55 protein-coding genes (2 of these 55 only partly in view) are annotated in these 55768 nt (G+C 64.1%); 28 read left to right on the forward strand and 27 right to left on the reverse strand.

Annotated features, from left to right (window positions below; genetic code table 11):
• Positions 1 to 478: the 5' portion of an NADPH:quinone oxidoreductase family protein gene (locus ACN0X7_RS04020; protein WP_417514360.1), read on the reverse strand. It extends 485 nt beyond the left edge of the window; the window shows 478 of its 963 coding nt (coding positions 1–478); its start codon is at positions 476 to 478; its stop codon lies beyond the left edge, outside the window.
• A gap of 153 nt (positions 479 to 631) precedes the next feature.
• On the opposite strand from ACN0X7_RS04020, the gene ACN0X7_RS04025 reads away from it, so the two are divergent.
• From ACN0X7_RS04025 to ACN0X7_RS04070, 10 genes are all read left to right on the forward strand, one after another.
• Positions 632 to 1381, forward strand: a complete 750-nt coding sequence (locus ACN0X7_RS04025; protein WP_417514362.1) for a cytochrome c biogenesis CcdA family protein — start codon at positions 632 to 634, stop codon at positions 1379 to 1381.
• A 101-nt stretch (positions 1382 to 1482) separates the two neighbouring features.
• Positions 1483 to 1791, forward strand: coding sequence for a DUF1778 domain-containing protein (locus ACN0X7_RS04030; protein WP_417514364.1), 309 nt, complete (start codon positions 1483 to 1485; stop codon positions 1789 to 1791).
• Positions 1781 to 2323: a GNAT family N-acetyltransferase gene (locus ACN0X7_RS04035; protein ID WP_417514366.1), complete on the forward strand. Its 543-nt coding sequence runs from the start codon at positions 1781 to 1783 to the stop codon at positions 2321 to 2323. The genes ACN0X7_RS04030 and ACN0X7_RS04035 overlap by 11 nt, the downstream gene beginning before the upstream one ends.
• Positions 2324 to 2443: 120 nt before the next feature.
• On the forward strand, positions 2444 to 5299 hold the full coding sequence (locus ACN0X7_RS04040; protein ID WP_417514368.1) for a molybdopterin oxidoreductase family protein: 2856 nt from the start codon (positions 2444 to 2446) through the stop codon (positions 5297 to 5299).
• Positions 5296 to 6033: a 4Fe-4S dicluster domain-containing protein gene (locus tag ACN0X7_RS04045; protein ID WP_417514370.1), complete on the forward strand. Its 738-nt coding sequence runs from the start codon at positions 5296 to 5298 to the stop codon at positions 6031 to 6033. The genes ACN0X7_RS04040 and ACN0X7_RS04045 overlap by 4 nt, the downstream gene beginning before the upstream one ends.
• An 11-nt stretch (positions 6034 to 6044) precedes the next feature.
• On the forward strand, positions 6045 to 6974 hold the full coding sequence (locus tag ACN0X7_RS04050) for a dimethyl sulfoxide reductase anchor subunit family protein (RefSeq protein ID WP_417514372.1): 930 nt from the start codon (positions 6045 to 6047) through the stop codon (positions 6972 to 6974).
• A gap of 45 nt (positions 6975 to 7019) precedes the next feature.
• Positions 7020 to 8699 (forward strand): adenylate/guanylate cyclase domain-containing protein, encoded by a 1680-nt coding sequence (locus ACN0X7_RS04055; RefSeq protein ID WP_417514374.1) that lies wholly within the window; start codon positions 7020 to 7022, stop codon positions 8697 to 8699.
• Positions 8696 to 9136 carry an acyl-CoA thioesterase gene (locus ACN0X7_RS04060; RefSeq protein ID WP_417514375.1) on the forward strand — a complete coding sequence of 147 codons (441 nt, stop codon included), beginning with the start codon at positions 8696 to 8698 and terminating at the stop codon, positions 9134 to 9136. The genes ACN0X7_RS04055 and ACN0X7_RS04060 overlap by 4 nt, the downstream gene beginning before the upstream one ends.
• The gene (locus tag ACN0X7_RS04065; RefSeq protein ID WP_417514377.1) at positions 9133 to 10008 is read left to right on the forward strand and encodes a thioesterase family protein; all 876 of its coding nucleotides are present in this window, start codon (positions 9133 to 9135) and stop codon (positions 10006 to 10008) included. The genes ACN0X7_RS04060 and ACN0X7_RS04065 overlap by 4 nt, the downstream gene beginning before the upstream one ends.
• Positions 10005 to 10943: an AEC family transporter gene (locus ACN0X7_RS04070; RefSeq protein WP_417514379.1), complete on the forward strand. Its 939-nt coding sequence runs from the start codon at positions 10005 to 10007 to the stop codon at positions 10941 to 10943. The genes ACN0X7_RS04065 and ACN0X7_RS04070 overlap by 4 nt, the downstream gene beginning before the upstream one ends.
• 4 nt (positions 10944 to 10947) lie before the next feature.
• Here ACN0X7_RS04070 and ACN0X7_RS04075 read toward each other — a convergent pair whose 3' ends face one another.
• The 12 genes from ACN0X7_RS04075 to ACN0X7_RS04130 all read right to left on the reverse strand — a co-directional run bounded on the left by ACN0X7_RS04075 (position 10948) and on the right by ACN0X7_RS04130 (position 21470).
• The gene (locus ACN0X7_RS04075) at positions 10948 to 12099 is read right to left on the reverse strand and encodes a sensor histidine kinase (RefSeq protein WP_417514381.1); all 1152 of its coding nucleotides are present in this window, start codon (positions 12097 to 12099) and stop codon (positions 10948 to 10950) included.
• 82 nt (positions 12100 to 12181) lie between these two features.
• Positions 12182 to 13036 (reverse strand): fumarylacetoacetate hydrolase family protein, encoded by an 855-nt coding sequence (locus ACN0X7_RS04080; protein WP_417514383.1) that lies wholly within the window; start codon positions 13034 to 13036, stop codon positions 12182 to 12184.
• 160 nt (positions 13037 to 13196) lie between these two features.
• A complete protein-coding gene (locus ACN0X7_RS04085) occupies positions 13197 to 14696 on the reverse strand; it encodes a carboxypeptidase M32 (RefSeq protein ID WP_417514385.1) in 1500 nt (499 codons plus the stop codon).
• The gene (locus ACN0X7_RS04090) at positions 14693 to 15397 is read right to left on the reverse strand and encodes an SURF1 family protein (protein ID WP_417514387.1); all 705 of its coding nucleotides are present in this window, start codon (positions 15395 to 15397) and stop codon (positions 14693 to 14695) included. The genes ACN0X7_RS04085 and ACN0X7_RS04090 overlap by 4 nt, the downstream gene beginning before the upstream one ends.
• Before the next feature lie 27 nt (positions 15398 to 15424).
• Positions 15425 to 15787 carry a DUF983 domain-containing protein gene (locus ACN0X7_RS04095; RefSeq protein WP_417514389.1) on the reverse strand — a complete coding sequence of 121 codons (363 nt, stop codon included), beginning with the start codon at positions 15785 to 15787 and terminating at the stop codon, positions 15425 to 15427.
• 25 nt (positions 15788 to 15812) lie between these two features.
• Positions 15813 to 16649, reverse strand: a complete 837-nt coding sequence (locus ACN0X7_RS04100; RefSeq protein WP_417514391.1) for a cytochrome c oxidase subunit 3 — start codon at positions 16647 to 16649, stop codon at positions 15813 to 15815.
• A 4-nt stretch (positions 16650 to 16653) separates the two neighbouring features.
• The gene (locus tag ACN0X7_RS04105; RefSeq protein WP_417514393.1) at positions 16654 to 17235 is read right to left on the reverse strand and encodes a cytochrome c oxidase assembly protein; all 582 of its coding nucleotides are present in this window, start codon (positions 17233 to 17235) and stop codon (positions 16654 to 16656) included.
• 4 nt (positions 17236 to 17239) lie between these two features.
• On the reverse strand, positions 17240 to 17407 hold the full coding sequence (locus ACN0X7_RS04110; protein WP_417514395.1) for a hypothetical protein: 168 nt from the start codon (positions 17405 to 17407) through the stop codon (positions 17240 to 17242).
• On the reverse strand, positions 17407 to 18327 hold the full coding sequence (locus ACN0X7_RS04115; RefSeq protein WP_417514397.1) for a heme o synthase: 921 nt from the start codon (positions 18325 to 18327) through the stop codon (positions 17407 to 17409). Before ACN0X7_RS04115 ends, ACN0X7_RS04110 begins: the two co-directional genes overlap by 1 nt.
• A gap of 20 nt (positions 18328 to 18347) precedes the next feature.
• Positions 18348 to 19967 carry a cytochrome c oxidase subunit I gene (gene ctaD / locus ACN0X7_RS04120; protein ID WP_417514399.1) on the reverse strand — a complete coding sequence of 540 codons (1620 nt, stop codon included), beginning with the start codon at positions 19965 to 19967 and terminating at the stop codon, positions 18348 to 18350.
• A 23-nt stretch (positions 19968 to 19990) separates the two neighbouring features.
• Positions 19991 to 20809, reverse strand: a complete 819-nt coding sequence (coxB, locus tag ACN0X7_RS04125; RefSeq protein WP_417514401.1) for a cytochrome c oxidase subunit II — start codon at positions 20807 to 20809, stop codon at positions 19991 to 19993.
• Positions 20810 to 20966: 157 nt separating this feature from the next.
• Positions 20967 to 21470 carry a nuclear transport factor 2 family protein gene (locus tag ACN0X7_RS04130; protein WP_417514403.1) on the reverse strand — a complete coding sequence of 168 codons (504 nt, stop codon included), beginning with the start codon at positions 21468 to 21470 and terminating at the stop codon, positions 20967 to 20969.
• Between the two features lie 242 nt (positions 21471 to 21712).
• On the opposite strand from ACN0X7_RS04130, the gene ACN0X7_RS04135 reads away from it, so the two are divergent.
• Positions 21713 to 22864 (forward strand): acyl-CoA dehydrogenase family protein, encoded by a 1152-nt coding sequence (locus ACN0X7_RS04135; protein ID WP_417514405.1) that lies wholly within the window; start codon positions 21713 to 21715, stop codon positions 22862 to 22864.
• Positions 22865 to 22894: 30 nt separating this feature from the next.
• Entirely contained in the window at positions 22895 to 24052 is a 1158-nt protein-coding gene (locus ACN0X7_RS04140; RefSeq protein ID WP_417514406.1) for an acyl-CoA dehydrogenase family protein, read from the forward strand.
• Positions 24053 to 24326: 274 nt separating this feature from the next.
• On the opposite strand, the gene lpdA is transcribed toward ACN0X7_RS04140, so the two are convergent.
• The 7 genes from lpdA to ACN0X7_RS04175 all read right to left on the reverse strand — a co-directional run bounded on the left by lpdA (position 24327) and on the right by ACN0X7_RS04175 (position 34571).
• Positions 24327 to 25736 carry a dihydrolipoyl dehydrogenase gene (lpdA, locus tag ACN0X7_RS04145; RefSeq protein WP_417514408.1) on the reverse strand — a complete coding sequence of 470 codons (1410 nt, stop codon included), beginning with the start codon at positions 25734 to 25736 and terminating at the stop codon, positions 24327 to 24329.
• 175 nt (positions 25737 to 25911) lie between these two features.
• On the reverse strand, positions 25912 to 27198 hold the full coding sequence (odhB, locus tag ACN0X7_RS04150; protein WP_417514410.1) for a 2-oxoglutarate dehydrogenase complex dihydrolipoyllysine-residue succinyltransferase: 1287 nt from the start codon (positions 27196 to 27198) through the stop codon (positions 25912 to 25914).
• 40 nt (positions 27199 to 27238) lie between these two features.
• A complete protein-coding gene (locus ACN0X7_RS04155) occupies positions 27239 to 30154 on the reverse strand; it encodes a 2-oxoglutarate dehydrogenase E1 component (protein WP_417514412.1) in 2916 nt (971 codons plus the stop codon).
• A gap of 84 nt (positions 30155 to 30238) precedes the next feature.
• The gene (sucD, locus tag ACN0X7_RS04160) at positions 30239 to 31114 is read right to left on the reverse strand and encodes a succinate--CoA ligase subunit alpha (protein WP_417514414.1); all 876 of its coding nucleotides are present in this window, start codon (positions 31112 to 31114) and stop codon (positions 30239 to 30241) included.
• Positions 31115 to 32311 (reverse strand): ADP-forming succinate--CoA ligase subunit beta, encoded by a 1197-nt coding sequence (gene sucC / locus ACN0X7_RS04165; protein ID WP_417514416.1) that lies wholly within the window; start codon positions 32309 to 32311, stop codon positions 31115 to 31117. It lies immediately after the preceding gene.
• Between the two features lie 149 nt (positions 32312 to 32460).
• The gene (gene mdh, locus ACN0X7_RS04170) at positions 32461 to 33423 is read right to left on the reverse strand and encodes a malate dehydrogenase (RefSeq protein ID WP_417514418.1); all 963 of its coding nucleotides are present in this window, start codon (positions 33421 to 33423) and stop codon (positions 32461 to 32463) included.
• Between the two features lie 104 nt (positions 33424 to 33527).
• Positions 33528 to 34571, reverse strand: a complete 1044-nt coding sequence (locus tag ACN0X7_RS04175) for a TIGR00341 family protein (RefSeq protein WP_417514420.1) — start codon at positions 34569 to 34571, stop codon at positions 33528 to 33530.
• A 104-nt stretch (positions 34572 to 34675) separates the two neighbouring features.
• Here ACN0X7_RS04175 and ACN0X7_RS04180 point away from each other — a divergent pair, with 104 nt between their 5' ends.
• From ACN0X7_RS04180 to ACN0X7_RS04210, 7 genes are all read left to right on the forward strand, one after another.
• The gene (locus tag ACN0X7_RS04180) at positions 34676 to 35401 is read left to right on the forward strand and encodes a glycosyltransferase family 2 protein (RefSeq protein ID WP_417514422.1); all 726 of its coding nucleotides are present in this window, start codon (positions 34676 to 34678) and stop codon (positions 35399 to 35401) included.
• Entirely contained in the window at positions 35398 to 35715 is a 318-nt protein-coding gene (locus ACN0X7_RS04185) for a lipid-A-disaccharide synthase N-terminal domain-containing protein (protein ID WP_417514424.1), read from the forward strand. The genes ACN0X7_RS04180 and ACN0X7_RS04185 overlap by 4 nt, the downstream gene beginning before the upstream one ends.
• A gap of 75 nt (positions 35716 to 35790) precedes the next feature.
• Entirely contained in the window at positions 35791 to 36141 is a 351-nt protein-coding gene (locus ACN0X7_RS04190) for a GIY-YIG nuclease family protein (protein WP_417514426.1), read from the forward strand.
• A 7-nt stretch (positions 36142 to 36148) separates the two neighbouring features.
• On the forward strand, positions 36149 to 37888 hold the full coding sequence (locus tag ACN0X7_RS04195) for an ArnT family glycosyltransferase (protein ID WP_417514427.1): 1740 nt from the start codon (positions 36149 to 36151) through the stop codon (positions 37886 to 37888).
• A complete protein-coding gene (locus ACN0X7_RS04200; protein WP_417514429.1) occupies positions 37885 to 38595 on the forward strand; it encodes a phosphatase PAP2 family protein in 711 nt (236 codons plus the stop codon). Before ACN0X7_RS04195 ends, ACN0X7_RS04200 begins: the two co-directional genes overlap by 4 nt.
• The gene (locus ACN0X7_RS04205; protein WP_417514431.1) at positions 38592 to 39368 is read left to right on the forward strand and encodes a phosphatase PAP2 family protein; all 777 of its coding nucleotides are present in this window, start codon (positions 38592 to 38594) and stop codon (positions 39366 to 39368) included. The genes ACN0X7_RS04200 and ACN0X7_RS04205 overlap by 4 nt, the downstream gene beginning before the upstream one ends.
• A 90-nt stretch (positions 39369 to 39458) precedes the next feature.
• Positions 39459 to 39950: an Lrp/AsnC family transcriptional regulator gene (locus ACN0X7_RS04210; RefSeq protein ID WP_417514433.1), complete on the forward strand. Its 492-nt coding sequence runs from the start codon at positions 39459 to 39461 to the stop codon at positions 39948 to 39950.
• 3 nt (positions 39951 to 39953) lie between these two features.
• Here the strand turns inward: ACN0X7_RS04210 and ACN0X7_RS04215 are convergent, their stop codons facing one another.
• The gene (locus ACN0X7_RS04215) at positions 39954 to 41141 is read right to left on the reverse strand and encodes an MFS transporter (protein ID WP_417514435.1); all 1188 of its coding nucleotides are present in this window, start codon (positions 41139 to 41141) and stop codon (positions 39954 to 39956) included.
• A 164-nt stretch (positions 41142 to 41305) separates the two neighbouring features.
• Here ACN0X7_RS04215 and ACN0X7_RS04220 point away from each other — a divergent pair, with 164 nt between their 5' ends.
• The 3 genes from ACN0X7_RS04220 to ACN0X7_RS04230 are packed head-to-tail and all read left to right on the forward strand — an operon-like array spanning position 41306 to position 44214.
• On the forward strand, positions 41306 to 41803 hold the full coding sequence (locus ACN0X7_RS04220; protein ID WP_417514437.1) for an invasion associated locus B family protein: 498 nt from the start codon (positions 41306 to 41308) through the stop codon (positions 41801 to 41803).
• Positions 41804 to 41859: 56 nt separating this feature from the next.
• Positions 41860 to 42981: a 23S rRNA (adenine(2503)-C(2))-methyltransferase RlmN gene (rlmN, locus tag ACN0X7_RS04225; RefSeq protein WP_417514439.1), complete on the forward strand. Its 1122-nt coding sequence runs from the start codon at positions 41860 to 41862 to the stop codon at positions 42979 to 42981.
• Between the two features lie 33 nt (positions 42982 to 43014).
• A complete protein-coding gene (locus ACN0X7_RS04230; RefSeq protein WP_417514441.1) occupies positions 43015 to 44214 on the forward strand; it encodes a serine hydrolase domain-containing protein in 1200 nt (399 codons plus the stop codon).
• Position 44215: 1 nt separating this feature from the next.
• On the opposite strand, the gene ACN0X7_RS04235 is transcribed toward ACN0X7_RS04230, so the two are convergent.
• Complete coding sequence (locus ACN0X7_RS04235; protein WP_417514443.1) at positions 44216 to 45229, reverse strand: Gfo/Idh/MocA family protein; 1014 nt, start codon at positions 45227 to 45229, stop codon at positions 44216 to 44218.
• A gap of 135 nt (positions 45230 to 45364) precedes the next feature.
• Positions 45365 to 46453, reverse strand: coding sequence for an isocitrate/isopropylmalate dehydrogenase family protein (locus tag ACN0X7_RS04240; RefSeq protein WP_417514445.1), 1089 nt, complete (start codon positions 46451 to 46453; stop codon positions 45365 to 45367).
• Positions 46454 to 46527: 74 nt separating this feature from the next.
• Between ACN0X7_RS04240 and ACN0X7_RS04245 the strand changes: the two genes are divergently transcribed.
• Positions 46528 to 48147, forward strand: coding sequence for an AMP-binding protein (locus ACN0X7_RS04245; RefSeq protein WP_417514447.1), 1620 nt, complete (start codon positions 46528 to 46530; stop codon positions 48145 to 48147).
• 4 nt (positions 48148 to 48151) lie between these two features.
• Here ACN0X7_RS04245 and ACN0X7_RS04250 read toward each other — a convergent pair whose 3' ends face one another.
• From ACN0X7_RS04250 to ACN0X7_RS04260, 3 genes are read right to left on the reverse strand one after another with little or no spacing between them, the layout of a single operon-like run.
• Positions 48152 to 49624 carry an AMP-binding protein gene (locus ACN0X7_RS04250; RefSeq protein ID WP_417514449.1) on the reverse strand — a complete coding sequence of 491 codons (1473 nt, stop codon included), beginning with the start codon at positions 49622 to 49624 and terminating at the stop codon, positions 48152 to 48154.
• 44 nt (positions 49625 to 49668) lie between these two features.
• Positions 49669 to 50277: a PAS domain-containing protein gene (locus tag ACN0X7_RS04255; protein ID WP_417514451.1), complete on the reverse strand. Its 609-nt coding sequence runs from the start codon at positions 50275 to 50277 to the stop codon at positions 49669 to 49671.
• A gap of 36 nt (positions 50278 to 50313) precedes the next feature.
• Entirely contained in the window at positions 50314 to 50988 is a 675-nt protein-coding gene (locus ACN0X7_RS04260; RefSeq protein ID WP_417514453.1) for an endonuclease III domain-containing protein, read from the reverse strand.
• A 93-nt stretch (positions 50989 to 51081) separates the two neighbouring features.
• Between ACN0X7_RS04260 and ACN0X7_RS04265 the strand changes: the two genes are divergently transcribed.
• The 4 genes from ACN0X7_RS04265 to ACN0X7_RS04280 are packed head-to-tail and all read left to right on the forward strand — an operon-like array spanning position 51082 to position 54912.
• The gene (locus tag ACN0X7_RS04265) at positions 51082 to 51540 is read left to right on the forward strand and encodes a MarR family transcriptional regulator (protein WP_417514455.1); all 459 of its coding nucleotides are present in this window, start codon (positions 51082 to 51084) and stop codon (positions 51538 to 51540) included.
• Positions 51537 to 52655, forward strand: coding sequence for an HlyD family secretion protein (locus ACN0X7_RS04270; RefSeq protein WP_417514457.1), 1119 nt, complete (start codon positions 51537 to 51539; stop codon positions 52653 to 52655). Before ACN0X7_RS04265 ends, ACN0X7_RS04270 begins: the two co-directional genes overlap by 4 nt.
• Entirely contained in the window at positions 52652 to 54223 is a 1572-nt protein-coding gene (locus tag ACN0X7_RS04275; RefSeq protein ID WP_417514459.1) for a DHA2 family efflux MFS transporter permease subunit, read from the forward strand. The genes ACN0X7_RS04270 and ACN0X7_RS04275 overlap by 4 nt, the downstream gene beginning before the upstream one ends.
• Entirely contained in the window at positions 54220 to 54912 is a 693-nt protein-coding gene (locus ACN0X7_RS04280) for a DUF2848 domain-containing protein (protein WP_417514461.1), read from the forward strand. Before ACN0X7_RS04275 ends, ACN0X7_RS04280 begins: the two co-directional genes overlap by 4 nt.
• A gap of 73 nt (positions 54913 to 54985) precedes the next feature.
• Here ACN0X7_RS04280 and ACN0X7_RS04285 read toward each other — a convergent pair whose 3' ends face one another.
• Positions 54986 to 55537, reverse strand: coding sequence for a nucleotidyltransferase family protein (locus ACN0X7_RS04285; protein WP_417514463.1), 552 nt, complete (start codon positions 55535 to 55537; stop codon positions 54986 to 54988).
• Between the two features lie 79 nt (positions 55538 to 55616).
• On the opposite strand from ACN0X7_RS04285, the gene ACN0X7_RS04290 reads away from it, so the two are divergent.
• A protein-coding gene (locus ACN0X7_RS04290; RefSeq protein WP_417514465.1) for a nuclear transport factor 2 family protein crosses the window boundary here: on the forward strand, positions 55617 to 55768 show its start. The gene runs 271 nt beyond the window's last position; the window shows 152 of its 423 coding nt (coding positions 1–152); it begins with the start codon at positions 55617 to 55619; its stop codon lies off the right edge, out of view.

Below are 55768 nucleotides of genomic sequence, written 5' to 3' on the forward strand. Positions count from 1 at the left end.
CCAGGGCACTGCCCAGTTCAACCGCCGCAAGCCCGACACCACCGGCTGCACCATGTACCAGCAGGACCTCGCCACTCTGCAGGCGGCCCCGGTTCACCAGCGACACATAGGCGGTGGAATAGGCCGACCAGAATGCCGCCCCTTCCTCGAAACTCCAGCGTGCCGGCAGGGGCACGGCCCAGGCTTCAGGCACCACGGCCTCGTCGGCGTACATGCCGCCCTTGCCGTGGATGATCACCCGGTCCCCCGGCGCAAAGCCGGAAACCCCGTCGCCCACGTCCAGCACCTCGCCCGCCGCCTCCATACCCGGTGCGAAGGGCAGATCCGGCTTGTGCTGATACTTTCCGGCGATCATCAGGATGTCGGGAAAGTTCAGGCCCACGGCGCGGATACGCACACGAATCTCGCCCGGACCCGCCGTCAGATCGGGCAGGGTCTGATACTGCATGACCTCGGTCGGGCCGAGGGTTTCAACCATCATCGCTTTCATGAGACCCACTATAAGTCCGCTGCGGCATCATGGAAGCGCGCAGCACGCTTGACGGTCATGTGACTGGAGCGATAGCACTCGCGTTCGATATGAGGGACGTGATCCGGATCGGATTTCGTTCAAAGGGAAGGCTGGACAGTCATGGCGGCAAGCATCAGCTATCTGGCGGCGGCGGGCGGCGGGTTCATCTCGTTTCTCAGCCCCTGCGTCCTGCCGCTGGTCCCCGCCTATCTGTGTTACCTCGCCGGCACATCCTACGAAGACCTGACCGAGAAGGCCGGACGCGACGCGGCCATGACCCGGCGCGTGGTCGGCATGTCGATGCTGTTCGTGCTGGGCTTCGGCATGGTGTTCGTCGCACTGGGGGCCAGCGCCTCGGCGATCACCGAACTGCTGCGCAGCGATCCCGACATCATCCTGACCCTGCAGACCGTGGCCGGCATCATCATCATCATCTTCGGCCTGCACATGATCGGCCTGTTCCGGCTCGCCTTTCTGAACCGCGAGGCGCGGATGGACGCCAGCACGAAGGCGCTGCGCGGACCGGGCGCCGTTCTGCTGGGCATGGCGTTCGGATTCGGCTGGACGCCCTGCATCGGCCCGATCCTGGGCGCGATCCTGGCCATCGCGGCCAGCGAGCAGAACGTCTATTCCGGCGCATCGCTGCTGGCGGTCTACGCGCTGGGTCTCGGCGTGCCGTTCGTGCTGGCCGCGCTGGGTATCCGCGCGTTCCTGGGCTTCCTGATCAGGTTCCGCCGCCATATGCGTAAGGTCGAGATCGGCACCGGTGTGCTACTGTCCATCACGGGCGTGCTGTTCCTGACCGGCCACATCCAGGAGTTCGGCTTCTTCCTGCTGGAGACCTTCCCGGTGCTGGGCACCATCGGGTAGCCCGGACACCCAGCCTCCGACGATACGTCCGGGCAAGTCTGTCCATCTTGATTGATATGTAATGCCATATGCATTACATTCGAATGCAGGGACACATCAACATGCTGGACTTTGAAATCATCGGAACAGGCGACGAGCAGCAGAACCGCACCACACAGGTACGGCATGGCGAGCGTCTGGCTGAACTGATCGAGCGCGCGTCAACGGCGCTGGGCGTCGACAAGTCCGTGTTTCTGCGCAATGCAATTGCGAAGGAAGCCCAACGTATCCTCGAGAACAACGCGCGCCATGTGCTGACCGAAGAGGACGCAAGACTGTTTGCGGCAGCACTCGATATGCCACCAGCGCCATCGCCGCGCGCCCTGAGAGCCGCCGCATCCTACCGGCAACGCGTGGTCAATGCCGACTGAGGACACATCTCTCAGTATCGAGAGATGGGACCCGTCGCGACATGACCGCTCAGGCTTCGACTGCGGCGTACATCGTCTGGACAATTTTCTGAAACTGTCGGCGAAGAAGCAGCAGAAGGATGACATGACCCGGGTCTATGTCGCCGTCGAACCGGGACATGCGCGCGTCCTTGGCTATCATGCGATCAGTGTCGGCACGATGAACGTGACCGAATTGGCGAAGCCGCCCAGAGGCACGCCGAACCACGGCAATATACCGGTCCTGTTCCTGGGTCAGGTTGCCGTGGACCGGAGCGCGCAGGGGCTTGGCATCGGCGGCCTGCTCATGCACCACGTCTTCGAAAAAGCCTGCGTCATTGCCGATGAAGCCGGCTGCCATGCCATTCTGCTGGACGTCATGTCCGATGGCGACGCGAACGCCTTCGCACGGCGCAAGGGCTGGTACGAGGAATTCGGATTCCAGAGTTTCGTCAGCAATGCGGCCAGAATGTTCATGACCATCAGACAGGTTCGGGACATCGTCCAAAGCTAGCTGCCTTCTGGCAGAGGCCCTGCCATGACGCGCAGACGTTGCGCCACGCGCCGCGCTGGGGCAAAACTCCACCTCGCGATCGGGGAATTCGAGTCGCGTCCTGTTGGGGAGGGATACCGCTTGGCCGATACAGCACCACCGAACAAGCGAGTCGCCAGGACGACCTGCTACATGTGCGCCTGCCGCTGCGGGATCGATGTGCATCTGGAGAACGATGTCGTCCGCTATATCGGCGGCAACCGCGACCATCCGGTGAACAAGGGCGTGCTGTGCGCCAAGGGTTCCGCCGGGATCATGCAGCACTACTCCCCCGCCCGGCTGAAGAAGCCGCTGAAACGCGTCGGCGAGCGCGGCGAGGGGAAGTTCGAGGAGATCGAATGGGAAGAGGCGCTGTCGACGGCGACGGAGTGGCTTGCCCGCACCCGCGCCTCTGATCCGAAGAAGCTGGCCTTCTTCACCGGGCGCGACCAGAGCCAGTCCTTCACCAGCCTGTGGGCGCAGCAGTACGGCACGCCGAACTATGCGGCCCATGGCGGCTTCTGTTCGGTCAACATGGCCGCCGCCGGGATCTACACGATGGGCGGCGCGTTCTGGGAATTCGGCTCACCTGACTGGGAACGGGCCAAACTGTTCCTGATCTTCGGCGTTGCGGAAGACCATGACAGCAACCCGATCAAGATGGGCATGGCGAAGCTGAAGGAACGCGGCGCGCGGATCATCTCCGTCAACCCGATCCGCACCGGCTATTCCGCCATCGCCGACCAGTGGCTGGGTGTGAGGCCCGGCACGGACGGTCTGCTGATCCTGGCGCTGATCCACCAGATCCTGAAGGCCGGTCATATCGATATCGACTATCTGCGCCGCTATTCGAACGCGGGCTGGCTGGTCATCGACCATCCGGGTCAGGCCGACAACGGGCTGTTCCTGCGCGATGCGGACGGCGCGGAGATGGTGCGCGACCGGAAGACCGGACAGGCCGTGCCCGCCAGGGGCGCGGACGCCGACCTACGCGGGCGCGTCGATCTGGGGGACGGCCGCAGCGCGCGCCCCGTGTTTGAGCTGATCGCCGAGACCTATCTGGATCAGAAATACGCGCCCGAGAACGCGGCGGAAGAAACCGGTATTTCCGCCGACACCATCCGCAACGTCGCCGCCGAGATCGGGCGGGTGGCGTTCGAGGAAGCCATTGAGATAAAACAGCAATGGACCGACGTGAACGGCGAAACCCATGACAGCTTCAAGGGTCGCCCCGTCGCCTTTCACGCCATGCGCGGGATTTCGGCCCATTCGAACGGGTTCCAGACCTGCCGCGCGCTGCACCTGCTGCAACTGCTGATCGGTGCGGTCGACTGTCCGGGCGGGTTCCGTTTCAAGCCGCCCTACCCGAAACCGCTGGACGCGCACCCGAAGCCTACCGGCGTCAGCGCCGGGCATCAGGTCGTCGGCACCATCCTGCCGAACCAGCCGCTGGGCGGGCCGCATCTGGGCTTCCCGCGGGGACCGGAGGACATGCTGGTCGATGATGACGGCAAGGCGGTGCGCATCGACAAGGCCTTCAGCTGGGATGCGCCCCTGTCGGCCCACGGCATGATGCACATGGTCATCGCCAATGCCTACAACTGCGATCCCTATCCCATCGACATCCTGTTCATGTACATGGCCAACATGTCGTGGAACTCGACCATGAACACCGCCGAGACGATGGAAATGCTGTCGGCGAAGGACACGGCGACCGGCGACTATGTCATTCCGAAGATCATCTATTCCGACGCCTATCAGTCCGAAATGACGGCCTATGCCGACCTAATCCTGCCCGACACGACCTATCTGGAACGCCACGACTGCATCAGCCTGCTGGACCGGCCCATCGGGGAGCCGGATACGGTGGCCGATGCGATCCGCTGGCCGGTGGTCAAACCGGACCGCGACGTGCGCGGGTTCCAGTCCGTGCTGGTCGATCTGGCATCGCGGCTGGGCCTGCCGGGCTTCATCGCCGAGAACGGTGCGCCCGCCTACCGGGATTACGCGGACTACATGATCAATCATCAGCGCCGCCCCGGCGTCGGTCCTCTCGCGGGGTTCCGCGGTGCGAACGGCGATGGCGGCGGACGCGGTGAACCCAATCCCGACCAGATCGACCGCTATATCGAGAACGGCGGCTTCTGGTCGGAAGAGATCCCTGAAGACGCACAGTTCTTCAAGTTCGCGAATCAGAACTACCAGGACTTTGCCGTCGAGAAGGGCTTCTTCGACAAGCCGAGCCCGGTCACCTTCCAGCTCTACCTGGAGCCGCTGCAGAAATTCCGGCTGGCGGCGGAAGGCCACGGCGACAGTCAGCCGCCGGAACATCGCCGGCAGGCCGTCGCCGATGCCTTCAGCCCGCTGCCGATCTGGTATCCGCCCTTCGAGGGGGAGGCCGTGGCCGAAGGCGACTTCCCGCTGCATGCCCTGACCCAGCGCCCGATGGCCATGTATCATTCGTGGGGCAGCCAGAACGCGTGGCTGCGCCAGATCCATACCGCCAACGCGCTGTATGTGCCGGACGCGATCTGCGACGAGATGGATCTCGCCGACGGCGATCTGGTCGATGTGGTCAGCCACCATGCCCGGATCCGGGTGCCCATCCAGCGCATGCGGGCCGTGAACGGATCGACCGTCTGGACATGGAACGCCATCGGCAAGCGCAAGGGCGCATGGCGGCTGGACCCGGATGCGCCGGAGGCCGAGAAGGGTTTCCTGCTGAACCACCTGATCCGCGAGCTGCTGCCTGACGACGGTTCCGGACAGCGCGTCGCCAACTCCGATCCCATCACCGGACAGGCTGCCTGGTTCGATCTCCGCATCCGGCTGGAGAAGGTCGACGATCAGGAGAACGCGCGCACCGAACCCCGCTTCGACGCGCAGGACGCCGCCCCCGGATCGAAGGAGACCCCGGACATGCAGGCTCATCACCCGACACGGCCGGTGCGCACATGACCGCCCTGCCGCAGACCATGGACAAGAAGCTGGGACTGGTCATCGACCTGGATACCTGCGTCGGCTGTCACGCCTGCGCGGTGAACTGCAAGGAATGGAACACGGGCGGCGACCTCTCGCCTCTGGCCGACGAAGACCCCTATGGCGCGGACGTGTCCGGCGCGTGGCTGAACCGCATCCATTCGTTCGAATACGGGTCGGGCGACGAGGCCCGGCTGGTACATTTCCCGAAAAGCTGTCTGCATTGCGACGACGCGCCCTGCGTCACCGTCTGCCCCACCGGCGCCTCGCTGAAACGATCCGAGGACGGCATCGTGCTGGTGGACGAGGACCGCTGCATGGGGTGCGGCCTGTGCGCCTGGGCCTGCCCGTATGGCGCGCGGGAGATGGACCCGGCGGCCGGCGTGATGAAGAAATGCACCTTGTGCGTGGACCGCATCTATTCCGACGACCTGCCCGAGGAAGACCGCATCCCCGCCTGCGTGCGCACCTGCCCGTCCAGCGCACGGCATTTCGGCGATCTGGCCGACCCGAATTCGGACGTCAGCAAGCTGGTCGCCGAACGCAGCGGCTACGAACTGATGCCGGAACTGGGCACGAAGCCCGTGAACCGCTATCTGCCGCCCCGCGAACGCGCCATTCCAAGCACGGCCGCACGTGCCCCTGCCGAGACCGGCGGGAACCTGACGGGTTTCTGGAAATGGCTCGACGGGGCGCTGGAGAAGATCGGATGAGGGTTACCTGAATGCATCCCGCTTTTTCCCTCATCCTCTTCACGACCCTCTCGGGAGCCGGCTTCGGTGCCCTGACCGCCGCCTGGCTGACGGGCCGTTTTCTTGGTATCGACGGTCTGCAGATCACGGCGATCCTCGGCTTTCTGATGGCCGGGTTCGGTCTGCTCAACTCATTGCTGCATCTGCGGTCTCCGGCCCGCGCGCGCTTCGCCCTCAGTCAGTGGCGGACGAGCTGGCTCAGCCGGGAGGGCGTGCTGGCCATCGTGACCATGCTGCTGGCCTTCGTGCTGATCGTCGCGAGCTTCCTGCGGGAAGATCCGTTCGCACGGGACTATGATGCCTGGCGCTTTGCCGGCATCGCTCTCGCAATCATCAGCATGGTGACGGTGCGCGCGACCGGCATGATCTATCAGTCGATCGCAGCGGTCCCATCCTGGGCGAAACAGCCGACCAGCCTGATCTTCCTGCTGTTTGCGGCGACGGGCGGCGGCATGATCGCGCTGGCGGCGGCGGGAGACGCATCGAACATGGGCTACGGCGTCGTGCTCTTCTTCCTGTTCACGGTCTGGTACTTCAAGGTGACCGTCTGGGGCCGGATCGACAGGATGGCACCCACCGCGACGATCGGATCGGCGACCGGCCTGGGCGACAATGATGTGCGCCTGTTCGAGCGTCCCCACGTCACCGAGAACTGGCTGACGAAGGAAATGGGCTTCCGCGTTGCCAGACGCCACGCCATGAAACTGCGTCTGGTGGCCGTGATCGCCGGCGGCCTGCTGCCGGCCGCGATCATCGCGCTGCCGCTGTTCGATGTCGCGCCCCACTGGCTCTGCTGGCTGGCCGTGCCGATCCACCTTGCAGGTGTCATGGTCGAACGCTGGCTGTTCTTCGCGGAGGCAAAGCACGTGCAGATGCTTTTCTACGGAGAGCAGGCCGTCTGACCGCGCGCACTTCCCACAGATCGGAAATGCTCTAATCTCGCCATCATGAACATGACGAACAGGATACGGCTGTATTCGGGACTGATCCTGTTTGCCTTTGTGGCCAGCCATCTGACGAACCATGCGCTTGGCATCATTTCCGTGACCGCGATGGACGCGGGGCGGGAGGTCTTCCTGTTCGTCTGGCGGTCATGGGTCGGCACCGCCGTCCTGGTCCTCGCCCTGGTCGCGCACACGCTGACCGTCGCGCGATCCGCCTACCGCCGGCGGACCTGGCGCGGCCTCAGCATCACCGACATCATTCAGTATGTCACCGGCATCGCCATTCCACCGCTTGTCGTCTTTCACGTGCTGGCCAATCGCGGCCTGCACGAGCTCTACGGACTGGAAGACACCTATCCCTGGGTGCTGATGGCGCTCTGGCATTTTGATCCCTGGACGGGGCTGCAGCAGGCCATCCTGGTGGTGATCACCTGGGTGCACGGCTGTGTGGGCATCCACATGTGGCTGCGCCTGAAGAGCTTTTATGCGCCGCTCGTCCCGACCGCATACACGGCGGCACTGCTGCTGCTGGTGCTAAGCCTTGTCGGTTTCGTCAACGGGGGCCAGGAAGTGGCGGCGCTTACGAAGGATCCCGTCTGGATGGCGGCCTATGTCGAGGCGACGGCGCTGCCGCCCGAGGCCAGCGCATGGGTGTACGCCACGCGCGACATCGCCTGGACCGGCATGATCGCCGCCCTCGTCCTGTTCGGTGCCGTGCGCGGATCGCACTATCTGTTCGAACGGCGCAAGGGTCTTATCGTGGTGCATTACCCGGAAGACCGCAGGATCGCGGTCGAACCCGGCGTGACCGTCCTGGAAGCCAGCCGCCGGGCAGGCATTCCGCACGCCAGCATCTGCGGCGGGCGCGGGCGCTGTTCGACTTGCCGGGTCAAGATCGTCGAGGGTCGCGAAGACCTGCCGCCGATGGAAGCCTCCGAACGCCGCGTGCTGCGCCGGATCGGTGCGCCCGACGGCGTGCGGCTGGCCTGTCAGCTGCAGCCGAACCAGACCTTGAGCGTCATTCCCCTGTTGCCCCAGCCCACGCCGATGCGCGAGGCCTTCGCCGATCCCGGCTATGCCCAGGGAGCGGAGCGCCGCATCGCGGTGCTGTTCGCGGATCTGCGCGCCTTCACCAAGTTCGCGGAAGCCAAGCTGCCCTATGATGTGGTGTTCGTCATGAACCAGTACTGCCGCTACATGGGCGAAGCCGTCGAGGCGAACGGCGGACGTCTGGACAAGTTCATCGGGGACGGGGTGATGGCCCTTTTCGGCATCGATTCCGACGCGGAGACCGGCGCGCGCCAGGCGCTGGAGACCGCACGATCCATGTCGATCGCGCTGGAACAGATGAACGAGGCGCTGAAAGGCGACCTGCTGCACCCGATGAAACTCGGCATCGGCATTCATCTTGGCGACGTCATCGTCGGTGAAATGGGTTATCGCAACGTGGTCTCGTTCACGGCAATCGGCGACGCGGTCAACATCGCCAGCCGCCTTGAGAAAGCCAACAAGACGTTCGGGACCCAGCTGGTCTTTTCGCGTGCCGTGGCCGACGCGGCCGGCCTGACAATGGACCAGGACACCGCACGCACCATCGAGATCCCGGGCCGCGACAGGCCCGTCCGCGCCCACGTTCTGAATTCCGGCCAGAACCTGCCAGAGACCACGAAGGCCAAAGCATGATGGATGAACCACCCGAGACCTTTCGCGGCACTGTCCGGATCGAGCAGTGCGACCATTTCGGCCACATGAACGTGCAGTTCTACAGCGCAGCGCTGAGCGACGGGTTTTTCTTCCTGATGAACCTGATCGGCCTTGGGAAGTCGGTGGTGGCCGAGCGCCAGCTCGGGCTGGCGGCCGTCTCGATGGAGCAGAAGTTCCGGCGCGAGCTGCGCCCCGGCGATCTCTATCGTGTCAACAGCGGCTTCATCTCGGTCAGCCCCGGCAAGATCCTGATCGGACACCGCATGAGCCTGATCGAAGGGGACCGGCTGGCGCTGACGGCACACACCGTCGGCCTGCCGATGGACCTGAAGGCGCGCAAACGCACCGATATGCCCGATGACATCCTGCATCGCGCGCGCGCACTTGTCTGTCCGCCGGAGGCCTTCGGGTTATGAGTGGCGAACGCACGTACTGGCGCGGCACCTTCAATCAGTGGCAACTCGGTCTCGGGGGGCACATCAACGTCCAGCACTACGCGCAGGCGCTGGACGAGGCGCGGCAGGCGGCCGCGACGGCACATGGCGTTACGCCCGACCTGCTGCGGGACGCGGGCCAGACCGTCCGCCCCGTCGTCGATCGCATCGATTTCCGCAGGGAACTGGTGCCGGGCGACAGCGTCACGCTGGACGGCGTCGTCTGCCGGGCCGCGGGCGGCCAGGCCCTGCTGAACGGAGCGGTTCAGACCTGTCCGGGCGCGGTCCGCGCCATGCGCTTCGAAACCGGTTTCGCGGTGCAGACCGTCGAGAGCCGGGAAACGCGGGACTGGCCGGGATCCGCGCTCCCGAAGGCCGACCCGCTGCGCGCGATGCGACCCATGATGGACCCCTGGATGCCGGATCACACGCCGGACGACGCCTGGACGACCTGGTACGGCACGGTCGAGGTGCGTGACTGTGACCGGACGGGGCTGCAGTCGCCGCGCGGCCTGTATGACATCATCACGCGCGGCCTCTGGGCGGTGCACATCCGGCTGGGCCGCCATCGCGACCGCATGAGTGCCACCGGCACCGCAGGCGGCGTCACCGCCATCCAGGTGCGTTACGGCAGGCCTGCCCGCATGGGCGACCTGCTGGAATGCCGTACGGTTCTGCTGGGCATCGGGGCCAACTCGCTCAGGATGGGACACCTGATCCGTGACGTGACCGACGGCGTGACCGTCGCCCGCGTCGAGTATGTGAACACGTTCTTCAGCCGCCGCACCGGCAGCAAGTCCCCGCCCGATGCCGATTACCTGGAAGGCCTGCTGCCGATCCGGCTGCCCGGATGAGCGCTGTCTTCGATTCGGTCCTGCCGCTGTTCGCACTGGTGCTGATCGGCTATGGCGCGCTGCGTTTCGGTGCGTTGAGCCAGGCCGGACTGGAGGGGCTGAACCGTTTCGTCTACCTGTTCGCGCTGCCGGTGATGCTGTTCTTCACCATGGCGCGCAATCCGCTGGACGAACTGTTCGACTGGCGTATCGTCGCCGCCTATTCCGGCGCATCGGTGGTCACGTTCGGCCTCGCCCTGGTCGCCGGCATGCTGCTGTTTCATGGCCGCAGCCTGCCGGAGCGCACCATCGTCGCCGGCGCGAGCGGCTTCTCCAACATCGCCTATCTCGGCGTACCGCTGATGATCGGCGCGTTCGGGCAACAGGCCGCAGCGCCCGTCGGGCTGATCCTGCTGACCGACAACCTGATCCTGATCTCGCTGATCATGGTGATGCTGGAAGCCAGCACGGGAGAGCGCGTGTCGCCCATGCGGCTGGTCGGCAAGGTCATCGCCGGATTCGGGCGCAACCCCTTCATGCTCGGCATGCTGATCGGTGCCGCGTGGGGACTGCTGCGCCTGCCCCTGCCCGGCCCCGTCGACCGGTTCGGCGATCTGCTGGGCAGCGCGGCCGGACCCTGTGCCCTGTTCGCGCTGGGCGGATCGCTCTATGGCCGCCCCATCGCCGAGGGCCGTGGCGAGGTCGCCTTCGCGAGCGCGATGAAACTGTTCATCCATCCGGCGCTGGCCGCCGTGGCGGCTTTCATGCTGCTCGACTTGCCGGCGGAGATTGCGGTTCTGGTGGTCGCCGTCGCGGCACTACCGACCGGGGCCAACATCTTCGTGCTCGCGACCCAGTACGACGCCGCCATCGCGCGGGCGTCCACGGTGGTGCTGGTCACCACCGGGCTCGCCGTCGCGTCAGTGTCGGCGCTGCTGCTGATCCTGACGGGATAGGGGATCAGGCAGCCATCTGCTGCGACTGGTTCACCGGCGCGAGAGGCAGGGTCAGCACGAACCTGCGATTGCGTCCGTCCCGATCAAGGGTCAGAGCCCCCCGGTTTACACGCATCAGTGTCGAGACGAGGGACAGATGAACCGCCGTCGGACTGACCGACGCGATGCTTTCGGTTCCCTCGTTTACCGACGAATAGGCGCCCGCATTCAGCCCTGCGTGCCGCAGCTCCGGCGGCACATCATCCAGTATCCACGCGGACTCATCTGCAATGATCTCGATGACGACCTTGTCCGCATCCTGTCGTGCCGCAATCCAGCAGGCAGTGCCGGCCTGTGACGTCGCAAGCGCCGCCTGCAATGTGTGCGTCAGCGCCTGCTTGATGGCACGGGGATCCGCCAGCGCCGTCAGCGATGCATCCACGGGTGCGCGCGACAGGCTCTTCTCCGACTTCTCGGCACGCAGATGCATCAGGCCGATGTTCTGATCGATCAGGTCGGTGACATTGATCTGCTCGACCGCGACCTCGTCGCCCTGTTCGGCATGTCCGATTTCGGTCAGAACCTTGACGGTTTCCATCAGATCGCCGCCACTGCGACCGATGTTGGATGCGTAGTCCTTGTACTTCTCGCCGCCCAGCGGCCCCATGACCTCGTTCGACATCATCTCGGCAAAGCCGATGATGTGGTTCAGGGGCGTGCGCAGTTCGTGGCTCATGCTGGACAGCAGCTCAAGCTTGCCTTTCAGATGCCGTTCGTCGGCTTCCTTCTCGGCACGGATGGCATCCAGCGCCGCGTCCAGCCGCGTGATGCTTTCCTGTACGTTGGCCATCAACACGCCGGCCTCGTCGTTGTATTTCGTCGGCAGCGCCGGGACGGCCCGATGATCGAGATAGCTGTTCAGCGCCTTCGCAGCCATGCGTACGGGTGCCAGCAGGCCGTGATGAATCACCAGCGTTGCCGCCGTACCCACCAGTGTGGCGACCAGCATTGCAATCACGATATCGATGTTTTCCATGATACCGCGTCCGCTGGTCAGCAGAATATAGGAGACGGCCCCGATGATCGGGACGTGCACCCCGATGAAACTGACGACAAGGATCTTGCCCAGATAGCTGCCGGACAGGAACAGGCGGTTAACCGCACGATAGAGATACATGGCTGTTTACCCTCAACAATTTGCGAGGGTGCAACCTGCACGGCTTTTCCTAACGGTCGATTAACCGGGTGCCGGTCGCCTGTTATGCGCGCTCGTCAACGATGCCGTTCCGCAGGGTTCCGATGCCGGTGATCTCGACCTCGACCGTGTCACCGTCCTTCATGAACAGGGGCGGCGTGCGCTTCATGCCGACACCGCCGGGCGTACCGGACGCGATCACGTCGCCGGGCTGCAGTTCCATGAAGCTGGAGATATAGGAGATCACGAACGGAATGTTGAAGATCAGCTGGTCGGTATCTGCGTTCTGGACCACCTGCCCGTTCAGACGTGTGGTCAGCGTCAGCGCGGACGGATCGGGGATGTCGTCGGTCGTCACCATCCAGGGTCCGAAGGCGCCCGTGGCGGTGAAGTTCTTGCCCGGCATGAACTGGTGGGTATGGGACTGCCAGTCGCGCACCGAACCGTCGTTGTAGCAGGAATAGCCGGCCACATGATCCAGTGCATCCTCGCGTGACACGTGGCGCCCGGCCTTGCCGATGATCACCGCCATCTCGCCTTCGTAATCGAACATGTCGGAATTGACCGGCTTGACCATCGGCTGCGCGTGCCCGACCTGGCAGTTGGCGTAGCGCGGGAAAAGCACCGGATAGCCGGTGGGCTCGCGCCCGGTCTCGATGCGGTGATCCTCATAGTTCAGGCCGACGCAGACGATCTTGTGCGGGTTGGGAATGACCGGCAGAAAGGTGACATCCGACAGCGCGTGATCGGCAGATCGGCCCTTGGCCGCAGCCGCCGCTTCAGCCATCGCATCGGCCTCGATCAGGCTCAGCAGGTCGTCATATTTTCCGTCCATCGCCACGCCAAGGTCGATCACGCCTTCGCCTTCAACAATCCCGAAACTGGTCTTGCCCTCGGCTTCAAAGGTCATCAGGCGCATGTCGGTTCCTCCTCGGATCTTTCTTGATTGAACGCGACCCTAATGCGTTTGTCGCGCGAAGTGAAATACGGATTGATCGTCATGTTGGCATGCCTGCGGTTTTTGATGAGATCATCATCAAATCGAAATAATGCTGCCCGCACAGACCCTTGCCCATGTTCTAGCTGCCCAGATAGCGCGTACGCAGATGTGCGCGGAACGCGTCGGCGGAAAGCGGTGCACCGGTCGCATCGGCGATGATCTCGCCCGTCGTCCGGCTGAGGGCCAGCGCGTGCACCTTCTCGCGCAGCCATTTCAGGAAGGCCGAGAAATCGCCGCGCGCGACCTGATCGTCCAGATCGGGCAGCGCACGCCGCACCGCCGCCGTCAACTGGGCCGCCGCGAGCGCGCCGAGCGTGTAGGTCGGGAAATAGCCCACTGCGCCGTCCATCCAGTGAATGTCCTGCAGGCATCCGTCGCGATCATCCGGCGGGCGCACGCCCACCAGTTCGGCCATCACGTCGTTCCAGGCACCCGGCAGATCGGCAATCGACAGATCGCCGCTCAGCAACGCCTTCTCCAGCCGGTAACGGACGATGATATGCAGCGGATAGGTGGCTTCGTCGGCGTCGACACGAATCAGGCCCCGTTTCACCCGCGTGACGAGGGAGGCAAGGTTCGCGGCATCGAAAGCGGGCTGGCCGCCGAATGCCGCCGAAACCTGCGGCGACAGGTATCGGGCGAACGCGGGGCCGCGGCAGAGCTGCATCTCGACCGCCAGCGACTGGCTCTCGTGCAGCGCCATGCCGCCGGAACCGCCGACCGGCTGTCCGCGCCAGTCGACCGGCAGGCCCTGCTCGTAGAGCGCGTGCCCGGTCTCGTGCAGGATCCCCATCAGCGCCTCGGCGAAACCGTCGGTCGTATAGCGCGTCGTCAACCGCACGTCGTCGGGGACGCCGCCTGTGAAGGGATGTGCGCTTTCATCGAGACGGCCCTGGGAAAAGTCGAACCCCAGCGCCGCCATCAGGCCTTCGCCCAGCGTCTTCTGCGCGGGCACCGGAAACGGACCGACCGGCTGGACGGGTTGCGGCCCGGCACCCTGGCGGGTGAGAATGTCATCGACCAGATCCGGCAGCCATCCGGACAGATCGTCGAACACCGGTGCGATGTCCGCATCCCGCAGACCGGGTTCGAACAGTTCCAACTGCGCGTCATAGGGAGAGAGTCCCAGGGCCGCCGCGCGGCTCGCCGCGGCCTCCCGCGTCAGCCGGAAGATCTCTTCCAGATGCGGTCGCTGGGCCGCGAAGTCATTGCCGGGCCGGGCCGTACGCCAGCACATCTCGGATGCTGCGCCCGCGCGCTGAAGGGCTTCGACCAGATCGCTCGGAACGGCGGTCGCCAGCGTATGTTCGCGGCGCATCAGATCCAGGTTCCGCGACTGCCAGCCGGAAAGTGCCGACCGGTTGGCTTCCGTGCTGTCCAGCAGGTCCGAGGTCATCGGGTCCAGCAGGATCTCCCGCGCGATCAGCGACAGTTCGGCAATCTGGTCGGTCCGCCCGCCGACCGCGCCATCGGGCATCAGCGTGGAACTGTCCCAATGCAGGATCGCGAGCGCGTCCTGGATGCGGCTGCGGCGCTGGAAGCGCTGCTCCAGCGTGGTGTATGTGTCCGGTACGCTCATGCCTGATCCTGCTCCCGCGCGCGGCGCAGGCCCATGATCAGCCAGATCACCAGCAGCACGACCGCCAGCGAGAACCACGTGAACGCATATTCCAGGTGATTGTTGATCAGATGCAGTTCGGGCCGTCCGGCGCGCGGCCAGGTCACGCCGGATTCCTCGGCGACCACATACCAAGGCGGTGTCTGCAATCCCGCAGCCGCGCCCATCGCGACCGGGTCCGAGGCGGACCACAGGTTGCGCACCGGATCGTCGTCGGGCGTGAACAGGTTCCGCTCGTCGGGCAGGCGCAGCACACCCGTCACGGTGACGGACCCTTCGGTCAGGCTTGCGGGGCGCGTATCGGGAGATTTCAGCCCGTCGGGCACCCAGCCCCGCTCTACCATCACGGCCTGACCGTCATCGTGGATCAACGGTGTGAAGATCCGGTACCCGACCCTGCCGCGCTCCGCCTTGCCGAGGCGATGCGCTTCGTGCGCATGGTCAAAGGTTCCGGTGACCGTCACGCGACGGAACCGCCAGTCATCTGGTTCGTCAAGCTGTGCCGGCAGGGGGACGGCCGCGCCATCCATCCGCGCCGCGATCTGTTCGATCAGCCCGTTCTTCCAGTCGAGACGCTGGAGTTGCCAGATGCCCAGACCGCAAAGGATCGCGAAGGCGATCGCTGCGGAGACGGTGAGCGGGATCGAGGGTCTAAATCGCATGTCGGATCCTGTCCGGAAAGGGACGGGTCAATAGTCGACGTCCTGCGTTGCCCGGTTCCTGTATTGCAGCGCAATCAGAAGCGCCTTCGCCGGGCGCAGCAGCAACAGGGATCCGCCGACGACCAGCGGCACGAGATAGAGCGGATGGACCCAGAGCGCCGGCGCGTAGGTGAACTCGACATGCAGGGCGAGCGCCGCCGCGATGGCACCAATGATGAAGATGACGAAGATCGCGGGACCATCGCCCGAATCGACCTTCGCGTAGTCCAGGTCGCAGACGTCGCACTGCGAGGCGATCCCCAGAAAGCCGTCGAACAGACGGCCCTCACCGCACCGGGGACAGCGGCAGGTGAATCCGGCCCGGAAGGGAGAGACGAAGGAATCTTCCATCAGCCCCGGGCCGGTGCTCGCCACATCAGCCGTGGTGGATCACACCACCTGCGCCACCCCACCAGTAGATGCAGATGAACAGGAACAGCCAGACCACATCGACAAAGTGCCAGTACCAGGCAGCCGCCTCGAAGCCGAAATGGTGATCGGGCGAGAAGTGTCCCTTGGCGGCACGGATCAGGCAGACCAGCAGGAAGATGGTGCCGACGAAGACGTGGAAACCATGGAAGCCAGTCGCCATGAAGAAGGTCGAGGCGTAGATCCCGTCGGTGAAGCCGAACGGCGCGTAGATGTACTCATAGGCCTGCACACAGGAGAACAGGGCGCCAAGGATCACCGTGCAGATCAGGCCGTTGATCAGCCCCTTGCGGTCGCCTTCCTTCAGCGCATGGTGCGCCCATGTCACGGTCGTACCCGACAGCAGCAGGATTACCGTATTGACGAAGGGCAGATGCCAGGGGTCGAAGACCTCGATCCCCTCGGGCGGCCAGGTCCCGCCGATGGCCTCGTTCGGATAGAGCGCGGCACCGAAGAAGGCCCAGAACCATGCGACGAAGAACATCACTTCGGAGGCGATGAACAGGATCATGCCATAGCGGTGATGCAACTGCACGACCGGGGTGTGATAGCCCTTGTGCTCGGCCTCGTCGATGACGTCACGCCACCAGACCAGCATGGTGTAGAGGACACCGGCCAGGCCGACGAAGAAGACGATGCTCGGGATCAGCGCCGCGCCCTCTTCGGCGTGCATCCACGTCACCGCACCGATGGCCATGATGAATGCCGACAGGGCACCCACCGCCGGCCACGGGCTCGGATCTACCAGATGATAGTCGTGATTCTTTGCGTGAGCGTCAGCCATGCTCTCACTCCCTTGACGTCGCGCCGTCCGCTACGGCGCTGACCTTGACATTCCGCTCTCCACCCTCGGATTGCGCTTCGAAAAACGTGTACGAGAGCGTGATCGTCCGCACCTCGTCCGTATTGGTGTCTTTCTCGATCTCCGGATCGACAAAGAACTGCACCGGCATGTCGACCGACTGCCCGGGTTGCAGCGTCTGTTCCGTGAAACAGAAACATTCGATCTTGTTGAAATAGATTCCGGCCTTCTGCGGCGAGACATTGAAGGTCGCCGTGCCGGTCACGGGCCGGTCACTCAGATTGGTCGCCCGGTAGAACGCCATCGCCGTTTCGCCGGTACGCAGTTCGATACGCGACTGCAGCGGCTTGAACTGCCAGGGCATCTCGCGGTGCAGCGACGCATCGAAGGTCACCGCGACCGTCGTGTCGCCCAGAACGTCCGAGGCGCCGTCGGCCTGCTGGGTCGTGCCGCCGTAGCCGGTGACACGGCAGAACAGATCGTAGAGCGGCACGGCGGCGAAGCTCATCCCCGTCATCAGCACGACGATGGCAAGGCATGAGATCACGATGCGGCGATTGGCAGGCATGGCGTCAGTTCCCGATCGTGTTGTTGAGGACGGGAATATTGCCTTCGCTCATCTTCGCCACCGAGCCGGCGAAGACGATCACCACAAAGCTGATCAGCGCCACCGCGACCGCGATGTTGCGGCCCTTCCGGCGGCGCGCCTCCTCGGGCGTCAGCGGCGTCATCTGATCCATCAGACGAGCCCTCCCAGATGCTCGATCCCCAGCAGGGCGAACAGCAGGAACAGGTACAGAATAGAGAAGCCGAACAGGCGGCGGGCATTGCGGAACTCACCCTGGGTATCGCGATGGACCGCGAGAGCCAGCGCAACGAACAGGCCGCCCGACAGCGCCGCGCCAGCGAGGTAGAGTTCGGCGGCAAACCCGAGCGCGTAGGGCAGCAGGGTGACCGGCACCAGAATCAGGGAATAGACCAGTATCTGGCGCCGCGTCGCGGGTTCACCGGCCACCACCGGCAGCATCGGCACCCCGACACGCGCATAGTCCTCGTTGCGGAACAGCGCCAGCGCCCAGAAATGCGGCGGAGTCCAGACGAAGATGATCGCGAACAGCGTCCAGGCTTCCAGCGAGAGAAGACTGCCCGTGACGGCAGCCCAGCCGATCACCGGCGGGAAAGCCCCCGCCGCGCCGCCAATCACGATGTTCTGCGGCGTCAGACGCTTCAGCCACATCGTATAGACCACGGCGTAGAAGAAGATGGTGAACGCCAGCAGTCCGGCCGCCGCAAGGTTGACCAGAAGCCCCATGGTCAGCACCGAAGCGACCGACAGGAACAGGCCAAACGCCAGCGCGTCGCCGGCGGTGACGCGGCCGGACGGGACCGGACGGTTGATCGTGCGGCTCATGGCGGCGTCGATGTCCGCGTCGAACCACATGTTGATGGCACCGGAAGCGCCGGCACCGACCGCAATGCAGATCACGGCGATGATCGCGGTGGCCGGGTGAATGCTGCCCGGCGCGGCCAGCAGTCCGATCAGGCTGGTGAACACGACAAGCGACATCACCCGCGGTTTCAGCAATGCGAGATAGTCTCCCGCACGCGCGTCCTGCGTGCGGGGCACATCCCGTTCGGCTGAGAAAGTGATGTCGCTCATCTGTCTGTACCCGGCCCTGCTCAGCCCTGCTGCCGTTCGGTCACGGCAGGCAGGTCCTCGTACTGATGGAACGGCGGCGGTGACGGCAGCTTCCATTCCAGCGTGGTCGCACCTTCGCCCCACGGATTGTCGCCGACGACGCGCTTCTTCATGAAGGCCTCGATGACGCCGTAGAGGAACACCAGCACCGCGAACCCGGCGAGGTAGGCACCGTAGGAAGAGACCTCGTTCCAGCCCGCATAGACGTCCGGATAGTCCGGAATACGCCGCGGCATCCCCTGGAGGCCCAGGAAGTGCTGCGGGAAGAACAGCAGGTTCACACCGATGAAGGTGACCCAGAAGTGCAGCTTGCCGATGAATTCCGAGTACATGTAGCCCGTCATTTTCGGGAACCAGTAGTACCAGGCCGCGAAGATCGCGAACACGGCCCCCATGGACAGCACGTAATGGAAATGGGCCACGACGTAGTAGGTGTCGTGCATGTAGTTATCCAGGCCGGCATTGGCGAGCACCACACCCGTCACGCCACCCAGCGTGAACAGAAAGATGAAGCCGATGGCCCAGATCATCGGAGTCCGGAGACTGATGGAACCGCCCCACATGGTGGCGATCCACGAGAAGATCTTCACACCCGTCGGCACCGCGATGACCATGGTCGCCGCCGTGAAATAGGCGCGCGCATCCAGGCTGAGCCCCACCGTGTACATGTGGTGCGCCCAGACGATGAAACCGACCACGCCGATCGCGACCATGGCATAGGCCATGCCCAGATAACCGAACACCGGCTTCTTGGAGAAGGTCGAGACGACATGGCTGATGATGCCGAAGGCCGGCAGGATCAGGATGTAGACTTCCGGATGGCCGAAGAACCAGAACAGGTGCTGGAACAGGATCGGATCGCCGCCGCCGGCGGCATCGAAGAACGCGGTGCCGAAGTTGCGGTCCGTCAGCAGCATGGTGATGGCACCGGCCAGAACCGGCAGCGACAGCAGCAGCAGGAACGCCGTCACCAGCACCGACCATGCGAACAGCGGCATGCGGTGCATGGTCATGCCCGGCGCGCGCATGTTGAAGATGGTGGTGATGAAGTTGACCGCGCCCAGAATGGACGACGCACCGGCGATGTGCAGCGAGAGGATCGCGAAATCCATCGCCATGCCGGGGTGGCCCGTGTTCGCCGAGAGCGGCGGATAGATCACCCAGCCGGCACCCACGCCGTCGCCGCCCGCCGGTCCCGGCACCATGGTCGAGATCAGCAGCAGCAGCAGGGCCGGCGGCAGCAGCCAGAACGAGATGTTGTTCATGCGCGGGAACGCCATGTCCGGCGCACCGATCATCAGCGGCACGAACCAGTTGCCGAACCCGCCGATCAGCGCGGGCATGACCATGAAGAAGATCATGATCAGACCGTGACCCGTGATCAGCACGTTGAACAGGTGGTGGTCGCCGCCCAGGATGCCGTTGCCCGGATCCTGAAGCTCCATGCGCATCAGCATCGACATGGCGCCGCCGATGATCCCCGCGATGATCGCGAAGATCAGGTACATCGTGCCGATGTCCTTGTGGTTCGTCGAATAGACGTACCGCTTCCAGCCCTTCGGGTTGCCGTGCGAATCGACTGACTTACCGAGATAGCTCATTCCGCTGCCTCCTGCTGCTCTGATTAACGGCGCGAGGCGTTGGCGACTTTGACGTCGCTTTCCGCCGCACCGAATTCCACCTTGGCCGTCTCGACCCAGGCAGCGAATTCATCCTTGCTCACGACCTTCACCATGATGGGCATGAAGCCGTGATTGCGCCCGCACAGTTCCGAGCACTGGCCGTAGTACATGCCGGTTTTCTCGAAATAGATGGGCAGTTCGTTCAGGTGACCGGGCCAGCCGTCGACCTTGCCGCCGGTGGCGGGCAGCGCCCAGCTGTGCCCCACGTCCGCAGCCGTGACGATCACGCGGATCTTGGTCTGAACCGGCAGAACCACCGCATTGTCCGTCGCCAGCAACCGCGGTTCGCCTTCGGCAAGTTCACTCTCTTCCTTCATGATTGCCTCGAAGGAAAAACCGCCGTGATCGGGATACTCATAGCCCCAGTACCACTGATAGCCCGTGGCCTTCAGGGTCATCTCGGCGTCATCGACCTCGTGCGTGTTGATCAGCAGCTTGAACGACGGAATGGCGATCACCAGCAGGATCAGGATCGGGACCACCGTCCAGACGACCTCGATAAAGGTGTTGTGGCTGGTCTTCGATGGCGTGGGGTTCCGCTTTTCGCTGAAGCGCACCATCACCCAGATGAGCAGGCCCAGCACGAACAGGGTGATGGCCGTGATGATCACCAGCAGGATATCGTGAAAGTCGATCATCTCCTGCATCAGGGGAGAGGCAGAATCCTGCATGCCCAGGCCCCAGGGTGCCCCTTGTCCAAGCTCGGCGAACGCCGGAGCAGATATCGTCATGAACGCCGCAATAGCGAGAATCAGCCGCATGATTTTCGTTCCGATCTCAAGTCAGATAGTTTCAGTGCGTGCCGAGATTCACAGCCCGCGCATGTTCTTATAACTGTGCCGGAACCTACCGGCCAACGCCAGCGGGCCACAGGGGCGATAATGTCGCAACGCCCGCATTCAAGTGCGGCATTCGCGATCACGTTTCATCGCGGTCCATGGCAGTTTGTCCTTCTGTATGCGATGCGGCATCCGGTCGGTTGCGCAACTCCCGCGCCCACTTCCGGCTCTTGGACTGCATCAGTTCAGGCGGGATGCCCAGTTGAACCATGGCCGCCGCGCCGTTCGCGGTCTCCCTGTAGGTGCGGATCAGGCCGTCATCGTCGAATTCGAAGATCGACGTGCCTTCCAGTAGCACGTGATTGCCCGCATAGGCCGGCATGGTCGATTCGAAGCTGAAATAGTAGCGGGCATAGCCGATCCTGCCGTCGCAGACGGGGTCGATCATCTGCCATCTGAAATCTTTTGCATCGCCCCAGAAGTGGCTGTTCAGCATGCGGCCGATGGACTCGCGCCCCGTGAACGCGCCGTAGATATAGTCGTGATAGGTGCCATCCTCGGCGAACAGGGCCCCCAGCCCCTCCCCGTCGTTTGCTTCCACCGCGTCCGTGAACCGCTTCAGCACGGCATCGAAATCGAGCATCTCTTGCCTCCCAACGTCTCCCGGCGGAGAGTATGCCCGAACCGGGGTCACGATGGCGAGACGGTTGGCGGACACTGAAACGAAACGGGTCTGCCCCGCGCGCCGAAGGCTTCAGGATGAGAACAGGTTTGAATCCGTTTGTGCGAACGGATGCGAACAAACGAGCATTTTCAAGCGGGCATCACCGAATCGCACGCGGGTGATTCGGTGATGCCCGCAGAAGGTCCGGGGAGGGACTGACCATGATATTTCGCGATCCGATCCAGATGACCGAGGAAGTCGGCATGCTGCGCGACACCGTCCGGCGGTTCGTCGCCGATGAAGTGAAGCCGCAGGGCGATGCCTGGGAGGATGCCGGCCGGTCACCGAAGTCGGTGCTGAAGAAGCTGGGCGATCTGGGGATGCTCGGCATTCGCTACGACGAGAAATACGGCGGTTCGGACATGGACACGCTGGCGACCGTCGCATTGCACGAGGAACTGGGCCGCTCCACCTTCGGCGGCTTCCACGCGATGGTTTCGGTGCACACCGACATGGCCTCGCCCCATCTCGACCGCTACGGCACGGATGAACAGAAGGATCGCTACATGCCCGACATCGTCGCGGGCAACATCCTGACTGCCGTCGCGGTTTCGGAACCCGGTGCCGGGTCGGATGTCGCCGGCATACAGACGAAGGCGGTGCGCGACGGCAACGGCTGGCGGCTGAACGGGCGGAAGATCTTCATCACCAACGGGGCGACCGCCGACGTGCTGTTCGTCGGTGCCAAGACCGACACGTCGGTCAAGGGCAGCCGCGGCATCTCCATCTTCATCGTCGAGCGCGACACACCGGGTTTCGAGGTGGCGCGCACGCTGGACAAGACCGGCTGGCGATCATCCGATACGGCCGAACTGGTGTTCGAGGATGCGAAGCTGCCGGGCGACGCCCTGCTGGGCACCGAGAACCGGGGCTTCTACGCCATCATGGACAATTTCCAGAACGAACGACTGACCCTGGGCGCGGCGTCGGTCGGCATGGCCATGGAAGGCATCGAGCAGACCCTGGACTGGGTGAAACAGCGCACCGCCTTCGGCGCACCGCTGTGGGAGAAGGGTGCGATCCGCCAGCGCCTGGCCAGGGCCGCGTCGGAGGTGGAGGCCGCACGGCAACTGGTCTGGCACGCGGCCTGGCTGGATGCGAAGGGCGAGGACTGCGTCCGCGAGGTGTCAATGGTGAAGGCGCTGACGGGCGAGATGGTCAACAGGGTGCTGTATGAATGCACCCAGTTCTTCGGCGGCATGGGCTTCATGCGCGAGAACCCGGTGGAGCGCATGTATCGCGACGCCCGCGTGATGTCGATCGGCGGCGGCGCGTCGGAGGTCATGCTGGAAGAGGTCGCCAAGCGGCTGTAGTCTCCTGCCCGTTCAGGGGAGGACAGGCACATGGAATTCGGATTCAACGAGGAACAGCAGGCGTTCCGCGACACGGCACGGCGGTTTGCCGCCGAGAAGCTGTTGCCGCGCTATCAGGACCGTGAGCGCGAAGGCCGGTTCGAGGACGGGCTGCTGACCGACATGGGCGCCCTCGGATTGCTGGGTGCCGACCTGCCGTCGGACTATGGCGGATCCGATATCGACAGCGTCACCGCCGGCATGCTGATCGAGCAGATCGGCTGGGGCGACCTGAGCGTGTCCTATGTGCCGCTGCTGACGTCGCTGCTCGGCTATATCGTCTCGCAGCATGCGACGCCGGATCTGAAGAATGCCTGTCTGCCGAAGATCATCTCGGGCGAGGAGATCATCGCCCTGGGCCTGACCGAGCCGCGCGGCGGATCGGACGCGGCGAACCTGACCTGCAAGGCCGAGCGCACTAATTCGGGCTATGTGCTGAACGGCGAGAAGACCTCGATCTCCTGCGCGGCACAGGCTGACTGGATCATCGCCATGGCGCGCACCAGCGGCGAGGCGGACGGCGCGCGTGGCGTGACCGGCTTTCTGGTGCCGATGAACGCGGATGGCGTCAGCACATCGACCTTCGACGACGCCGGCGGCGTTGCCGTGGGACGCGGCTCCGTCTTTTTCGACAATGTGAAGGTCGGAGACGACCAGCGCCTTGGTGCCGAAGGCGCGGGCTTCAAGGAAGTGATGGCCGGTTTCGACTATTCCCGCGCCCTGATCGGACTGCAGGTGATCGGCTGCGCCAAGGCCTCGGTCGAGGAAACCTGGGAATGGGTGCAGCAGCGCGAGGCCTTCGGACACCCCATCGCGAAATATCAGGGCGTGACCGAACCGCTGGCCGTGGCCGAGACCAAGCTGCGGGCGGCGGAACTGCTCTGCTACCAGACGCTCTGGCTGCGCGATCAGGGCATGAAGCACACGGCGGAAGCCGCCATGTGCAAGTGGTTCGCGCCGCAGACCGCCTTCGAGAGCGTGCATCAGTGCCTGCTGCTGCACGGCCATTCCGGCTACGACAAGAGCCTGCCGCACCAGCAGCGCCTGCGCGACATCATGGGTCTGCAGATCGGCGATGGCACGGCGCAGATCCAGAAGATGATCATCGCCCGTGAGAAGATCGGCAAGGTGGCCGTGCCCTACGCCTGACGCCGGCGGCGGCCCGTTGCGAGCGCTCGCCCCCTTGTGGAGCGCGCATCTGCCTGGCCCTGCATCGGGTCATCCACGCTTGCGCCACTGGTGCCGGATCTGGATTCGGGCACGTTCCGGGGGCCGATCGGCATGTACGCCACGTCGGATGCGATCGGTGGTCAGGTGTCCCCGAACCGGCAATGGAACTCATGCGGTCATCCCCGCCTTGCGCGGGGATCCGGCTGGTGCATCAAAAGACGAATGCCCCCGGTCCGCAGCTATCTGTCGGCAGCTACATGTTGATCGTGCGTTTGTGCACGGCCAGCGCCGCTTCCTTGACCGCCTCGTTCAGGGTCGGGTGCGCGTGGCACATGTGGCTGATCTCGGTCGCGGTCGCGCCCAGTTCCATCGCGGCCAGCGCCTCGTGGATCAGGTTGCCCGCATCGGGTCCGATGATGTGGACGCCCAGCACGCGGTCGGTTTCCTTGTCGGCCAGGATCTTGACCATGCCGTCCTTCTCACCGATGGAGCGGGCACGGCTGTTGGCTGAAAACGGGAACTTGCCCGAATTATAGGCGGTGCCGGCTTCCTTCAGCTGCTCCTCGGTCTTGCCGATCGAGGCGATCTCGGGCCAGGTGTAGACCACGCCCGGCACGTGATCATAGTTGATGTGACCCGGCTCGCCGGCCAGATAGTCGGCGACGACGACGCCCTCGTGTTCGGCCTTGTGGGCCAGCATCGGTCCGGGGATCACGTCGCCGATGGCGAAGATGTTCGGCGCGGAGGTCTGGAAGTGTTCGTTGACCTCGATGAATCCGCGTTCAGTCTCGATGCCGACATTCTCCAGCCCCAGCCCGTCCGTGTAGGGCCGGCGGCCGACGGACACCAGCACGACCTCGGCGGTCAGCGTTTCCTCGTCACCGCCCTTGGCAGGCTCGACGGTCAGCTTGACCTGGGTCTTCTGCTTCTCCGCGCCGGTGACCTTGGTGCCCATCCTGAAGCTGATGCCCTGCTTGTCGAAGATCACCTTGCTGCGTTTGGAAACCTCGCCGTCCATGCCGGGCATGATGCGATCCAGGAATTCGACGACGGTCACCTCGGCACCCAGACGCCGCCAGACCGAGCCAAGCTCCAGCCCGATATAGCCGCCGCCAATGACGATCAGGCTTTTCGGCACCTTCTTCAGATCCAGCGCGCCGGTGGACGAGATGATCTGTTTCTCGTCGATCTCGACATTGGGGATGTTGGCCACATCCGAGCCAGTCGCGATCAGGATGGTGTCGGTCTTCAGTGTCTGCTTCTTCTTGCGGCCGCCCGGTGCAACCTCGACAGTTTCGCCGTCGACGATCTTGCCCGTGCCGGTGATGTATTCGACCTTGTTCTTCTTGAAGAGCCCCTCGATGCCGTCGGTCAGGGTGGTGACGACCTCGTCCTTGCGGCCCAGCATGGTCTTCAGGTCCAGCTTCGGCGTCGCCTTGATGCCGTGGTCGGCGAAATGCGTCCCGGCCTCTTCATAGAGGTGCGAACTCTGCAGCAGGGCCTTCGACGGAATGCATCCGACGTTAAGGCACGTACCGCCCAGCCGCCCGCGCTTCTCGACACAGGCGACCTTCAGACCGTTCTGTGCGGCGCGGATGGCGGCAACATAGCCGCCCGGCCCGCCGCCGATGATGACAAGGTCGTAGCGATTTTCATCAGACATGGTCGCTTCCCATTTCCAGTTCAGATGCCTGCTGGTCGCACCTGACACTCCTTGTTGTCATCCCGGCCTTGTGCCGGGATCCGGTTATGGCGTTTACGGGAGCACTGCGGCTACCAGACCCCGGCGCAAGGCCGGGGCGACACCACGAGAGGCGTCAACGCACTGCGAACTCATCTCAAAGGTCGAGGATCAGGCGGCGCGGGTCTTCCAGCGCTTCCTTGACCTTCACCAAGAACAGCACGGCCTCCCGGCCATCGATGATGCGATGGTCGTACGACAGCGCCAGATACATCATCGGCCGCAGCTTGATCTCGCCGTTCACTTCCATCGGACGCTTCTGGATCTTGTGCATGCCCAGGATGCCGGACTGCGGCGGGTTCAGAATCGGCGTCGACATCAGCGAACCGTAGACACCGCCGTTCGAGATCGTGAAGGTCCCGCCCTGCAGGTCATCCAGTCCCAGCTTCCCGTCCCGGGCGCGCGTGCCCAGATCGTTGATCGTGCTTTCGATCCCGGCGATGGACTTCTGGTCCGCATCGCGCACCACCGGCACCACCAGCCCGTTGGGTGTGCCGACGGCGACACCGATATGGTAGTAGTTCTTGTAGATGATGTCGGTTCCGTCGATCTCGGCATTGACCGCAGGCAGTTCCTGCAGGCCGGCGATGCAGGCCTTCACGAAGAAGCCCATGAAGCCCAGACGCGCACCGTGCTTCTTCTCGAACGCTTCCTTGTAGGTCGAACGCAACGCCATGACCTCGGTCATGTCCACCTCGTTGAAGGTGGTCAGCATGGCGGCGGTGTTCTGCGCTTCCTTGAGCCGCCTGGCAATGGTCTGGCGCAGGCGCGACATGCGCACGCGCTCCTCGCGATCCTCCTCGGGGCGCGGGCCGTCGGAACCCGGCACATCGACCGGGGCCGACGAAGCGGTGCCCTGGCGTTCGGCCTTCTTCGCGCGTCCCTCGGCGATGGCGGCGGCGACATCGGCGCGGGTGATACGGCCATCCTTGCCGGTGCCGGCAATGCCGGAAAGGCTGACGCCCTTGTCATCGGCCAGCGCCTTCGCGGAATCCATGACCGGCGCGTCCGGCTGCGGCTGCGCCTTCGGCTTCTCGTCGGCCTTGGGTTTCGAGGCATCCTTCTTCTCCGCGTCGGGCTTCTTCTCTTCCTTCGCGGGCGCGTCTTCGGACTTCTTCGGCGCAGTTTCGGATTTCTTGCCTTCCGCCCCTTCCTCGATCGTGCAGAGCAGCGCGCCGACCTCGACGGTGGCACCTTCCTCGGCGATGATCTCGGCCAGCGCGCCGGCTGCGGTCGCATTGACCTCCAGCGTCACCTTGTCGGTTTCCAGTTCGCAAAGCGGATCATCGATGGCCACGGCATCGCCCGCCGCCTTGAACCATTGCCCGACGGTCGCTTCGGAGATGGATTCGCCCATGGTGGGCACCTTGATTTCGACAGCCATGTCTCGCCCTTTTTCTAGGGGGTAATTCGGATTCGTGCGCTCAGAATTCCTGCCTGGTCAGCACTGCGGCATCGCCGGTCAGCGCCTTGCAGCACAGGATGTCCTGCTCTTTCTTGTGGATGCTGTTCAGACCGGTGGCGGGCGACGCACTCGGCGGACGTCCGGCGTACAGCGGCCGTTTCACCTTCTTCATCTCGGCCATCCGGAAACAGGCCTCAAGCCAGTTCTGGACGAACAGCCAGGCCCCCATGTTCTTGGGTTCTTCCTGACACCAGATCACCTTGTCGACATGCGCGTAGGGCTTCAGTTCCTCGACCAGCGCTTCGGTGGGGTAGGGATACAGCTGCTCGATGCGCAGGATGTGCACATCGTCGGCACCCAGTTCCTCGCGCTTGTCATACAGGTCGTAGAAGACCTTGCCGGAACAGAGGATCAGGCGTTTGGCCTTCTTCTTGTCGCTCGGCAGGGTGTTTTCATAGAGCACGCGATGGAAGGACGACCCGGTCGCCATGTCGTCCAGCGTCGAGACGCAGCCCTTGTGCCGCAACAGCGACTTTGGCGTCATCAGGATCAGCGGCTTGCGGAACTCACGGTGAATCTGACGCCGCAGAATGTGGAAGTAGTTTGCCGGCGTCGAACAGTTGGCGACCTGCATGTTGTCTTCGGCGCAAAGCTGCAGATAACGCTCCAGCCGGGCCGAACTGTGTTCCGGCCCCTGCCCCTCGAACCCGTGCGGCAGCAGCATGACGAGCCCGCTCATCCTGAGCCACTTGGCCTCACCGTTGGACAGGAACTGGTCGATGATGACCTGCGCGCCATTGGCAAAATCGCCGAACTGCGCCTCCCAGAGCACCAGCGCGTTCGGTTCGGCCAGGCTGAAGCCGTATTCGAAGCCCAGAACCGCCGCTTCCGACAGCATCGAATCGATGACTTCGTAGGGGGCCTGGTCGTCCGAGACATTGGCCAGCGGGATGTAGCGTTCTTCGGAATTCTGATCGACCAGCACCGAATGCCGCTGGCTGAAGGTGCCGCGGCCGGAGTCCTGGCCGGAGAGCCGCACGGGAACCTTTTCCATGACCAGCGCGCCGAAAGCCAGCGCCTCGGCGGTTGCCCAGTCGATGCCCTCACCGGTCTCGAACATCTTTTGCTTCGCCGCCATCTGACGCTTGATGGTGCGATGTGCATTGAAGTCGTCGGGAATATGGGTCAGCCGGGCGCCGATCTCCTTAAGCTTCTCCATCGGGACAGCCGTTTCGCCCCGACGGTCGCCCAGCGGCGCCACGCCCAGACCGGACCAGCGGCCTTCCAGCCAGTCGGCCTTGTTGGGCCTGTAGGAATTGCCCGCCTCGAACTCCTCTTCCAGAAATTCGCGGAAGCCGGACACCATCTCGTCGGGCTCGTCTTCCTTCAGCACGCCTTCCTCGACCAGCGCACGCGCGTAGATCTGCCGTGTGGTCGGATGCGAGGCGATCTTGCGGTACATCTGCGGCTGGGTGAACGACGGCTCGTCACCTTCGTTGTGGCCATGGCGGCGATAGCAGAACATGTCCAGCACCACATCGACGCCGAACTCCTGGCGGAACTCGGTCGCGATCTTGGCGGCGTGCACGACGGCCTCGGGATCGTCGCCGTTCACGTGCAGGATCGGTGCGGCGACCATCTTGCCGACATCCGACGGATAGGGTGAGGAACGCGAATATTTCGGACTGGTCGTGAAACCAATCTGATTGTTGACGATGATGTGGATCGTGCCGCCCACCGCATAGCCCTTCAGTCCGGAAAGGCCGAAGCATTCCGCGACCATGCCCTGCCCCGCGAAGGCGGCGTCGCCGTGCAGCAGCAGGGGCAGAACCTTGTGCGAGCTGTCCGGACCGAGCTGGCGGATCTTCGCACGTGCCTTGCCCAGAACCACCGGATCGACCGCCTCCAGGTGCGACGGGTTCGCGGTCAGCGACAGGTGAACCTTGTTGCCGTCGAATTCCCGGTCCAGCGAGGTGCCGAGGTGATATTTCACATCGCCCGACCCCTGAACGTCGTCGGGCTTGGCGGCATTGCCCTGAAACTCCGAGAAGATCGCGCGGAAGGGCTTGCCCATCACGTTGGTCAGCACGTTCAGGCGGCCGCGATGCGGCATGCCCAGGATGATTTCCTGCACGCCCAGCTGGCCGCCGCGCTTGATGATCGCCTCCATGGCCGGCATCAGGGCCTCGCCACCGTCCAGCCCGAACCGCTTGGTGCCGGTGTACTTGACGTTCAGGAAGCTTTCGATGCCCTCGGCTTCGGTGATCTTGTTCAGGATCGCCTTCTTGCCCATCAGGGTGAAGGTCACATCCTTGTCGGGGCCTTCCATGCGGTGCTGGATCCAGGACTTCTGTTCCGGAGACTGGATGTGCATGTACTCGACGGCCAGCGTGCCGCAATAGACCTTCTGCACCACCTCGATGATCTCGTTCATGGTGGCCATTTCCATGCCCAGCACATTGTCGAGAAAGATCGGGCGGTCCATGTCAGCTTCGTCGAAGCCGTAGGTCTTCGGATCGAGTTCCGGATGCGGCTGCGGCTTGTCCAGTCCAAGCGGATCCAGATTGGCCTTCAGATGTCCGCGCACGCGATAGGCGCGGATCATCATCAGGGCACGCAGGCTGTCGAGCGTCGCGGCCCGGGCTTCATCGGAATCCGCCGAGCCGCCCTTCTCGATCGCCTGGGCACCGGCCTTGATCGCCGGTCCCAGGATCTCGTAGGGATCATCCGCCGTCAGCGCGCCGTTCCTTGCGCCCCAGCTTGCACCGCCGGTCGCCCGTTCGATGGTTTCGAGGTCGTCGCCGAGGCTGCCGAAGAATTCCGACCAGCTTGGATCCACGGAAGACGGATCGGCGAGATATTTCTCGTACAGCCCTTCGATGAAGACCGAATTGGTGCCGTTCAGAAAAGCGGCCGCTAGATCCTGTGAGCCCATCTGTATCTCGGCGCGGGGCTTTCCCCCGCGTCCCTTCTGTCTGTTGTCTCAGGGGCGGGTAGCACGCTCAGACTTTACAGCCCCTTAACCCTTCAGCTTCTCCACCAGCGTCGTCCCGAGCGCCGAAGGCGACGGCGAGACCGAAATCCCGGCAGATCGCATGGCGTCCATCTTGTCTTCGGCACCGCCCTTGCCGCCGGCGATGATCGCCCCGGCATGGCCCATGCGACGGCCCGGAGGCGCGGTCACACCGGCGATGAAGCCGACGACCGGCTTCTTCACCTTCGACTTCTTCAGGAACTCGGCTGCCTCTTCTTCCGCGGTGCCGCCGATCTCGCCGATCATGATGATGCTTTCGGTCTCGTCGTCGCCGAGGAACAGGTCCAGGCAGTCGATGAAATTGGTGCCGTTCACCGGATCGCCGCCGATGCCGATGCATGTGGTCTGACCCAGCCCGGCAGCGGTGGTCTGTGCCACCGCCTCATAGGTCAGCGTACCCGACCGCGAGACAATGCCGACGGTGCCCCGACGATGGATGTGGCCCGGCATGATGCCGATCTTGCATTCGTCCGGCGTGATGACGCCGGGGCAGTTCGGGCCGATCAGACGGCTTTTCGACCGCTGCAGCGCCGCTTTGACCTTGACCATGTCCAGCACCGGAATGCCTTCGGTGATGCAGGTGATCAGCTCGATCTCGGCATCGATGGCTTCCAGGATCGCGTCCGCCGCAAACGGCGGCGGGACATAGATCACGGATGCATTCGCGCCGGTGCGTTCCTTCGCATCGGCCACCGTGTTGAAGACCGGCAGGCCCAGATGTTCCGTGCCGCCCTTGCCGGGGCTGGTGCCGCCGACCATCTTGGTGCCGTAGGCGATCGCCTGTTCCGAATGGAAGGTGCCCTGATTGCCGGTAAAGCCCTGGCAGATGACCTTCGTGTCCTTGTTGACCAGAACTGCCATTTATGCGGCCTCCTTCACGGCCTTGACGACCTTTTCCGCTGCATCGCCGAGATTGTCGGCGGCGACGATGGTCAGCCCCGACTCGGCCATGATTTTCTTGCCCTGCTCGACATTGGTGCCTTCCAGACGAACCACAAGGGGCTTGTCCAGTTCGACCTCGCGCGCAGCGGCAACCACACCCTCGGCGATCACGTCACAGCGCATGATGCCGCCGAAGATATTCACCAGAATGCCCTTCACGTTGGGATCGGACAGGATGATCTTGAAGGCCTCGGTGACCTTCTCCTTCGTCGCGCCGCCGCCCACGTCCAGGAAGTTGGCCGGTTCGGAGCCATACAGCTTGATGATGTCCATGGTGGCCATCGCCAGGCCCGCGCCGTTCACCATGCAGCCGATCTCGCCGTCCAGCTTCACATAGTTCAGATCGTATTCCGAGGCTTTCACCTCCATCGGATCCTCTTCGGTCACGTCGCGCAGTTCGGCCACGTTCTTGTGGCGGAACAGGGCGTTGTCGTCGAAGTTCATCTTCGCATCCAGCGCGATGACCTCGCCCCCGCCGGTCACGACCAGCGGGTTGATCTCCACCAGGCTGGCGTCCAGATCGACGAAAGCCTGATACAGCGCCATGATGAATTTCGTGGCCGATTTCACCTGATCGCCTTCCAGGCCCAGGAAGAACGCGATCTTGCGCGCGTGAAAGCCGGAGATGCCGGCCACCGGATCGACCCGCACGTGGATCAGCTTCTCCGGGCTGTTCTCGGCCACTTCCTCGATGTCCATGCCGCCCTCGGCGGAGGCCATGAAGGTGATCGAACTGGTGCCCCGATCCAGCAGCACCGACAGGTACAGTTCCCGGGCGATGTCGCAGCCATCCTCGATATAGAGGCGCTGAACTTCCTTGCCCGCCTCGCCGGTCTGCTTGGTGACCAGGGTCTGGCCCAGCATTTCCTCGGCGTTCTTGCGGACCTCGTCGACCGACTTGGAGACGCGCACGCCGCCCTTGCCGTCGGGGTCCGACTTGAAGTGGCCGGCACCGCGACCGCCCGCGTGAATCTGGGATTTGACGACCCAGACCGGGCCGCCCAGTTCTTCCGCGGCCTCGACCGCTTCGTCCACCGTCAGGGCCGGATGGCCCTTCGGGGTTGCGACGCCATACTGCCGAAGCAGGGCCTTCGCCTGATATTCATGAATGTTCATTGTGTGATGCGGTTCCGAATCTGGTTCCGAGACAAAGAAATCCGGTCGCGACGCTTCTTTGCCGCAACCGGATCGTTAACCTAAAGCCGTCGTCGGTCAGGTGCAATGCGTCAGTCTGCGTCACACCCGGATCGACACGCCTCACGTGGTCACGCCAGGCTGGGATCGATTCCCTTGCAGGCATCGACCAGACCGCGCACGGCGTCGACGGACTTGTCGAAACCGGCCTTTTCCTCGTCGTTGAGGTTGATTTCGACCACGCGTTCGACACCGTCGGCCCCGATCACCACCGGCACGCCGACGTACAGATCATCGACACCGAACTGGCCGTCCAGATAGGCGGCGCAGGGCAGCACGCGCTTCTGGTCGCCCAGATAGGCCTCGGCCATCTGGATCGCGGCGGTCGCCGGGGCGTAGAAGGCCGAGCCGGTCTTCAGCAGGCCGACGATCTCGGCACCACCGTCGCGGGTGCGCTGCACGATCTGGTCCAGCTTGTCCTGGCTGATCCAGCCCATCTCGACCAGGTCGGGCATCGGGATGCCGGCCACCGTGGTGTAGCGGGTCGACGGCACCATGGTGTCGCCATGACCGCCCAGCACGAACGCCGTGACATCCTCCACCGAGACGTCCATGGCTTCGGCCAGGAAGAAGCGGAAACGGGCCGAATCCAGCACGCCGGCCATGCCGACGACCTTGTTCTTCGGCAGGCCGCAGGCCTTCTGCAGCACCCAGACCATCGCATCCAGCGGATTGGTGATGCAGATGACGAAGGCGTCGGGGGCGTATTTCTTGATGCCCTCGCCGACCTGGCCCATCACCTTGATGTTGATGCCCAGGAGGTCGTCGCGGCTCATGCCCGGCTTGCGCGCGACACCGGCGGTCACGATGATCACGTCCGCACCCGCAATGTCGGCATAATCCTGCGTGCCCGACATCCCGGCGTTGAAGCCTTCGACCGGCGCGCTTTCGGCCAGATCCAGCGCCTTGCCCTGCGGCAGTCCCTCGACGATGTCGAAGACGACAACGTCGCCCAGTTCCTTCATCGCGGCCAGATGCGCCAGCGTGCCGCCGATGTTGCCGCCGCCAATGAGAGCGATTTTCTTACGGGCCATGTCTTTCCCCTTCCGGTCGAAGATTGAATGTCGTTCCGCCGCTTTCTATGACGCCGCACGCCGCTTGTCACCCGTTACCGGAGCCGCAGGACGTTGTACCGGCGTCAATTCGAATTCTGTCTCAACTGCTCGATATTCAACTCCTCCCCGACGTTCGAATTGAAGATGATGATCAACGCCAGCCCGATCAGCAGCCCGGCCCATATGCCCATGTTGATGCGGGTGGACCATTTCGCCTTCTCGGCCTCGAACCAGGTGCGGGGGCGAATGCCTTTCGCGCGAAAAACGACCTGCGCCGACAGGTTCACACAGACCACATTGACGGCCAGCAGCAGCAGCGCCTCCGCGGCCAGGGCGAACTGCTGCCAGCCCAGCAGGATCCCCACCGTCGCCGCGGGCGGCAGCAGCGCCACCGCCACCATGACGCCCACCAGCGTCGCCGACAGTCCCGTCGTCAGCGACAGGGCGGCGGCGGACCCGGAGGCGAGCGCAACCGCGATGGAGCTGAGGTTGACCGACGTGCGCGACAGCAACTCCTCGGAGTCCAGGTTGATCTCGAACAGCAGCCCGATGCCGATGCTGAAGGCCAGGGTCAGCGCGACACCGACCGCGTTGGTCATCATCGCCTTGCGGATCATCTCGAAATCGCCGACTGCCGAACCGAAGGCCAGCGCCAGATTCGGACCCAGAAGCGGTGCGATCACCATGGCACCGATCACGACGGCCACATTGTCTTCCATCAGGCCGATGGTGGCGACCACCGCCGAGAGCGCTACCAGCAGGCCGAAATTCTTGTCGAGTTCGGCACCTCTCGCAATCTGGTTGCCCAGTTCTTCCCGGCTCAGGCCGCCGGTGATGCGCTTCTTCTTGGCTTTCTCGGTGTCGTGCTTGTCCTCGTCCAGCATCGGCAGGGTCGCCTCGACCGGCAGGATGATGATCCGCCAGTTCGCCGTGGTCGACAGCGTCATCTGCAGCGCGTCCAGCAGCTTCTGGCGATCCAGCGTGCCACAGGCGATCCGGACGACACGCCGCCCGTCGTCGGTCAGCGCCCCGACGATGACGTCGTCGGCACCGCTGGCCTGACTGAGACTGCGAATGCGCTCGGTCTGGCGATCTTCGGCGATGACTTCAATGATGCGTGCGGTCAATTCGGTTACTCCGGACGGATAACGCGTGCCGTCTGCCGCGTTGCAGCATTGGACGTCGCCGCCCAAATCTGGCATAGGCGGCGCGTCTGTCCAAACGGTATGCCATGACAAATTATGCCGTCGTGATCCCAGCCATGAACGAAGCCGGCAATATCGGCGCACTGGTGCGGGAAATTCACGACCTGCTCGAAACGGATCCGCCAGCCGAGATCATCGTCATCGACGATGGCTCCGATGACGCCACGCCCGCAGAACTGCAGGCCACCATGGCCGACGTGCCAATGCTGCGCGTGCTGCGCCACGATGTGCGGTCGGGCCAGAGCGCGGCGGTGCGGTCCGGTGTCCGAGCCGCACGGTCGGAAATCATCGTGACCATGGATGGCGACGGTCAGAACCCACCCGCCGACATTCCGGACCTGCTGGCGGCGCTGGCGAAGAGTCCGGATGCCGAGCCCGCCCTGGTCAACGGCTGGCGCAAGGGCCGAAAAGCGACGGGCAGCCGCAAGTTCGCCAGCCGGTTCGCCAACGCGGTCCGGCAATGGGCCCTGAAGGACGACTGCCCCGATTCGGGTTGCGGTCTGAAGGCCTTCTGGCGGGAAAACTATCTGCAACTGCCGTTCTTCGCGACCATGCATCGGTTCATGCCCGCCACGTTCGGGCTCTATGGACGGACGACGCAGATGGTGGAGATCGGCGACCGCGACCGCTCGACCGGCAGTTCGAAATACACCAACTGGAAGCGCGGTCTGGACGGGGCGTTCGATCTGCTCGGTTTCATATGGCTGCGCAAGCGCACACGGAACCCGAAGGCCACCGAGGTCACGCGATGATCGAGACCGTGACCGAATGGTGGGGCCGCATGACCGGGATCGAAGCCTGGCTTCTGATCTTCGGTCTGATCGCGCAGTCCATGTTCTTCATGCGGTTTCTGGTGCAGTGGATCGTCTCGGAAAAGGCCAAGCGATCGGTCGTGCCGGAGATGTTCTGGTACTTCTCGATCTGCGGCGGCGTCCTGATGTTCATCTATGGTGTACTACGGGAAGATCCTGTGCTGATGCTTGGGCAGTCGACCGGCATCTTCATCTACGCACGCAACCTCTATTTCATCTGGCGCGAGAAACGCCGGTTCCCGGGCGCGGACTGAGGCACCGAAAGGTTTGTCATCCCCGATCACGCCGCCGGCGGGACTCGGGGATCGGTTGGTGAGTAAGCTGTACGTATGAAGTATTACTACGTCTATCTCCTCACCAACGCGAAATACGGTGCGTTCTACGTCGGAATGACGTCCGATCTCGTCCGAAGGTGTCAGCAGCATTGCGCCGGCATTCCAAACTCCTTCACAAACCGCTACAGCATCAAACATCTCGTCTGGTACGAAACACATGCTGAATTTGACAACGCTGTACGTCGTGAGAAAAGGATCAAACGGTGGACACGCGCACAGAAATTCGACGCCATCGAGGCGCTCAACCCGGAATGGCGCAACCTCGCCAAATCCCATGGCGGTACTGCGTTGACAGAGTGTCCTCACGTACCCGATCCCCGTGTTTGCTGCGCAAAACGGGGATGACCACGTCTTGGCGGTTTTTCGTATGACCCCGGCATCCCTCATAGACCGGATCGGAGAATGGCCTGCAACATGGCGGTACGGTCTTCTGACCCTGATCGCGCTGGCCTTTTTCCTGCCGGGATTCGCAACCTTGCCGCCGATCGATCGGGACGAGAGCCGGTTTGCGCAGGCGTCGAAACAGATGATCGAAACCGGCGACTTCATCGACATCCGCTTTCAGGACGACCCCCGTCACAAGAAACCCGCCGGCATCTACTGGATGCAGGTCGCCGCGGTGAAGGTCACGGGCGCGGTCGACAGCATCTGGGCGTACCGCATCCCGTCGCTGGTCGGCGCGGTTGCCGCGGTGGTGCTGACAGCGGCCATCGGTAGCATGCTGTTCGGGACCGGTGTCGGGTTCGTTGCGGGTGTGATCATGGCGGCATCGGTGCTGCTGAATGTCGAGGCCCGAACCGCGAAGACCGATGCCATGCTGCTGGCCGCGACCATGGCCGCACTGGCCTGTCTGATCCGGGTCTGGCAGCAGCGATCGCGACCGATGGCGAGCGCATATGGCTTCTGGGGCGCACTAGGTCTTGGCTTTTTGATCAAGGGCCCCCTGATCTTTCTGCCGGTTGTCGGGTTCGTTGCGGCCGCAAGCTGGCGCGAACGGGACCTGCGCTGGCTCGGGCGCCTGCGCCCGCTGACCGGCGTGTTTCTGTTCCTGCTGATCGCGGCACCCTGGTACATTGCAATCACGGTCATTTCCGATGGCGGGTTTTTCGCCGAATCCGTCGGCAAGGACCTGGTCGCCAAGGTGGCCAGCGGTCAGGAAAGTCACGGTGCGCCGCCCGGTCTCTACCTGGTACTGGCCCCGGTGACCTTCTGGCCGTTCTCGCTGCTGGGTCTGCTGGCGTTGCCATGGATCTGGCGCAACCGGAAGCGCGCTGAGGTCTGGGTCCTGCTCGGCTGGGTATTGGTCACTTGGGTCGTCTTTGCCCTGACGCCGACCAAGCTGGCGCACTACATCCTGCCGGCCTATCCGGCGCTGGCCATCCTGGCCGCCGCAGCCCTGTACGAATTTCAGACGCGCGACCGGACCTTCCTGCATGGCAATGGCCTGGGCGAACTGATCAGCTCATTCAGGAACCCGGCAAAGTTCTTTTCAGAGGCGGGCTTCACACTGGCGCTGGGTGTTTGGAGCATCATCACGCTGGCGTTGGCCTTCGCCATGCCGGGTCTGGTCATGAACACCGGGCTCACCGGTGTCGACCCGTTCTGGTTCTCCGGCGTGATTCTTCTGCCGGTGATCTGGGCGGGATGGCGGATCGCCGGATCCGCCCGCGCATCGGCGCGGCATCTGGTCGTCATTCTGGTCGGAGCCTTGCTGTTCTCCGGCATCGTCTTCGGCCGGTTCTTGCCGAACTTCGAGCCCGTGTTCATTTCACCCCGTCTGGTCGGAATGCTGCCCGTAATGGAAGGCTGCGACCGCCCGAAGCTCGCCAGCGCCGGGTTCAATGAACCCAGCCTGGTCTTCCTGACGGACACGCGGACCCGTCTGGTCGGCGGCGCGGCGACGGCGGATCATCTGGCGTCGGAACCGCGGTGCGGCGTCGCGGCAGTCGAGACCCGTCAGCGGCAGCCCTTCCTTGACCGGGTGGCGGAGACCGGCCAGAAGGTGCAGGCCGTCGGCGCGCTCGACGGTTTCAACTACGCCCGGGGCAAACGCTTGCTGATCACGCTCTACATCGCGGACCCTTCGCCATGACCGGCAATCCCCTTGCCGAGGCGGGCGCGCGCCGCCGCACCGAGACCGAAGGCCGCTATCTCACACGCTGGCAGATCGCCCTCTACGAAGCGATCCTGATCAGCGCGGTGGTCGGCTCGGCGTGGTTCGACCTGTGGCTTTCGCGCCTGATGATCGAAGGCGAAAGCGTGATCTTCGACGTGCTGCGCGGGTTCGAGGACATGGGCGACAGCCAGTGGTTTCTGGTCACGGCAAGCTGCTGGATGCTGGGCTGCCTGATGCTGCTGCGGTTGACCGGCAGGCCGGAAACAAGGTTGCGGCTGCACTGGCTGATCCGGGGGCAGGCCTACCTGATCGCCTGCATCGCCCTTTCCGGCATTCTGGCCAACATCTTCAAGATCATCTTCGGGCGTGCGCGACCGTCGCATCTTGACGCCGGGCTGACTGCGGACTGGTCGCTGTTCGCCTTCAACTGGGGCTGGCAGTCGTTTCCGTCCGGACATACGACCACCCTGTTCACCGCCGCGTTCGCGCTGGGCGTCCTGTTTCCGAAGGCACGGCTGTTCCTGTTCGGATGCGCGGTTCTGGGCGGACTGGGGCGAATCGCCATCGGCGCGCATTTCCTGTCGGACGTGATTGCCGGCGCCGCGCTTGGCACGTTCACGGCCTGGTGGCTGCAGCGCTTTCTGGCCCGGCGCAGCGCACCTGTCGGACCCTTCCCCGCATGAGCGCGCCGGTCACCGGACTGACGCGGATGCGCGACATCTGCATCGCGGCCGCGCTGTTTCTGGCCCCGATCGCCATCTTCTTTCCCATCGATCATTGGGTCGCCAGCCTGTTCTACGAAGGCAACGGCTCGTTCTGGCTGACGAAAAGCTGGGTCGGCACCGCGTTCCACGACGTGCTGCGGCCCATGTTCTACTGGGTGCTGATCGGCGGTGTGGTCGTGCTGGCCATCCGCAGTGCCCGCCAGCAGGCGCACATCGGACTGACGATCCGGCGCGTGATCTATGTCGCCGCCGTGATCGGCATCGGCCTGGGCCTGGTAACCAACAACATCCTGAAGGACCGGTTCGACCGTCCGCGTCCGATGCACACCGTCGAATTCGGCGGTGACAGGAAATATCAGCCGCCGATCCTGCCCGCCACAGGCTGCGAGCGGAACTGTTCCTTCGTTTCGGGCGATGCCGCAGCAGGCTTTGCCATGGTCGCGATCCCGATCGCCTTCGCGTCCGGGCGCAGGCGCCGGAAGCTGATCCGGGTGGCCCTCTGGTTCGGCGTCGCGGTCGGATCGATGCGCATGATGAACGGATCGCACTATTTCTTCGACGTCATCTACGCCGGTCTGATCAATGTCGGCATCGCGGCGGCACTCTATCGCCCGATGATCGAAACGCGCATGCGCCATGTGAAGGCGATCCCGGCCCGTCTTCGCTCAGGCTGCGCCCGCGCGTTGTCCGGCACGCAGAGGCTCTGGCGCTGGCTGCGCGGGCCGCAGTGACCGCCGCATTTCCCGATACCGAATGAGCAGTTGCGGTTTCGGCGTTCGCGAAATAATGTTGCGCGAATCTTCCCCGGAGCTTTCCAGAACATGCAGCGTGTAAAACTCGACGACATCGACCGGCGCATTCTCGCGGACCTGCAGAAGGATGGCCGGATGACGAATGTCGAACTGGCCCGCCGCGTCGGCATTTCCGCGCCGCCCTGCCTGCGCCGGGTGCGGGCCCTGGAGGAAGCCGGCTACATTCGCGGCTATCACGCCGATATTGCGCCGGAACTGCTCGGCTTCGGTGTCACCGTGTTTGCGATGGTGGGACTGGAGAACCAGTCGGAGGCGGATCTCAACGCATTCGAGGACCGGGTGCGCAACTGGCCGCTGGTGCGCGAATGCACGATGCTGGCCGGCGAGATCGACTTCGTGCTGAAGGTGGTGGCGAAGGACTGGGAAGCCTACCAGCATTTCCTGACGACCGAGCTCACCGCCGCGCCGAATGTCAGCCACGTCAAGACGTCGCTGGGCATCCGTCAGTCCAAGTATGAGCCCGGCGTTCCCGTGGAGCTGGCTGAAACGCCGCCGGTCTGATCATCAGGGCACCGGCTTGCGGGCGAAAACGGCCGCGGCACCGATCAGCGCCGTGATCGCCAGTCCGCCATAGGCCAGGCCGTACCCGTCCGCATCGACGGCAAGGCCGAACAGGGCCGGTCCGACCACCAGTCCGAAATAGGTGCAGAAGACCGTGGCGCCCGTCGCCGCGGCGATCTTCTCGTGCGGCACGATCCGGGCGACCTCCGCCAGATAGACGCCGTTCCAGCCCGCCGCCGCCGCGCCGCACAGCCCCGCGACCATCAGAACCACCGGAAACGATGTACCGCCATCGACCTGCGCCAGCAGGGTGATCCCGACGGCCGTCACCACGCCGAAGGCCGCCAGCAGCGGACGCGGACGCCGCCAGCGGTCGTTGACCCAGCCCGCGACGATGCGCATGGCGAAACTGGCGCCCTGCATCACGGCATAGGCGACGCCGGCATCGATCAGGGTGAACCCGGCCTGCTCGGTCAGGAAGATCACGGTGTAGGTGAACATGATCATCTGCCCGGCCCCGTAGGCGAACGCCGTGAACGAGATGAACGGCAACAGCGGGTGCGCCTTCATGCCCTCCAGCGGGATGACGTCGCCGAACCGGACCTGCAGCGGCTGTTTCGGCTGTGTGCGTTCGATGTCCAGTAGGATGCGCCATGGCTGGACCAGCACGACGGTTGCTCCCGTCAGGACCAGCACGAAGGCCAGTGCGACCTGCCAGCCGAACGCCGCCTCCAGCAGCGGCAGACACAGGCCGACCAACGCGCCGCCGATGGGCACGCCGGACTGCTTGATCGAGAAGTAGAGGCCGCGCCGGGCGGGTGGCGTGTGCCGCGCCAGCAGCAGCGAACCGCCCGGCGCGTTCGGCCCGTACCCCAGCCCGATCACCAGCGCCCCGGCCAGCGCCACCCACCAGCTTTGCAGCAACAGCGCCGCCAGACCGGCAGCCGACAGCAGCAATCCAACCTGCGTGAGGCGGACCGGGCCGCTGCGGCTGATGAAGATGGCCGCCAGAGGGGAGCCGAACATGGCGCCGAAGAATGTCACCGCGCCGAACAGCCCGATCCCCGCTTCATCCAGCCCGAGCGACGGCGGCAAAGCCGGGGCCAGCACGGCCGTCGTCATGAACAGCGCGGCCGCCACCGACTGCAGCAGAAGCGTGACGCCCAGTGCTGTATTGGGTCTGGTCTGCACCGTGGCGGAACCTTTCTGACGGGGATCGAACGCCGATCGCACAGCATGTACCGCCAGACAGCTGCGCCGACAAATGCGCAAATTCGGTGATACCTGCCCTTATTGCCCAGCGCGTCTGGAAATTGCCGCATTCGGCCTCTATGTTCGCTGTCATGAAAAAGGCAGTGACATTGACAGTTGCCGCGGTGCTGACGCTTCTTTCCGGAGCCGCACTGGCGCAGAACGCCCCGCAGACCATCGGCGAATTCCGCGACTGGTCTGCCTGGGTCTATCGCAGCGGATCCAGCAAGGTCTGCTACATCACCTCAACACCGAAGACATCGCTGCCCAAAGGTGCGAACCGGGGCGACATACATTTCTATGTCTCGCATCGTCCCTCCCAGGGTGTGAAGGGGGAGGTTTCGATGATTCTCGGCTATCCGTTCGCCGAGGGCGAGGAAGCGATCGCGCGCATCGGATCGGCCGAGTACGGCATGCGTACCGACGGCGAGCGCGCCTGGACCGCCGATCCGGACGATGATTCGAAACTGGTGCGATCCATGAAGGCCGGACGGGACATGCGCGTCGAAGGCAAGTCGCGACGGGGCACGAAGACCACCGACACCTATTCACTGCTGGGGTTCACGGCCGCCTACGGTGCCATCACCAAGGCCTGCCAGTGATCGATCAGCATACGCAAGCGGCCATCGCCCCCGAAGTCCGGGCGTCCGACCGTCCGATGGCAGACGGTTTTGATGCCCGACCCAATCTGATCGGCATGGACCGTGACGACATCGCCGCCGCCCTTCTGGATGCGGGCGAGGACGCCTCGAAGGTCCGGATGCGCGCGAACCAGCTTTTCCACTGGATCTATTACCGCGGTGCGCGGGACTTTTCGGAGATGACATCGATCTCCAAGGCCTGGCGCGCCGACCTGCACGAACGCTTCCGCATCGGGCGGCCCGAGGTCAGCAGCTATCAGCAGTCGGAAGACGGCACGCGCAAGTGGCTGATGCGATTCGCCGACGGGCACGAGGCCGAGACGGTCCACATCCCCGAGGCAGATCGCGGTGCGCTGTGCGTCTCCAGTCAGGTCGGCTGCACGCTCACCTGTTCGTTCTGCCATACGGGCACGCAGAAACTGGTGCGCAACCTGACCGTCGGCGAGATCGTCGCCCAGATGCTGGTGGCCCGCGACACCATCGGCGAATGGCCGAGCCCCAGGGGCGAGCGGATGATCTCCAACATCGTCATGATGGGCATGGGCGAGCCGCTGCTGAACTATGAGAACGTGGCCAAGGCCCTGAAGATCGTGATGGACGGCGAAGGCATCTCGCTGTCGAAACGCCGCATCACCCTGTCGACATCCGGTGTCGTGCCCCTGATCGAACGCTGCGGGCGCGAGCTTGAGGTCAATCTGGCGATCTCGCTGCACGCGGTGAACGACGAACTGCGCGACGTGCTGGTGCCGATCAACCGCAAGCATCCGATCCGCGAACTGCTGGACGCCTGCCGGACGTATCCCGCCGCCAACAATGCGCGCCGGATCACATGGGAATATGTCATGCTGGACGGCATCAATGACAGCCCGGCCGAGGCACGCGAACTGGTGCGGCTGATCAAGGGCATTCCGTCCAAGGTCAATCTGATACCGTTCAATCCGTGGCCCGGTGCGCCCTATGCGTGTTCGAAGCCCGAAGCGATCGAGAAATTCGCGAAAATCGTGAATGACGCCGGATATTCCAGCCCCGTGCGCACCCCGCGCGGCCGGGACATCATGGCCGCCTGCGGACAGCTGAAGTCCGCCAGCGAACGCGGCCGCCGCGAGAAGACAGGCGCCGCCGAGATCGTTCAGGCCTGATTGTCCGGAAAGGGGCCCGTTGCGATGAGAACGATGGCCACCGCCATTTTCACACTTGTGCTGGTCGTCGCGCCGGTCGTGCAGGCCGCCGCGTCCTGCTTCACCGGCATCGAAACCCGGATGCAGCAGCTGGTGGCGAACGGCGTCGCGCCGGGCATGGCGGTCCGGATCGATCACCGGGGACAGACCGTCTTCGACCGGGTGATCGGCGACCTGAATGCCGATGTCACCGATGAACGGCCGCTGCCTGCTGACGCCATCTACCGCATCTATTCCATGACCAAGCCGATCACGTCGGTCGCCGCGCTGATGCTGGTCGAGCAGGACCGGCTGTCGCTGGACGATCCGGTCTCGAAATACCTGCCGCACCTGTCGGACCTGAGCGTCAGCACCCTGACGGGGACCGAGCCCGCCCGGCAGCCCATCACGATCCGCGACCTGATGCGGCACACGTCGGGATTCACATACGGCTTCTTCGGTTTCGGCCAGACGCGGCTGGCCTATCAGGGCGCCGACGTCGGGTCATGGCAGGACACCAACGCCGAACTGGTGGACAAGCTGTCGAAGCTGCCGCTGGAACATCAGCCGGGCACGGTCTGGGAATATTCCGTCTCGACGGATGTGCTGGGCCGCGTGATCGAGGTGGTGACCGGCAGGACGCTGGGCGCCGCATTGCACGAGATGATCCTCGATCCGCTGAAGATGACGGACACGCACTTCCGGATACCGGCGGCGGATCGCGACCGTATCGTCAACGGCACCACGCCCCTGCCCGACTACACCGAAGACCGGGCTTTCGAATCCGGCGGCGGCGGGCTGGCTTCGACCATCGACGATTATCACCGGTTCACGCGCATGCTGCGCAACGGCGGCGAACTGGACGGTGTCCGTCTGCTGCAGCCCGAAACGGTGGAGACGATGACCCGCGATCACCTGTTCAGCGCGGGTCTGAAGAAGGGCAAGTATTTCATCCCCGGCGGAGGCCATGGCTTCGGCCTGGGGGTTGCCGTCAAGCTGGAGCAGGATTCGAGCGGCCTGAGCGGACCTGTCGGCACCTACTACTGGGGCGGTTTTGCGGGCACGACGTTCTGGGTGGACCCGGTCAACGATCTGATCGTCATCGTGATGATCCAGACCACCAGCGACCGGATGCTGGTGCGCACTGCGATGCGCCAGGCCGTCTACAGCGTGTTCCGCACCGATGGTACACCGGGCATGAGTTGCGAACCCTGAGTCAGATCGCGATCCAGCGCCCCGCGTCGTTGGACCGGTAAATCGCCTCCTCGATCTCGACGTTGCGCAGATAGTCCTGCACCGTGGTCTCGGCGTCGGCACCGTCCCTGAAATGCGCCAGCGCGTGTTGCTGGAAGGCGTGTACGCAATCGCCGCCGAACCCGTTGTCGTTCCAGGAATATGCGTGCGGACGCTCTGCCTGGCCGTTGGGCTTCAGCCACAGTCCGCCGTCGCCTGAGAGCCTGAGACGGGCCTCTGTCCCTTCCAGCACCATCTCGCCCATGGTCAGGCGCGGGTTTCCGGCCTCGAACTCGCCCAGCCGGTTGCCATCGAAGGTGCCGCGGGCGTCGCTGGCGAAGCGGAACAGCACGATCCCCGCATCCTCCCCTGCGATCACCGGGTTGAGACGACGCAGATCGGCAAAGACCTCGCCGACCTCGCCCATCAGATAGCGGAACGTATCGATGAAGTGGATGCCGGTCTCGTGGATGAGGAACCGCTTCATCTGCTGGAAATAGGGCTGGCGCGCCATGTAGGCGTCCGGTCCGCGCCCGTCACCGGGCCGAAGATGAAACCGGATTGCCACCGGCGCGCCCAGCAGGCCCTGATCCAGCAGCCTGCGCGCCTCGCGGTACCAGGGCTGAAAGCGGAAGTTCTCGTGCACCAGCATGGTGACCCCGGTCTCGGAAGCCAGATCGGCAATCGCCCGCGCGCCCTTCAGATCATCCGCCAGCGGCTTCTGCACGATCATCGGCAGACCCGCCTCGGCCACCTGTGTCGCCACCGCCAGCCGGGTTGCGGGCGGGGTGATGATGTCGACCAGATCGGGGCTGGCCTGCTGCAGCGCGTCGGTCAGATCATCGAACACAGGCGCGCCGCCAATGCCCTCGGCCCGTGCCCGGTCCAGATCGCAGATCCCGGTCAGTTGGACACCTTCCAGCCGCTTCCAGCTTTCATAGTGGAACTGGCTGAAATAACCCGCCCCGACGCCGAGAACCCTGAAAGATGCGCTCATGTCGTCAGAACGTGTGTCATCCCGTCAAGCCAACGGCTTGCGCGGGGATCGGGATCAGGAAATGGCCGGGTCGGAACGATCCCCGTGTTTCGCATCCGCGAAAACGGGGATGACAGTTCAGGTCCATGCGCACGCTCAGACTTTCATCTCGACGATGACAGCTTCGCCCGCGTCGAATGTGCTGGCCGATCCGCCCAGATCGCCCGTCAGCGCCTTACCGGAACGCAGGGCCGCCTGCACCGCCGCCTCGATGCAGGCACCGGCCTTCACCATGCGGTCGTCCTCGCGCTTGCGGCCCAGCCAGTCGAGCATCAGCGCGGCGGAGAGGATCATCGCGTTGGGATTGGCGATACCCTGGCCCATGATGTCCGGCGCGGTGCCATGGCTCGGCTGGAAGATGGCGCAATCGTCACCGATGTCGCCCGAAGGTGCGAGGCCCAGCCCGCCGACCAGACCGGCGGCCAGATCGGAAAGGATGTCGCCGAACATGTTCTCGGTCACCATCACGTCGAAGTCCCAAGGCCGCTGCACCATCCACATGGCCATCGCGTCCACATAGGCGCGTTCGGTTGTCACGTCGGGATAGTGTTCGGCCACCTCGTCGAAGATGCGGCGGAAAAAGGCCATCGATCCGAGCACGTTCGCCTTGTCTACCAGGGTGAGGTGCTTGCGGCGCTGCTGCGCCAGCCGGAACGAGAAGTGGAACAGCTTTTCCGAGGTCTCGCGCGTGACCTCCATGATATCGCGCACCGCGCGGTCGCCGTCCGTCTGCTCCTTGCCGCGCCCGACAAACAGGCCTTCGGTCGATTCGCGGACCAGCACGAAGTCGATGTCGGCAGCGCGGGGATCCTTCAACGGGACGGCGTCCGGCAGCCAGGCACGGATCGGGCGGATGCCCCCGTACAGGCCGAAGATCTCGCGCAGGTCGATCTGCGGCACGATCTCGGTATTGTCCGCATAGCGCACGTCCGGCAGGCCCATCGCCGCCAGCAGCGTGGCGTCCGCTTCGGCCACGGCGTCGATGGTCGACTGCGGCAGCGCCGATCCGTGGTCGCGATAATTGCCCGCACCCGCCGGGTGTTCCAGCGCCGCCACATTGAACCCGTACAGTTTCGCCGCGTGATGCAGGACCGCAAGTGCGGGCACCATGACTTCGGGGCCGATGCCGTCGCCCGGCAGTACGGCAATTGAGATCGTGTCGTTCAGGATCGCCTCCCAGATCATGCACCGGTTTTCCGGTTTGCCGCCGGACTATAGTATGATCCGCTGAATTTCTACATGTTCCGGGGAGGGAGCACATGAACGCCGACAAGACAGACTGGGTGATCGGCAAGACACTTGCCCGGCAGGCCCGCGAGCGGGGGGATCGCCCCTTCATCCAGTTCGAGGATGGTGAGCCCTACACGTATGCGGCCGCGCACCGCGCTGCCAACGCCATGGGCAACGCCTTCAGGGAGATCGGCGTCGTGGCGGGCGAGCAGGTCATCCTGATGCTGCACAACCGGCTGGAGTACCTGTGGTGCTGGGTGGGGCTGACCCGCATCGGCGCGGCGGCGGTGGCCGTCAACACGGCCTACAAGGGCCGCTTCCTGACACACGTCATGACCAACACACAGTCGAAGATCGCCGTCGTCGAGCCTGAATTCCTGTCCTGGATCGCCGATATCGAGGACACGATACCCGACCTGAAGACCGTCTACGTCATGGGGGGCATCCCCGCCGACAGACCCGACTTCGCAAGGATCACCGTCCGCGACTACGCCGAACTGGAAGGCGGGTCCGACGCCGACATCGACCATGAGGTCACCTATCGCGACATCGGCATGATCATGTTCACCTCCGGCACGACCGGCCCTTCCAAGGCGGTGCTGATGCCGCACGGCCACCTGCATCTGGTGGGCGAATCGATGAAGCTGTCCATGAAGCTGACGGAAGCCGACCGCTATTACATCTGCATGCCGCTGTTCCATGCGCAGGGCATCCTGATGCAGACCTACGGCACCATGATGGCGGGCGGCAGCGCGGTCATGATGAAGACCTTCAAGCCCGGCAACTGGATCGACGATATCCGCAAGTACGACATCACCGTCACCAACCTGCTGGGCGTGATGAATGATTTCGTGCTCAGTCAGCCGAGCCGGGACAATGATGCGGACAATGGTCTGCGCGCGCTCTGCGCCCTGCCGGTCACGCAGGAGACGATGAACACGCTGGGCAAACGTTTCGGGGTGGACAAGTTCGTCGAGCTGTTCGGCATGACCGAGTGCAACCTGCCGGTCTGGCGTCCGTTCGACGCCCCCAACGAGGCCGGCTGTTCGGGCAAGGTCTGGGACGAATACTTCGAGGTGATCGTGGCCGATCCGGAAACCGACGAAGCCCTGCCCACGGGCGAGGTCGGCGAGATTCTGGTGCGCCCGAAGGAACCGTTCTGCTTCATGCAGGGCTATCAGGGGATGCCCGACCGCACCGCCGAAACCTGGCGCAATCTCTGGTTCCACACCGGCGACGCGGCGCGCTTCGATGAGCGCGGCTATCTGTGGTACATCGACCGGATCAAGGACACCATCCGCCGCCGGGGCGAGAACATCTCGTCCTACGAGGTCGAAGCGGTGCTGCTGGATCACCCGGCTGTCGCGGAGGTCGCGGCGGTGGCGGTGAAAGCCGAACAGGGCGGCGAGGACGAAGTGCTGGCCTGCATCGTGCTGGAACCGGGTGCCGAGGCGCCGGACCCCGTGGCGCTGCTGGATTTCTGCGCGCCGCGCATGCCCTATTTCGCCGTGCCGCGCTTCATCGAGTTCATCGACGAAATTCCGAAGACACCGTCGTCGAAGATCCAGAAGAACAAGCTGCGGGACCGCGGCCTGTCCGACGCGACATGGGACCGCGAAAGCGTCGGCTACAAGGTGAGCAGGGGATAGGGTCTCACGCCAGACGGTCGGCCCGCAGGTTCTTGCGCCGCACCTTGCCCGCGTCGTCGCGCAGCGGGCCGTCGTCGCTGGCTTCGAAGCTGCGCGGAATCTTGTAGCGGACAAGCCGTTCGGCGAGAAACGCACGCAACCCGTCCTCGTCCAAGCCGTCCGGCGCATCGACAATGGCATGGACGCGATTGCCCAGATCGTCGTCGGGCAAACCGATGACGACACAGGACCGCACGCCGGGGAAAAGCTCGATGGCGGCCTCGACCTCGGCGGGATAGATGTTGGCGCCGCCCGACAGGATCATGTCGGCACGCCGGTCGGTCAGATACAGATAACCTTCCTCATCGACGTAACCCATGTCGCCAAGGCTCTCCCAGCCACCGTCGATGGCCTTCGATTCCGCGCCCAGATAGGTATAGGTCGAACCCTGTCCGCCATCGGGCAGGAAAAAGACCTCGCCCACCTCGCCCACTGCCGCTTCCGAGCCGTCATCCCGCACGATCTTCATCGACGAGCCGGGTTTCAGACGTCCGACCGAGCCCTTGTGGCTCATCCATTCCTCACCCGTGATCCAGGTGACGCCGGTCGCTTCGGTCCCGCCCATCAGTTCGAAGATCCGGTCCGCGCCCAGCCAGTTGATCCATTCTTCCTTCAGCCACGGCGGACAGGGGGCCGCCAGGTGCAGCATCACGCGCAGGCTGGAAAGGTCGTAGCCGTTCCGGACGTCCTCGGGCAGCCGCCATATGCGGTGCATCATCGTCGGCACCATCATCATCCAGTTGGCCCTGTGATGCTCAATCAGCCGCAGCGTGTCTTCCGCATCGAACCGATCGGCGATGACGATGTGATTGCGGCGCAGGAACGCCTGCATGGCGAAACTGAAGGGGCCGTTGTGATACAACGGTCCGACCACAAGATGCGTCTCGAAGGGGCGCTGCTCCAGCCAGGTCACATCCTTGCCGTTCAGCATCGCCTGGTCGAAGTCATACAAAGCCGGATTGGCATCGACGATCAGCTTCGGACGTCCGGTCGATCCGCCGGACGTCGGGGCTTTCCAGCGATCGGGCCAGAGGTCTTCCAGATCGGACTCGTCGTCGCTCTGGGGATCATGGCCAACAGACAGAACCGGACAACCGTTTGGCGACGGATCGCTGGAACCAACGACCAGCGCCGCCTCCGCCACCTCTATGATCGCATCGCGTTCGAACCTGGGCAGCCGGGCGGACACGGGCTGGGGCGTCGCACCGGCCTTCCATGTCGCCCAGCAGGCAGCCATGAACTCCCAGCCGTTCGGCAGTGCGATCGTCACCAGATCGTTCCGCTTCACGCCCAGCCGCTGATAATCGCGCGCCAGGCGGTTGGTGAAGCGATGAAAGTCCCGGGCAGTCCAGGTCTGGTCGTTGTGCGTGATCACGATCCGGTCGGGCTGGCTCTCAGCCATCTCCGCCAGATTCCGTCCGAACGACATTTCCGTCATTGCGATAGCCTCCCCCCTGCCCCGGCTCCCCACCGGGTTGCTGTCTACGCCCTTAATAGCGTGTCGAGCGGGAGCGAGTCACCGGTACCGTCGTCAGGGGTTCCATATCCGATATCAACGTAGAAGAAGACGGCGGGCATCGCCTGCCGAATCGCGCTGCCGGGGTCGCCGCGATCGATGCTGGCACGGTAGCGGCTGAACATGGTCATCAGCTGGCGGGACCGGCCGTCCGGCCCTGCGCAGACCGGAACCGTGACGCCTTCGGACAGGCCGTTCTCGGATGCGAAGAACCTGTCTCGAAACCAGAAGACGCCAATGGCCGGCCAGTTGGCCATGTTCCAGAGCCGTTGAGCCCTGAGCGCACGGTATCCCGGCTCGGTGATGTCCAGCACGTTCATGCCCGTCGGATTGGTGCCAGCCTGTCGGTCGATATCCGTACCCGTCAGCCGGAAAACCATCCGATCGGGACTGACGGCGTCCAGCACGGTCAGTCTGGGCATCAGACGCACGATGCGATCGATCCGCATGTCCTTGCGCACGGGCAGGGCTGACGGCTTCCGTTCGGACTGCCACCAGCGCACGAACGCGGCACCGTCCGCAGTCAGGTCGGGCGGGGTCTCACGATCAAGATGATATGATGAATTTATGTTCATGTTCGATCATACGCAAGAACCCTGCCTGCCGATCAGTCAACCATCGCTGGCCGTGCGGAAAACCATGCAGATATCGTTCACCGGACACGTCGGACAGCCGGGATTGCGCGCCCGGCAGACCTGCTTGCCGAAGTTCAGCAGCCAGAAATGACCGTCGCGACGACTCCATTCCGGTGCCCGGGATTCAAGCGATCTTGCCGTCTGTTCCTCGGTCTTCCCGCGCGCCAGCCCGGTCCGGTTGCACACGCGGTGGATGTGGGTGTCGACCGCGATGACATCCTCGTCGAACGCAAAGCTCAGCACGATATCGGCACACTTTCGTCCGACACCCGGCAGGCGCATCAAGCCTTCCCGCGTCCGCGGCACGTTACCGTCGAACTCCGAAAGCAAAGTGCGACACATGTTTTTCAGATTGCGAGTCTTCACATTGTAGAGACCGGCGGGCCTGATCGCCGCTGCGATCACCTCATCATCCAGCTTGAGAATGGTTTTCGGTGTCCGCGCCAGCTTGAACAGGGCCTGCGTCGCCCTGGCGGTGTTCCGGTCCAGACTTTGCGCCGACAGCATGCAACTGACGACCGATCGGAAGGGATTCGGTTGCCGCTTGGCCCCCTTGGCGCGGTCCGACCTGCCGGGAAACCGGTCGGCAAGACGCCGCAGCAACTCGTCGATTTCATCATCGGTCAGCATGGGCACTGATTTTACCACCATGATCCTGCTACGCGACGAGATCGGATTCAGTTGCATGGGACATCGGAAATTCTCGCATGGGACAATTATTCGTTAGGATGCTAATGAATAATCATGAACGCGCGAGGACAGGACATTCGGGAGGACTTCACCGTCGCTCTGGTTCAGCTGGCGCGGCGCTGGCGCTGGCGGCTGGACCGCCGGCTTGAGGTGCTGGATCTCACTCAGGCCCGATGGGCCGTGCTGCTGCAGATCAGCCGCAGCGGCGACGCCCCCTCTCAACGCCAGCTTGCCGAGTTCATCGGCATCGAGGGCGCGACCCTGGTTCACATCCTGAACGCCCTCGCCGCGCAGGGCCTGATCGAACGCCGCGCCGACCCCAACGACCGCCGGGCGAAGACCGTGCACCTCACACCCAGGGCGCATGACCTGATCGCCGAGATCCAGGTGGTCGCGCATCAGTTGCGCCTTGAACTGACGGAAGGGCTTTCGGACCGGCAACTGACCGACTGCATTCACGTCTTCAATCATATCGATGGTCGCCTTGCGGAGATGACGGAGGCCGAACAATGAGCGAGACCACCCAGGCCCTGCCACCAAGATCGCGCAGCCGTCGGCTGGTCCGCTATCTGATCCTGCTGCTGGTGATCTGTGTGGCCGGTTATTTCATCTTCGACTGGATCACCCGCCGGCAGGCCAATGTCTTCGTGATCGACAGCCGGATCGCCTCGGACATGATCACGGTCGGCGCGCAGGAAGGCGGCCTGATCACGGATCTCACCGTTGCCACGGGGGACAGGGTCCGGCGCGGCGCGATCCTGGTCCGGATGGACCGGCGCGCCCTGGCCCAGCAGATTCGCGAAACCGAAGCGGACCTCGCCCGCATCGCCGCGGAGCGGGTGCGTCTGGAGGCCGAGATTGCGCTTGAAGGCGCGCGCACCGAAACCGCGGAGGCCACGGCCCGCGCCCGGATCACGGTGGCGCAGGCGGCCCGACAGTCCGCTCAGGCGCGGCTGGAACAGGCGAAGAAGGACCACCAGCGCGCCGAGGACCTGTTCCGGCGCAAGGTCATCTCCTCGCAGAAGGTCGAGGATTCACGGGCCCTGGAAGATGATCTCGCCGCGCGTGTGCTGCAGGCGCAGGCCAGCATCGCGGAAGCCACGGCAGAACTGCGCGAAGCGACGGCACAGCGGGAAAGCGCCGGGGTGCTGCGACAGCAGCTGGCCGTTCTGGATGCCGAACGCGAGGGCGTACTGGCCCGGCTGGACCAGTTGAAGACCCGCCATGTCGACCGCGAGGTCCCGGCCATCATCGATGGTGTGGTCGACCAGACCTTCATCGAGATCGGGGAGTATGTGCGTCCCGGCCAGCGGCTGCTGATGATGCATGACCCGGAAAATGTCTGGGTCGCAGCCAACGTGAAGGAGACCGAGCTGCACCGGTTTCAGGTGGGCAGCCAGGCCACGGTCAAGGTGGACGCCTTTCCCGGTCGCGAGATGACGGGCACGATCACCTGGATCGCCCCGGCCGCGACCAGCCAGTTCGCCCTGCTGCCGAATCCCAACCCGTCCGGCAACTTCACCAAGGTCACCCAGCGCATCCCGGTCCGGATCGATCTGGACGGTGACCGGGGCGGGCTGCGGCCCGGCATGATGGTCGAGGTCGCCATTCACGCCGACAGGTCATGACGACCGGCACCGACATCCTGTTCCGGCGCTACGGGCCTTCCTACCGCTGGCTGGCGCTGGTGGCGGCAATGATCGCGACCATGACGGCAGTGCTTTCGGCCACCATCGTCAATGTCGCCATCCCCGACATCATGGGCGCGTTCGGCATCGACCAGATCACGGCGCAATGGCTGTCCAGCGGCTTCCTGGCCGCGATGACGGCCACCATGCTGCTGATCGACTGGGCGACGAAGACCATCGGGCAGCGCGCCACGATGAACCTGGCGCTGGGCCTGTTTCTGGCCGGGGGACTGCTGGGCGGACTGGCCGAATCCGCCGACGCCGTCATCCTGTCGCGGCTGATGCAGGGTGCCGCCGCAGGCATCATCCAACCGCTCGCCATGATTGTCGTGTTTCAGGTCTTCCCGCCCGAGCGGCGGGGCTTTGCCATGGGCATCTATGGCCTGGGTGTGGTGATGGCACCGGGCACCTCGCCTTTTATCGGCGGGCTGCTGGTCGACGGATTCGGTTGGCGCTACACCTTCTATCTGGGTGTTCCTATGGGTGTGCTGGGCCTGGTGCTGTGTAGCCTCTTCGTGCCGCCCGGTGCCATGGCCGAACGACGCCCGAAGTTCGACTGGTTCGGATTTGCGCTGCTGCTGATCTTCCTCGCCAGCCTGATGACCGCATTCGCCGACGGTCAGGATCTGGGCTGGGGCAGCATCTCGGTGACCGGGCGGTTCATCATTGCGGGCACTGCCTTCGCCCTGTTCATCTGGTGGCAGGGCCGGACGCTCAGCCCGCTGATGGACCTGAGCGTGTTCCGGAAACCGGGCTTTCCCGGCGCCGTGGTCGTCAGCATCATTCTGGGGGCGGGCCTGTTCGGTTCGACCTATCTGATCCCGTTGTTCGCCCAGACCGTGCAGCAGCTGACGCCCACGCTGTCGGGACTGCTGCTGCTGCCCGCCGGTCTGTCCATGATGTTCATCACCACCTTCTCGGGCCGGATGGCGGATCGGTTCGAGCCCGGGATGATCGTCGGGTTCGGGCTGTTCATGTTCGCGATCTCGTTCTTCCTGATGTCGTATGCCGACCCGAACACCTCGTTCCTCACGCTGGCCCTGTTCATCCTGATCAGCCGGGCCGGCATGGGGTTCATCTTTCCGTCTCTCAGTGCCGGTTCGGTACGCCTGCTGCCGCAAAGTCATCTGGCCCAGGGTGCGTCGGTGATGAACTTCACACGGCAATTGGGAGGAGCGTTCGGCGTGAACATCCTCGCCGTCCTGCTGGACCGGCAGATCAGTGACTATTCGGACAAGGTTGTCTCGACCCAGACCGCGGCCAACCACACCAGCGACGCCTATATCCGCACCATCGCTGAGCTGGCCGAACGCGGCGGACTGACCGACCTTCAGGCCGAGGCCGTCGCCCATCAGCATCTGGGCAGCGCCTTGCAGGTCGAGGCGGCCAGCTTCGGGTTCCAGACCTCCTTCTATTACGGGTCGATCGCGTTTCTTGCATCCGTGGGCGGCGCGTACATGATGGTGCGGGGCGCGCGCAGGCGCAGACAGAAGGAAGCGATGGCATGACATCACTGACGTTCACGGTCGAGGCGCGTGACCGTGCCGCCGACCTGAAAGCCACGATCAGCGATCTGGTGATGGCGGGCTGGACCGGCCGCGACGAGAAGGCACTGTGGCATCACATCGAGGAACTGAAGGAACTGGGCGTGAAGCCGCCCGCCTCGGTTCCCGTGTTCTATCCGATCGCACCCGCCCGCATGACCCGGCACGATATGATCCACGTCTCGGGCGAGGGCACCAGCGGCGAGGTCGAGTATTTCCTGCTGAATCATCAGGGCGACCTGTATGTCGGCACCGGGTCCGACCACACGGACCGCGATCTGGAAACCGTCGGCGTGACCCTGTCGAAGCAGATCTGCGACAAGCCCGTTTCAGGCACACTCTGGCGCTACGAGGACGTGAAGCCACACTGGGACCGGTTGCAGGTATCCGCCTGGTGCGATTTCGGGGATGGCGAGGGCGAAGTGCTGTACCAGCAGGCAACACTGGACAGCATGCGCGAACCGGCTGATCTGATCGCGCGCGGTTACGGCGCTGGCGTCCTGCCCGAAGGTGGCGTGATGTTCGGCGGCGCGCCGGGTGCCATCGGCGGGATTCGCCCGGCAGCCAGCTTCCGCTTCGAACTGCATGATCCGGTGCTGGATCGCTCACTCGAACACGGCTACCGCATCCGCTCGATGGCGGTGCCCGGTTAACGCCTTCCAGCCATCGATTGAAGCGGTCGATCCAATAAGCGATTCAGTCGGGGACGGAGCGACCCCATGTAGCTCAGATGGCAGCGAACGTCAACTTCGGCCAGCGTTGCGCCCATCCCTTGGCGGCCTGTCGCGCGTTGAAGATGTCCATCTTGCGCCGGAAGGGCGGCGTCGGACGGACGATCAGACCGAGCAGGTCCGACGTGCCATAGGGCGCGATGATCTGGACACGATCCCCGTTCAGGCGGGCGGCGACAGCGGTTGCGGTCTCCGGCCAGAACCGCAGCGCATCTTCCGTGTCGCGATAGGGCCGGTCGCCATTGCGCAGATGCATCCGCGCCTGATTGCGGACTTCCCAGTCAATGTTTCCGTCAACGGTCTTCAGCGTCGCTTCCAGTTCCGCATCCCGCGCGGGATCGGTGTCGGCAGGGTCGAAATAGACGACATCGACATCCGACGCGGGCCGGGTCGCCGGATCGACACCGTGCAGATGATCCCAGACGGCATTGCGCACCATCCCGGCACCGATCCAGCAATCCGGCAGATCCAGATCCCGCACGGTTTCCAGCAACGCCCGCAGGTCGTCCCGCCCGGCCAGCAGCATCGCGATATCGGCTTCGGTCATCACGGGCCGAGGGTGCTTTGGCTTGAAGCATCAGGCCAACCGCGCCATCGTTGTCGCGTTGGACAGGGAGGAGAAAAGAATGTCATCGGAAATGGATTATGCGCGCCTGAAGCAACTGACGGAAGATTTCATGGCCTGCTTCAACCGCGACGACCTGGACGGGGTCATGGCCTACTTCGCGCCGGAGGCGACCTACGATCAGTTCGACGGCACCGTAGCCGCGGGCCTCGA

The sequence above is a fragment of the Minwuia sp. genome, assembly GCF_048263705.1.
Taxonomy (GTDB): Bacteria; Pseudomonadota; Alphaproteobacteria; order Minwuiales; family Minwuiaceae; genus Minwuia.

Excerpts from the sequence above, each read along its gene's own strand:
- ACN0X7_RS04025 (WP_417514362.1), top strand. The coding sequence starts at position 632 with ATGGCGGCAAGCATCAGCTATCTGGCGGCGGCGGGCGGCGGGTTCATC.
- ACN0X7_RS04030 (WP_417514364.1), top strand. The coding sequence starts at position 1,483 with ATGCTGGACTTTGAAATCATCGGAACAGGCGACGAGCAGCAGAACCGC.
- ACN0X7_RS04035 (WP_417514366.1), top strand. The coding sequence starts at position 1,781 with ATGCCGACTGAGGACACATCTCTCAGTATCGAGAGATGGGACCCGTCG.
- ACN0X7_RS04045 (WP_417514370.1), top strand. The coding sequence starts at position 5,296 with ATGACCGCCCTGCCGCAGACCATGGACAAGAAGCTGGGACTGGTCATC.
- ACN0X7_RS04050 (WP_417514372.1), top strand. The coding sequence starts at position 6,045 with ATGCATCCCGCTTTTTCCCTCATCCTCTTCACGACCCTCTCGGGAGCC.
- ACN0X7_RS04055 (WP_417514374.1), top strand. The coding sequence starts at position 7,020 with ATGAACATGACGAACAGGATACGGCTGTATTCGGGACTGATCCTGTTT.
- ACN0X7_RS04060 (WP_417514375.1), top strand. The coding sequence starts at position 8,696 with ATGATGGATGAACCACCCGAGACCTTTCGCGGCACTGTCCGGATCGAG.
- ACN0X7_RS04065 (WP_417514377.1), top strand. The coding sequence starts at position 9,133 with ATGAGTGGCGAACGCACGTACTGGCGCGGCACCTTCAATCAGTGGCAA.
- ACN0X7_RS04070 (WP_417514379.1), top strand. The coding sequence starts at position 10,005 with ATGAGCGCTGTCTTCGATTCGGTCCTGCCGCTGTTCGCACTGGTGCTG.
- ACN0X7_RS04075 (WP_417514381.1), bottom strand. The coding sequence starts at position 12,099 with ATGTATCTCTATCGTGCGGTTAACCGCCTGTTCCTGTCCGGCAGCTAT.
- ACN0X7_RS04080 (WP_417514383.1), bottom strand. The coding sequence starts at position 13,036 with ATGCGCCTGATGACCTTTGAAGCCGAGGGCAAGACCAGTTTCGGGATT.
- ACN0X7_RS04085 (WP_417514385.1), bottom strand. The coding sequence starts at position 14,696 with ATGAGCGTACCGGACACATACACCACGCTGGAGCAGCGCTTCCAGCGC.
- ACN0X7_RS04090 (WP_417514387.1), bottom strand. The coding sequence starts at position 15,397 with ATGCGATTTAGACCCTCGATCCCGCTCACCGTCTCCGCAGCGATCGCC.
- ACN0X7_RS04095 (WP_417514389.1), bottom strand. The coding sequence starts at position 15,787 with ATGGAAGATTCCTTCGTCTCTCCCTTCCGGGCCGGATTCACCTGCCGC.
- ACN0X7_RS04100 (WP_417514391.1), bottom strand. The coding sequence starts at position 16,649 with ATGGCTGACGCTCACGCAAAGAATCACGACTATCATCTGGTAGATCCG.
- ACN0X7_RS04105 (WP_417514393.1), bottom strand. The coding sequence starts at position 17,235 with ATGCCTGCCAATCGCCGCATCGTGATCTCATGCCTTGCCATCGTCGTG.
- ACN0X7_RS04110 (WP_417514395.1), bottom strand. The coding sequence starts at position 17,407 with ATGGATCAGATGACGCCGCTGACGCCCGAGGAGGCGCGCCGCCGGAAG.
- ACN0X7_RS04115 (WP_417514397.1), bottom strand. The coding sequence starts at position 18,327 with ATGAGCGACATCACTTTCTCAGCCGAACGGGATGTGCCCCGCACGCAG.
- ctaD (WP_417514399.1), bottom strand. The coding sequence starts at position 19,967 with ATGAGCTATCTCGGTAAGTCAGTCGATTCGCACGGCAACCCGAAGGGC.
- coxB (WP_417514401.1), bottom strand. The coding sequence starts at position 20,809 with ATGCGGCTGATTCTCGCTATTGCGGCGTTCATGACGATATCTGCTCCG.
- ACN0X7_RS04130 (WP_417514403.1), bottom strand. The coding sequence starts at position 21,470 with ATGCTCGATTTCGATGCCGTGCTGAAGCGGTTCACGGACGCGGTGGAA.
- ACN0X7_RS04135 (WP_417514405.1), top strand. The coding sequence starts at position 21,713 with ATGATATTTCGCGATCCGATCCAGATGACCGAGGAAGTCGGCATGCTG.
- ACN0X7_RS04140 (WP_417514406.1), top strand. The coding sequence starts at position 22,895 with ATGGAATTCGGATTCAACGAGGAACAGCAGGCGTTCCGCGACACGGCA.
- lpdA (WP_417514408.1), bottom strand. The coding sequence starts at position 25,736 with ATGTCTGATGAAAATCGCTACGACCTTGTCATCATCGGCGGCGGGCCG.
- odhB (WP_417514410.1), bottom strand. The coding sequence starts at position 27,198 with ATGGCTGTCGAAATCAAGGTGCCCACCATGGGCGAATCCATCTCCGAA.
- ACN0X7_RS04155 (WP_417514412.1), bottom strand. The coding sequence starts at position 30,154 with ATGGGCTCACAGGATCTAGCGGCCGCTTTTCTGAACGGCACCAATTCG.
- sucD (WP_417514414.1), bottom strand. The coding sequence starts at position 31,114 with ATGGCAGTTCTGGTCAACAAGGACACGAAGGTCATCTGCCAGGGCTTT.
- sucC (WP_417514416.1), bottom strand. The coding sequence starts at position 32,311 with ATGAACATTCATGAATATCAGGCGAAGGCCCTGCTTCGGCAGTATGGC.
- mdh (WP_417514418.1), bottom strand. The coding sequence starts at position 33,423 with ATGGCCCGTAAGAAAATCGCTCTCATTGGCGGCGGCAACATCGGCGGC.
- ACN0X7_RS04180 (WP_417514422.1), top strand. The coding sequence starts at position 34,676 with ATGACAAATTATGCCGTCGTGATCCCAGCCATGAACGAAGCCGGCAAT.
- ACN0X7_RS04185 (WP_417514424.1), top strand. The coding sequence starts at position 35,398 with ATGATCGAGACCGTGACCGAATGGTGGGGCCGCATGACCGGGATCGAA.
- ACN0X7_RS04190 (WP_417514426.1), top strand. The coding sequence starts at position 35,791 with ATGAAGTATTACTACGTCTATCTCCTCACCAACGCGAAATACGGTGCG.
- ACN0X7_RS04200 (WP_417514429.1), top strand. The coding sequence starts at position 37,885 with ATGACCGGCAATCCCCTTGCCGAGGCGGGCGCGCGCCGCCGCACCGAG.
- ACN0X7_RS04205 (WP_417514431.1), top strand. The coding sequence starts at position 38,592 with ATGAGCGCGCCGGTCACCGGACTGACGCGGATGCGCGACATCTGCATC.
- ACN0X7_RS04210 (WP_417514433.1), top strand. The coding sequence starts at position 39,459 with ATGCAGCGTGTAAAACTCGACGACATCGACCGGCGCATTCTCGCGGAC.
- rlmN (WP_417514439.1), top strand. The coding sequence starts at position 41,860 with ATGGCAGACGGTTTTGATGCCCGACCCAATCTGATCGGCATGGACCGT.
- ACN0X7_RS04230 (WP_417514441.1), top strand. The coding sequence starts at position 43,015 with ATGGCCACCGCCATTTTCACACTTGTGCTGGTCGTCGCGCCGGTCGTG.
- ACN0X7_RS04235 (WP_417514443.1), bottom strand. The coding sequence starts at position 45,229 with ATGAGCGCATCTTTCAGGGTTCTCGGCGTCGGGGCGGGTTATTTCAGC.
- ACN0X7_RS04240 (WP_417514445.1), bottom strand. The coding sequence starts at position 46,453 with ATGATCTGGGAGGCGATCCTGAACGACACGATCTCAATTGCCGTACTG.
- ACN0X7_RS04245 (WP_417514447.1), top strand. The coding sequence starts at position 46,528 with ATGAACGCCGACAAGACAGACTGGGTGATCGGCAAGACACTTGCCCGG.
- ACN0X7_RS04250 (WP_417514449.1), bottom strand. The coding sequence starts at position 49,624 with ATGACGGAAATGTCGTTCGGACGGAATCTGGCGGAGATGGCTGAGAGC.
- ACN0X7_RS04255 (WP_417514451.1), bottom strand. The coding sequence starts at position 50,277 with ATGAACATAAATTCATCATATCATCTTGATCGTGAGACCCCGCCCGAC.
- ACN0X7_RS04260 (WP_417514453.1), bottom strand. The coding sequence starts at position 50,988 with ATGGTGGTAAAATCAGTGCCCATGCTGACCGATGATGAAATCGACGAG.
- ACN0X7_RS04265 (WP_417514455.1), top strand. The coding sequence starts at position 51,082 with ATGAACGCGCGAGGACAGGACATTCGGGAGGACTTCACCGTCGCTCTG.
- ACN0X7_RS04270 (WP_417514457.1), top strand. The coding sequence starts at position 51,537 with ATGAGCGAGACCACCCAGGCCCTGCCACCAAGATCGCGCAGCCGTCGG.
- ACN0X7_RS04275 (WP_417514459.1), top strand. The coding sequence starts at position 52,652 with ATGACGACCGGCACCGACATCCTGTTCCGGCGCTACGGGCCTTCCTAC.
- ACN0X7_RS04280 (WP_417514461.1), top strand. The coding sequence starts at position 54,220 with ATGACATCACTGACGTTCACGGTCGAGGCGCGTGACCGTGCCGCCGAC.
- ACN0X7_RS04285 (WP_417514463.1), bottom strand. The coding sequence starts at position 55,537 with ATGACCGAAGCCGATATCGCGATGCTGCTGGCCGGGCGGGACGACCTG.